Here is a 55,856-nt window from a genome sequence, read left to right as displayed (position 1 = left end):
GGCTCTTCAGCCGCGGGGCCGGGCCGGACGCGCCGCCGAGCGTCACGATCAGCGGATCGCCGGGAAGGTCGAGCATCGTCGGCGCGGCAATGCCCGCCTCGGCAAGGCCGGTCTCGATCTCGATCTGTGCGGCAGCGTCCTCCTCCGCTGCAAGGCTGAGTTCCGCGTCGATCGGTATGACGTCGCGCGCGGGCATGAAGACGTAAAGGACGGCTCCGAGGCACAGCGCCACACCGAAGACGCCGGCGAGCAGCCGCTTTCGAATGCGCCGCGCCGCGCGCCGGCGGCTTTGGTCGAGGCGCTCGCTGCGAAACGACGGATCGATGCGGTGGGTCTCGGCCTCGTCGCGAACCGCCATTGCCGCCTCAGCCTCGCGCGCGAGGGCTCGATCGGGCGCGCCACGGGGCAGATGCACCGGGCGCGAGGCCGGCCGCCGGCGTCGCACCGATCGGGATCTGCGGGCTCGGCGGCAAGTTCTGTATCCCTCGAAACGTCCGGAGTGGTCGCCGATGCTAGCTCAGCGCCAGACCGATTTCTACCGATGATTGAAGCGATCGATTTGATCCGCGGTCCGGGCCGAGGGCGGACGTGCCGAACGGCCGATCACGAGCGCGGCGAAAGGAACAGCGTCCAGCGCGACACCGCCTCCGTGTCGACCTCCAGGAACTTCGCCGGACGGTAGCCGCGCTGGAAGCACGCCTCGGTGCCGACGATCCGGAAGCTCTTCGCGCCGACGCACATTTCGGTCGAGCCATAGAGGACCGCGCGCCCGAAGACGTCGTCGGCATAGACGTAGACGTAGCGCGCCGACAATTCGTCCCGGATGGTGGTGGCGCAACGGTTCGCGCCGACGATCCACCAGCCCTCGGTCGAAAAGCCGTCGCCGGCGTCGCGGCCGATGGCGACGTTGACGACGTCGAGCGACTGGTTGCAGACGACGAACTGGGCTTCGGCCGCACCGCTCGCCGAGAGGCCCGCGGCCAGCGCCGCAACGCCCGCGAGGCCTCGCAGAGCGCCCCGACGCCGGCGGCCTCCGGCAGCCGGAAATGCCCTCGCGGTTGCGGTCCGATCCCTACGCGACAGGGCCATGGGAAATCTGTATCCTTGAAAGCCGGCATGATAGAGATTTCTATCAAAGGTTGATCAAAGGTTCCAGCATGGGGGTGAGCGTCAGGATGAAGAGCAGGGTCGATTCGAAGAGCCGTTCGAGCCGGCGTCCGGCCGCGCCGGAAAAACACCCGTCATCCGTCGGGGCGTTCGCGCGGACGGCGGGGCGTATCGGATCGGCCGCCCTCGTCGCCGCCGGCCTGGCGCTCGGCGGGGCGCCGGCCCTCGCCCAGGACGGCGGCACCCCGACCGGGGACGCTGCCACCGGCACGCAGCCGGCGGCGCAGAATCGGCTCGGCCTCGAACTCAACAACGCCGTCGACGACGCCGGGCTCTGCCGCCTCTCTTATGTGGCGGTGAACGGCACGGGCCAGCCGCTCGAAAAGGTTTCCTACGACGTCGTCGTCTTCGACACGAACGGCCAGGTCTCGCAATTCCTCGTCCTGCAGTTCGGGCAGCTTCCTGCCGGCAAGACGAAGGTCGTCCAGTTCGATCTCGCCGATCAGCCCTGCGCCGGGATCTCGCGCATCCTCGTCAACGACGTCGCCGAATGCGAGACGGCCCAAGGCAGCGCCGCGATCTGCATGGACGCGCTCGAGCCGACGTCGCGCACCGCCATCACCTTCGACACGTAAGGGAGCGGCGGCCGCGTCATGTGGGAGATCCTCGCCTCGCAGCTCAGCTCCAGTGCCGGCCCGATCCTCGTCGTGCTCGCGCTCCTGTCGATTGCCGGGCTGGCGGTATCGATCGTCAAGGCGGTCGAGTTCCGACGGGCAGGGGTCGGCCGATCCGGCAAGAGCCGATCCTTCGCCAGCGACGCCGGCCGGGCGACGCTGCTGCGCGCCCACGTTCTCGCCGCGGCGAAGACCGCACTGGCCGAGGCCCCGCCCGGGCCGGAAGGGCGCGAGCGGGCCGGCGCCCTCGCCGAAGAGGCGGCGATCGAGGGGCTGGCGCGGCTGGCGCGGCACCTCCCCTTTCTCGACGCGATCGTCCAGGCCGCACCGATGCTCGGCCTGCTCGGCACGGTCTTCGGCATGATCGAGGTGTTCTTCACCATGTCCGGCACGCAAGGGGCGATCGATCCGGCGCTTCTGTCGGCCGGCATCTTCGCCGCGCTCATCACCACGGCCGCCGGCCTCGTCGTCGCCATCCCGTTCTTCTTCGCCGCCGCCTATTTCGACGCCGCGCTCGACGCCGAGACGCGGGCGATCGAGGGGCTGATCCTGAGAGCGGTCCACGGCGATGCGCCGCGCAGCGTGGCCTATTCGCGCCGCCGCCTTTCGACGGTCCTGCCCGACGACGAGGCCGCGAGCAGCGACCTCGACCGGGCGCTCGCCCGGCCCCGCTGATCCATGCGCCGGGTTCGCGCCAGGACCAGGCGGCGCTTCGTCCTGACGCCGCTCGTCGACGTCATCTTCCTCCTCGTCATCTTCTTCGCTTTGTCCTCGCGCATCGCCCCCTTCGGCCTGATCCCCGTCAGCGGACAGGGGCGCGCGGTCGCCGGCGCCGAGGGGAGCGAGACCGCGTCCCGAACCGTCGCCCCGGCCGACGAGACCCTCGTCGTGCTGCGCGGCCGGGCGCGCCTCGGAGCGCAGGTCTACGCTCTCGACGCGCTCCGGCCGGCGGCCGTCCGGCTGCGCGAGGGAGGCGCCCGGTCGGTCCTCCTCCTGACCGCGCGGAGCGCCCGGACGGAAGACGTCGCCAAAGCCCTCGATGCCCTGCGGCGCGCGGGCGTCGCGAACGTCCGGCTGATCTCGGCGCCGGCTGATACGGCGGGGACCCGCGGCGGAGCGGGTCCGCGATGATCGCCCGACGCTTCGCCGCAAGAAAAAAGCTTCGGCCCGCCCGTCGCCGGCCGCGCACCGATCCGGCGATGCCGACGATCAACATCGTCTTCCTGCTGCTCCTGTTCTTCCTCCTCGCCGGCACCCTCACCGCGCCGGGCGAAAGCGAGATCGATCCGGCGAGGGTCGGTGCCGACGCCGGCGAGCGCCTGCCGCGACCGCTGCTGGCGATCACGGAAGACGGAACGCTGAGCCTCGACGGGCGGAGGATCGCCCGCGCCGAACTCGCCAAGGCGGTCGCTGATCTCGCCGCGCCGGACGGCGACGAGACTCCGGTCCTCTACGTCCTCGCGGCCCGCGACCTTTCGGGGAGCGTTCTCGTCCAGATCCTCGGCGAGGCCTCGGCCGCCGGCGCCGCGACGAGCCTCGTCGTCCTCAATGCCGACGGCGGACAGGCCTCGCCATGAGGACGCGGACGCGGCTCTGGACGACGGCCGGGGGGCTGTCGCTCGCCATTCACGCGGGTCTCGCGGCGCTGGCCCTCGCACTCCTACCTCAGACGGCGCGGCAGCCGGCCAGGGAGACCACGATCACCGTCGAAGAGATCGAGACCAGGACCACCAGCCTCGCGCCGACCCGCGCAAGCAGAGCCGAGCCCGCCCCGGCCGAAAGGGTGGATCCCACCCGGCCGGCAGTGAGGGAAGTTCCGCCCGCCGAGCCGTCGAGCCGCGCCGACAGCCGAACCCCGTCGCCGATCGGGCCGCGCGAGGACGGCGCGACCGAGCCGTTGGCGGCGGCCGAACCCCGGATGCGACTGGGCCCGGGCGATTCACGGCAGCAGCCGGTGGCGCTCGCTCCTTCGGCATCGGTCGCGCCAGAACGGGCCGAGCCGACGCAGCTTTCCGAAAGCCGGCCGCAGACGATGGAACTCGCAGCCGTTGAGCCGGATACGGCCATCACCAGCACGGCCAGCACGTCGCCACCGGTTCGCGAGCCGGCTTCGGTCGAGCCCGCCGCGCCGACGGCGATCGCTGCGGCCGAGATCGAGGCGCGTCCCGCTCGCCCCGCGGCACCTTTGCCAGCCGAAACGCCCGCGCCCCGGCCCCCCGTTGTATCCGAGCCCGAAGCCCTCGCCCCGACGCTCCGTCTCGCCGAAGTCGCGGCACCGTTTCGTCCGGGCGAAGCTGCCGCGACGGCGCCGGCCGTGGCGGCACCGCGGGCCACGCCCGAGCCGCTGTCGCCGCGCTCGACCGGCGAGGATCCTGCTTCCGAACCGGTGCGTCCGGCGCTCGCCGAACGCGCCATGGTCGAACCGCAAATGCCCGAGCCGAAGGCCGCCGTTGCTTCGACCGTCGCAGAGCCGGATCCTGCGATCGCCGCACGGGCCCGACCGGGCGCGGTCGATCCTGCCGCGACGGGCAGCGGCACCGTGGTCCAGCCGAAGTCTGCGGCACGAATCGGGGCCGTGGCGGCGCCTCGGCCGGCGCTTTCGCCGACGACTTCCGGACCGGCGCTTCGGGCGGCCCCGGCGCGTGCGCCTCGCGTCGCTTCAAAGGCGCCGGCGCCTCGAGGACCGCAACCGAGCAAGGCGGGTCCGGTGGTCCCCGTCGCCGCCGAGCCCGCGGAAACGGCGGCCCTTGCGCCGGTCTCGCCCATCCGTTTGCAGGACGCTCCGCCTCCCGTGCCGATCGTCGCCGCCCGGCCCGCCCACGCTCCGTCGGTGCCGCCGGACGAGACGAGGCTGGCCGGCGAGACACCGGCGGGAACGATGGCGGCGCGAACGGCTGCCGAAGTCCCGCCCGACGTGTCCGCCCCGCTGGTTCTCGACGGGTTCGCCGACCAGGCGGTGCGGGTGGCCGCCACAGCCGCCGTTCCCGGCCGTCTCGCCGAGACGAGGCGGGCGACGGCCGAAGCGGTCCCGGCCGTGCCGTTGACCGGCCAGGTTTCGGGCCGGGCGACTGCCCCCCGGGTGACGGCGAAAACCGCCACCGCTTCGGATACGCCCGAGGTCGCTCCGGCAGTTGGGGTCGATGTTGCCGCCTCTTCGAACCCGGCCCCGGCAAGCATCGCTCCCCAAGCCTCCACGGCTGCGTCACTGGAAGCCTCGACGCCGGCCGCCGACGTCGCTTCGGCCGTCCCGGTCGTCAGCCCCTCCGAACCGAAATCGGGCAAGGCGGCCGTTGCGGTCTCCCCCGTCGTGCCGAGCCGGATCGCTCCGAAAGGGCCCGAGCGGGTCATCGTGACGAGCATGGGCCGAGGCGAAGAAATCGCGCTTGCGGCCCCGTCTGCCCGCCGGCCGCAGACGATCGTCGGCTCGCCGGCAGAAACGCAAGAGCAGTTGGAAGGCTTCGACGACGAGCAATCGGCGACGCTGGCGGACCTCGTCGCCGCCTATCCGGGGGGCGACTGCTTCGCCGCGCTGACGGAAGCCGGCAAGGCCGCCGGCGAGTTCCGCATCACCGCGCTGTCGGACGACCAGAACCGGCTCGAGGACTTTGCCGACACGCTGATCGAACACTCGCCGAAAGAGGCCTTTCGCCGCGTCTACATCGATGGCGGCGAGGTTGCCGAGGCGCAGTGCCGTGCCCTCGCCTCGCTGCCGGAGATGCCGGGCTATCCGGCCTTCGGCCTGACCCTCGAACTCGAAAAGCGCCGGATCGTCAGCGGCGAGACGCTCGCCGGCACGATCTCGGGCGTGCCGGCATCGGACACGCTCGACCTCCTCCTCGTCGACGACGAGGGGCTCGTCCAGTCGCTCTCCGTCCACCTCACCCGAAAAGGCGCGACGGCGAGCTTCGACGTGCCGGTCAGCCTCTCGGGCCCCGAGACCCGGACTGCGCAGATCCTGATCGCGCTCGCCCTGCCGCAGGCGCTGATCCATGCCGACGGCGCAGGCGGCGAACCGGCGGGGCCGTTCTTCGAGGAACTGGCGGAGACATTGGCGGCAAAGGGCCTGAAGGGCGAATTCGCCGTCGGCCACTTCCTCGTCAAGTCGCGGTAGTCCCGACGGGCGGTGGCTCCCGCGCGTCCGTCGTCGAAGAGGTCCCGGCGACGGCGTCGCGGCCCCGCCAGTCAGTGGCGGTGTGTCCGCGCCTCGGCGAGACGGTCCGGCCGGCCCAAGGCGCCGCCGACGGCGCCGACGGCCATGCCGAGCAGCATCGCCACGAAGGCGGCGAGCGAGGCCCGAGCTAATGCATTCGCCGCGGCACGACGCCTCGTTTCCATCTCTGTGCGGGCACTGGCGAAACGCTCGGCGAATGCGTCGAAGCGCCGTTCGGCTTCGGCCCTGGCGACACCCGCCACCCGGGCGACGGCATCGACCGCCGAGCCGCGTGCCTGCTGGTCGCCGCTGGAGAGGGCCGCGACGGCCTCGGCATAGGCCGCGTCACGATCGGCGGGGGCAACCGATGCGGATGCCGGCGCGCCTTGGTCGGGCGCTGCGGTTCCGGCCTCGGGGGCGGCGTTCGGTCGGGGAGCCGGCGCGAACAGCGGCTCCGCGCTGCCCTTCAACGACTCGGCGAGCGCGGACGAGTCCAGGGCCAGCGCTTCGGCCGCCGTCGCCATGTCGCCGACCGACTGGCCGAGGACGCCGAAGGCGCCGCCGACGAGGCTCGCAGCGCCGCTGGTCAGCAGATAGAGGGCGAGAAGGGCGGTGACCGCCCAGGTGACGACGCCGTGCAGCGCCCCGTCGATCCGCGACGGGATGCCGGCGAAGCGGCCGGCCGCGAAGGCCCCGGCGAAGACGCCGACGAGCACCACCAGGACCGCCCAGAGCCCACCCACCGAGACGATGCCGGACGCCGTCCCCGTCGGCGACGAAAGGCCGACGCCGAGGCCGAACAGGCCGAGCATGAACTGGATCATGAGGGCGAGAATGGCCCCGGCGAGAATCGCGCCCCAGGAAAGACGGCGAAAGGTCGCCGCCGGGGGGGCCGCGCGTTCGCGCCCGAGATCGTTGAGGCGTGTTTCCGCATGGCGGGACCGATCGCGCCCCGTGCCCGACAAATCAGTGATGTCCGCCTCCCCTGACCGCTTCGACATGGCCGAACGCCCCCATCGCATTTTTACCCCGTTCCCCCGCCGCGGCCTCGAAAGATCCCGGCCCGGCGCCGTCCATGATCGCGGAGCGAAGGAGCGTCGCGCCATGGTCGTTCTTCCGGCTTAATGCCATCACGCGCCGAACTCCACCACCCGGTCCCGCGTCCGGCCGAGAACGCTGCCCAAGAGCGAAGCCAGCATGGCGGCGACGAGCGCCACGAAGGCGGAGAAACAGGCGCTGCTGACGGCGCCCGTGGCCGCAGCGGCGGAGCGGCGCGCGTTGCGCAACGCCCCGTCATGGGCCCGCTGCCAGTCGGTCAGCCGCCGCTCGGCCACCGGCTCCGTCACGCCGGCCGCAGCCTCGATCGCATCGACGGCCGCGGCAACGGCGGCTTCGTCGGCCGTCTCGGCAATACCCGCAAGGACCGTCGCGAGCGCCGCCCTGCTGTCGTCCCGGCTCGTTTCGGCGCGACCCGGCGTCCGGTCATCGGCGTCGGCGGGATCGAGAAACGCCAGAACCTCGCCTCGCAGTGCCGACAGATCGAGAGCAGCATCCGGCAAGGACGTCCTGTCGGCCGCCGCCATCGCCGCGACTGCATGGCCGACCGGTCCGAGACTGCGGTCGACCAGCGACGGCGGCCGCAGCGTCAGGACGACGACGGCGGCGATCAGCGCGCCCGAAAACGTCAGAAGGCCGCAGAACAGGGCATCGCGAAATCGATGTGCATCGGCGAGACGGGCGCCGGCAAAACCGGCGACCACGAAGGCAAACGCGCTCGCGGCCACCCAGAACGCGCTGGCGGTCGAGACGACGGGCAATCCCGGTCCGGCCTCGTAGAGGCCATCGACCAGGCCGAAGCCGGCGAGCGCCGCGGTCAACTGGATCAACGCGGCGACGACGACGCCGGCCGCGGCCGCCTGAAAGACGGCGTCGGTCGATGCGAATGCCGGCGCTTCTTGCTGACGCTGCAACCTTCGTCTTCGCCTCGTCTGAGGGGTTGGCCGGCAATCGCCGGTGTGCTGGCCCGGTGCCTAGCCATTCGACGCGAAAAACGCCAGCACCGTGTCCCTTTGCCGGCTTACGGTTCGTCTTTCCGACGATTACTTTGCATCTCGACAAAACCCGGCCGATTTGATAACGGAGCCCTTCTTGCGGCGGGCGAGGCCTCGCCAGAAGAAAATACGTTCTCGACCCAATTATCTGGCGCTATAGACGGAACACCCGGTGCAGATACTCGTCCGCGACAACAATGTGGATCAGGCGCTCCGCGCGCTGAAGAAGAAGATGCAGCGCGAAGGCATCTTCCGCGAAATGAAGATGCGCAACTTCTACGAAAAGCCTTCGGAGAAGCGTGCGCGTGAAAAGGCCGAGGCCGTCCGTCGGGCTCGCAAGCTCGCCCGCAAGCGCGCGCAGCGCGAAGGGCTCGCCGGCGGCGGCCGCGCCGCCTCGTGAGACGAAGCGTCGCGGACGGACCGTCGCGCGGCGCGGAGATCTCGCTCTCGGCCCGTCGAAACGCCTCATCGGGGCCGTTCCCTCGGATTTTCGTCGCAATGGATGCATCGCCGTGGGCAACACCCGCGGCGATTTTTCCGTGTTTGCAGCGCGAACGATTTCAAAATTCGGCCGCTTGTGCGAGATAGGGTCAAAAGCTCACCCGAAACAACCGGACGAACCATCATCGACATGCCGATCACCCATCGCCCATCGCCTGCCGCCATCCGGCGAGGCTACGCCACTTTCGCATCGATGGATGGCCGCAAAGGCATGTTCGCCGCACTGATCTGCGGCATTATGGTGATGGCAGGCTGCCAGACGGGTGGGGACATCGCCGCGATCCAGGCGATCTCCCTCGACAAGAACCAGGGCACCGAGCAGAACATCGCCTCCCTGACGGCGACGGTGAACGCCAATCCGTCCGATCCCGAAGGCTACAACGTGCGCGGCACGGCCTATGGCCGGGCCGGCGAGTATCAGAACGCCATCGCCGATTTCAACCGCGCCATCCAGCTCGATCCGAATTTCTACCAGGCCTATGCCAACCGCGCCCTGATCTATCGCCAGATCGACGATCCGGCCAAGGCCGCCGCCGACTACAACAAGGCGATCCAGATCAATCCGCGCTACGGCTCGGCCTATATCGGCCTCGGCAACGTCTACCGGGTGGCGGGGCGCAACCGCGAGGCCCTCGGCTATTTCCAGAAGGCGATCGACCTCGGCACGTCCGATCCGCGCGCCTACCACAATCGCGGCCTGCTCTATCAGATCGACGGCCAGCACAAGCTGGCGATCGAAGACTTCTCCCGGGCGATCTCGCTGCAGCCGAACGCCGCCGAGCCTTATTCGGCACGGGGCGTCTCCTATCTGGCCACCGGCGACGACGACAACGCCTTCGAGGACTTCAACACGGCGCTCCGGCTCGACGACACCAAGGCGGAATACTGGACCAACCAGGCCCTCGCCTACGAGCGCAAGGGCGACCGCAGCAAGGCGTTCCGCTCCTATGCCCGCGCCGCGCAGCTCAATCCCGACTATCGCCCGGCCAAGGACGGCATGGCGCGCACCAGGGTGTGACGGCCGGCAACGGTTCGGCCGCAAGCGGGGCGCTCGGGCGCGGGTCGCGCGGCGCGCACCGCTCGGCCGGGCCGGCTCGGTCCGGGCCGCGGTCTTCTGCTGCGCCCTTGCGACCCGCCGACCCGCCGGTCATATCCGTCAGATGTCCCGCGCCGCCCTCGCCTCTCTGAAAGACTTCGTCGGAGACGATGCCCGGCGGCTCGGATTCGAGGCAAGCGGCATCGCCGATGCGTCCGGCAACCTCCTCGCCGGAGAGCGGCTGGCGGAATTCGTCGCAGAGGGGCGCCACGGCACCATGGGCTGGATGCCCGAAACCCTCGATCGGCGCCGTTCGCCCAGGGATCTTTGGCCGGACGTCCGCTCGATCGTCGTTCTGGCGATGAATTACGGGCCAGACGAGGATCCGCTGGAGATCCTCGACCGGCCGGAGCGCGGCGCGATCTCGGTCTATGCCCGCCACCGGGACTATCACGACGTCGTCAAGGGCCGGCTGAAGGAACTGGCCGGCCGGCTGGTCGCCAGAGCCCGAACGAGCGGGCTTGGCGAACACGACGCCAAGGTCTTCGTCGACACCGCGCCGGTGATGGAAAAGCCGCTCGCCGAACTCGCAGGCCTCGGCTGGCAGGGCAAGCACACCAATCTCTTGTCGCGCGACTTCGGTTCCTGGCTGTTTCTCGGCTCGATCTTCACGACGCTCGACTTCCAGGCGGACGCGCCCGGCCGCGACCGCTGCGGCTCATGCCGCGCCTGTCTCGACGCCTGCCCGACGAACGCCTTTCCCGCGCCCTACCAGCTCGATGCCCGGCGCTGCATCTCCTACCTCACCATCGAGACCAAGGCCGTCATCCCCCGAGAATTCCGCGCGGCGATGGGCAACCGCATCTATGGCTGCGACGACTGCCTCGCCGTCTGTCCGTGGAACAAGTTCGCTCAGGATGCCCGCGAGGCCAAGCTGATCGCCCGCGAGGATCTCAAGGCGCCGCGGCTCGACGGCCTTCTGGCGCTCGACGACGGCGCGTTTCGGGCGTTCTTTTCCGGCTCGCCGATCAAGCGCATCGGTCGCGACAAGTTCGTCTCGAACTGCCTGATCGCCGCCGGAAACTCACGGCAGCGGAGGCTCCTTCCGCAGGTCGCAGCGCTGCTCGGCGATGCGGCGCCCCTCGTCAGGGCGATGGCCGTCTGGGCGCTTTGTCGCCTCGATCGCGGCGAGGCCTTGCGACTTCGTGCGGACGCGCTTGATAGAGAGACGGACGCGATGGTGCGGAGTGAGTGGCATGCTCTTCAAAAAGGCCGAGACTGAGCCGCCCCTGCCGGCGGGCGCCATGAGCGCACCGGGAAGCGCACTGCCCGATCGCGAGGCGGGACCGGAAGCACGGATGCGCCGGGCGATCACGCCGTTGCGGGATGGCGGCATGCTGCCGCGCACCGACGTCGCGGCGGGCTCGGCGGCGCTCGGCGCAGGTGCCGTCGGAGCCCTGGCGCTCGGCGCCTGCGCGCTCGGGGCCGTCGCCGTCGGGGCCCTCGCCATCGGCCGCCTCTCCGTCGGCCGGGCGAGAATCGGCGAAGCCGAAATCGGTCGCCTCAGGATCGGCCGGCTGGAAGTGGAGAGCTTCGCTCCGGCCCGCCAAAGGTTTGGATAGTCCATGCATCTCTTCGTCTTCGGCTACGGCTACTCGGCCGCCCACTTCGTCGACAGCCTCGACAAGCACGAGGTGACGGTCGAAGCCGTCACCGTCCGCTCGCGGGACAAGGCTTCCTCCATCGCCGCCCACGGCCTGAAACCGCTGGTCTTCGACGGCGAGCATCCGGCCGACGGCATTGCCGGGGCGCTGTATCGCGCGACCCACCTCCTCGTCTCGGCACCGCCGGGCCACGAGGCGCCGAAAGGCGCCAGCGTCGGCGGCGCCAATGCCCGATCCGGCGATCCGGTCCTGCGATGGTATTTCGACGAGATCGCCCATGGCAGCCCGAACCTCGAATGGATCGGCTATCTGTCGACCGTCGGCGTCTATGGCGACCACGAGGGCGGCTGGGTGGACGAAAAGAGCGAGCTGAAGCCGCGCTCGGAGCGCTCGAAGGCGCGCGTCGAGGCGGAAGAGGCCTGGATCAGCCTCGGCGAGACCCGCGGGGTCCCGGTCGCGATCATCCGCCTGTCGGGAATCTACGGGCCGGGTCGCAACGCCTTCGTCAATCTGAAAAACGGTACGGCGAAACGCCTGGTCAAGCCGGGACAGGTGTTCAACCGCATCCATGTGGACGACATCGCCGGGGCGACGAAGCTCCTCGCCGAAAAGCGCCTCGGCGGGATCTTCAACGTCACCGACGACGAACCGGCCCCGCCCCAGGACGTGGTGCTTCACGCCGCCGAAATGGTCGGTGCCGCGCCTCCGGCGGAGACCGACTTCGCCTCGGTCGACCTCTCGCCCATGGCCCGCAGCTTCTATGGCGAGAACAAGCGTGTCTCGAACGAGAAGATCAGGCAGGCGGGATACGGTTTTCGCTATCCGACCTATCGCGAGGGACTGGAGAGCGTGAAGGGCGATTTCGACACCGATTGAGGCGATCGGAGCCGGCTGCCGGGGCTCGCCACGGAGTGCTGGCGACCTGCCGATCTGAGGCGCGGCGGCAACAGTCGGCTCACCGAGTCTCACCGGCTCGGAATGTGTCGATTTGTTGCCCCAATCGGCGATCACGACTTCGTCATGATCTCGAAACACGCCGTTACCACCCTCCGCCGCGCCCTCGCCGCCCTCCTGATCCTGCCGCTCGCCGGCTGCATCGGGGCGCCCGGTGCCGACGAAGCCTTCGACGCCCTGGCTGCCAGGAAGGATTTCGGCCCCGCACAGGAATGTCTGGCGCGTGCCATGTATTTCGAATCGAACCGGTCCAGCGAGGACGGCATGCTGGCGGTCGGAACGGTCGTGATGAACCGGGTCGCGTCGTCGGATTATCCCGACGACGTCTGCCAGGTCGTCGGCCAGCCGAACCAGTTCGCTCCCGGCGTGATGACGCGCGAGATGCGGGCGGGCAAGGATCTCGCCATGAAGGTCGCCTATCGCGTCCTCGACGGCGAGCGGCACAAGGGCGTGGCCCAAGCGAAATACTTCCACACGGCCGGAATGAACTTTCCCTATCGCAACATGAGCTACCGGCTGATCGCCGGCGGCAACGCCTTCTACGAAAAGGTCTCCCGGCGCCTCAATCCGGAGGCGCGGATCGTCAGCCAGGCGGAGGTGCGGCAGGCCCAGAACGCCGGAAGCGCCATCGATCTGATGCGCACCGCCTCGACGCGCCCGCAAACCTCCGGCGGATCGTCGACGGCCATCGGCTACGCCGAGCCGCGAGGGGAAAGCGGCGCGCCGGTTCCGCACCAGCGGCCGGCGGAAGTGGCCGCGACGAAGAGCCCCTTCCTCGACATGTTCCGCACGCGCCAGCGCTCGCCGGCCGGCAGCGACGAGCGTCAGGGCCGTGCCGTCGAGACAGCGGCGGCCGGGGAGAGTTCTTCCTCCACAGATCTGCCCGGCGTCGACACCAGGCCCGGCCTTGCCGACGATCGCGGCTCGGCGGTGAGCGCCACCACCGCGAAGGAAACGGAGGACTGGCTGCGGCGCTGGTGAGGCGCCGACGCCCTTCCTTCGCGGCGGACATACTCTGGTCGTCGCGCCGCTGCTGGCAACGTCAGCCCGCCCCCTATATCTGCGACGAAGTCGAAGACGGGTCGAACGACCGGACGCGCGCTGGCGGGACGAAGAGTTGAGCGATGGCAGGCATGAATGGCGAAGCGCCGCCGGCGCCGACAGGAAGGCGCGCGGGCCCCGATCGGGTCGGTCCGGTGCTGTTTGCGCAGGGCGGCGACGCGCAGCGTGACCGGTTGCGGGCGCTGCTCGTGCTCCCGGCCGGAGAGCGGCCTCCGATGCTCGTCACGGACGAGGGCGAGATCGCGCCGCTGACGCTTGCCGAGGAATTCGGTCGTACCGTCCACGCCTACGACTTTTCACTCCCGAGCGGCACGGGCGGCTTTTACGGGATCGATGGCGTCCGTCATCCTGTCGCCTCGGCGGCAACGCCCGACCTGCGCATCGCCTATGTCTCCTGCAATGGCCAGGAGGAAGGCGATCTCGAGCGGCCCGTCGAGGAGCGGGACGCGGTGTGGCAGCGGCTCGCCGACGAGAACCTGGCGAACCCCTTCGCCCTTCTCCTCCAGGGTGGGGATCAGCTCTATGCCGACGACGTCCTCCACTGCCATCCGGAAGTGGAGCGCTGGGCGAGCCTGAAGAAGACCGATCGCGGCGCCGTCCCGCTGACACCCGAGATCACCGAAGCGCTGCGGCGCTTCTACTTCGAGCGATACCTCATCACCTATGCGCGCCCGGCCTTCGCGAGCCTCGCCGCCCGTGTCCCGTCGATCATGATGTGGGACGATCACGACATCATCGACGGCTGGGGAAGCCATCCGGCGGAAATGCTCGACAGCCCCGTGGGCGCGGAGATCTTCGCCGCTGCGCGGGAGATGTTCCTGATCTTCCAGTTGGCGGTTCGGCCGGGCGAAACGCCGGCGAACGGCTTCGACCGGACGGGAAGCAATCTCGGCACCGCGATCCGCTATCCCGGCCTGTCGATCATCTCGCCGGACCTGCGCAGCGAGCGCCGGCTCGAGCGGGTGATGGGGCCGATCGGCTGGAGCGTCCTCGAAACGGCCTTCGCCGAAACGCCGAAGGGCGATCGCATCCTCCTGATGTCCAGCGTGCCGGCGCTCGGCCCGCGGCTCAGCTGGGTGGAATTCGCCACCGACCTGATCCCCGGCAGCCACGAATACGAGGACGATCTGCGCGACCAGTGGCAAAGCCGCGCGCATCGCGGCGAGTGGAAGCGTCTTCTGGCGCTGCTGGCCGGCTGGGAGGAGAGCGGACGGGGCGAACTCACGGTCCTGTCCGGCGAAATCCATCTCGCCACGCGGGGCGAGATGCGACTGAAGGGCGGCGGGGTCATGCACCAGCTCGTCGCTTCGGGCATTTCCCATCCGGCACCCGCACCGGGATATCCGAGGATGCTCGGCCTCCTGGCGAAATTCGGCGAAAGCCCCCTCGCGGGGCGCAAGATCCGCATCCTTCCCCTGCCCGGCTATCGCACGACCTATGCCGGGGAACGCAACTTTCTCGTCCTCGATCGCCACGACAAAGCGTGGAAAGCGGCCTGGGAGCTGGAATTCACCGGGCGGACGGAGCCTGTCTCGGTGTGAGACCGCACGGAATGAACGCCGCCACATCGCCACGAGGAAGACGCGGCGCAGCAGTGCGTCGAAGCGGCGTTTCCCCAAGCGGTGCGCGAACGCCGTCCCCGAACGACTTGAGGCGGCAAGGGCCGGCGGCACGGGCAAAGCACCGCCCTTAAAAGCCCCCTTGTGACCCAACGTCAGATCGGCTTGATCGCGAGGAATTTCCAAAAAAGCTCGATCCGGTTGCGCGTCGAAGCAAAATTTCGGAAGATTGTTTCATTCAGGCTGAAATTAGCGGCGATATGCTTAATGTTGTTGCATTTTATTCTGTCGAATCCACATTGACTCCGGCTCCTCAGGGAGTCAGATTGTCGCAGCTGGGCATCGATCATCCGGCCGGCCGCATGGCATCGACGTCCGGTGACGGTAGCGAGGACAGTCGAGATCAGCTCCTGGATCCGACGAGCCCAGAACGAATACTCGTTGTCGACGTCCTTTACGGGGATGCCGAGCGGTCGCGGCGGAGTTCGAAGCGAGGCCGATCGCGGCATACGCGGGCTTGAGACAAGGTCCATCGTTAGGATGGGCGCATCGCTCGTTCAGCGATTCGGGCAAGGAAAATGGCCGATCAGGCGGCGGCACCTCGGATGGAGGCGCCGGTTCGGCATGAAATGTCGGGGCATGGATCGTGGCATCGGAATCGAGGCGTCTCATGCGGAAGCATTCGGTAGTGGCGGATCGCAAGATCAAGCTGGACCTGACCAAACTCTTCGGAATCCAGGCGATCCGGGGCGTTCCCGGCGGCTTCCGGCCGATCGCCATCCTCAAACGCGCCGCTTGAGTCTCTGCGCGCCCCTCCTCCCCATCATCGCCTCTCGGTAGCTCTTCGCCGCTGGCCCATGCGATGGGGCGTCGGCTGCCGGTGAGCTGGCGCTGCTTCGCCGGCCGTCTCACGTGGACGATGCCGGCGGGACCGGCGATGACCGGCAGGGAAGCGAGCGGATGAACGCTTCGGCGCCCGGGCTTTGGCGCATCATTCGAGCCAAGCCCGCGCTGTCCGGCCTGCATTCTCGCCAAGATACCACCCTCGGCTGCATGGCTACCACGCCCGAGGGCCGACAGGAGGCCGTTTCGTCTTCGTCGATGCTGCGCTATCAAGCGATCGTCGCATGTCTCGTCGAATACCGGAGCGAACCCCCATGACGATTCGCCTCTCCCGCGAGGAGTTCGTTGCGCGATTGCGGGAGCTCCCGCCTGGCGGCAGGCGACTGGTCGCCGTTGCCGGCCCGCCGGGAGCCGGCAAGAGCACCCTTGCCGACTGGCTGGCGAGCGAACTCGACCGCGCCTCGCCCGGCCGGGCCGCGGTTCTGCCGATGGACGGATTCCACTTCGACGACATGGTGCTGGAGGCGCGCGGCGACCGGCCGCGCAAGGGGGCACCGCACACCTTCGACACCGGCGGCCTCACCGCGACGCTGAAGCGCCTCGTCGAGAACCCGCGCGGCGAGATCGCCGTTCCGGTCTTCGACCGGGCAATCGAGATCGCCCGCGCCGGCGCGCGGATCATCGGGCCGGACGTCGAGACCATCGTCGTCGAAGGCAACTACCTGCTGCTCGACGACCCGGCCTGGTCGCCGATGCGCGCCTTCTTCGACGTCACCGCCTTCATCGACGTGCCGGAAGCGACGTTGCGCGAAAGGCTGGCTGCCCGCTGGGTCGGCTACGGGCTTGCCGAGGAAGCCCTCGACGCCAAGCTCGAAGGCAACGACTTTCCCAACATGCGCACCGTGATCGCCGACAGCGTGCCGGCGGACTTCGCCATCGTCGAAGAACTCCCGGCGAAGCACCGTCGCGAGCCGTGACGGCGAAGACGCTGCAAAGGAAGACGGCAAACCCCCGATCCGGCCGCGATTTTAGAGGCGGGCCCCACGCTCGAAGCCGCAGGGAACGGACCGTGGTCAGCTCCGCGGGCAGCCCCGCGCCTCGGCCAGCCGGCCGATGGCGATCAGCTCCGGCCGGTATTCGAAATGCATGGTGTCGTAGTGATACCACTTGCCGCCCCAGATGAAGCCGTGGCGCTCGAAGACGTCGACGATCCGTTTCGGAAACCTGTTGCGATGGCGGGGGACGTTGCCGGGCTTGCCGCCGCTCCACAGCCAGTAATCGGCAAATTCCGTATTGAGATCGATCGCCGCCCCGAAACTGTGCGCCGAAAGCCGCTTCGTCCCGGCGACCACCCGCCAGTTGAAGGTGCCGGCCGAGGGAACGAGATATTTCTTCAGCCCAGGCTCGGCGACAAGGTCCTTCGCCACCGCCCGCAGCGCGGCGTCTGCTCCGCCTCCTCGCGTGAAGGGAAGCTTCGATCCGAACCAGTCCACGGCGACGAGATCAGCCTCCGCCGCCTGCCGCGTGGCGCCGTAAAGTGCCCGGAAGACGGCGTCGTCGCGGATGCGGCCGGGATCGAAGTTGCGCTCCGGCGGCCGGCCGTCGTCGCAGGTGCCGATCGGATAGATCTGCGACAGCATGTCTTCGACGTCGGCGGCGGCGAGCTTGGCCTCGTGATCCTTCTGCCGCCCGTCGTCGACGGCAATCCGGTGGCCGTCGGCCATCACCAGAGCGCCGGGTTCGACCGCCGCCACCGCGCCCGGATAGGCGCTCTGCAGAGCCGCGAGCCGATCGAACAGCGGCACCGTCGAGGCCGCGCTTGCGGCAGGAGGAACGAGCGTCGCCGCCACCGCAACGCCGACGAAGAGGGCGGCGAAAAATCGCATCCTCCGGACGAGGCTGCAGCGGTGGGGGTTCTCAGCAGCCATTCTGCCGTTCCAGCGCCTGCAGCCGGCTGACCTCCGCGGCGTCGGAGCCGCGCGGGCTGGCACCGGTGCAGCCGGCATTCGAGAAGTAGCGCTGGGCCTTCGCCGACTTGAAGCAGTAGCCGGCGAGGTCGAAGAGGAGGTTGCGCGCGTACCAGAGCTGACCGCAGGTAGAGGCGGCGAGATCGGGCGGAATCGGATAGCCGCGATAGGTCGCGCCGGCACTTGCCGGGGGAACGTAGGCCGGTGGATTGGAGGCCGGCGGCTGATCGTAGCTCGGCGGCGCGCTGTAGTTCGGCACCATCACGGCCTGGCGGGAGTCGTCCTGCGCCTTCTGCCGTTCCGTCCCGGCTTTGGCGCGCTCTTCCTCCGCGACCTTCGCCCGTTCCGCCTCCTGGCGTTTCATGGTGAGGAATGCCGAGGCCGTATCGGCCTGCGGGCAGGCGCGGTTCTCGAGCATGAAGCGTTCGTAGGCCTCCAGCGTGTCGAGCCGCCGCGCGTCGCGATAGGCGGTTTCGCAGGCGGCGCCCTCGGCCGCCTGATCGCGCAGCGCCATGACGACGTCGCGCCCCGGACAGTCGATGTTCTCGTCGAGATAGGCCGAATAGGCCGCGACCGATCCCTCGGCCCGAGCCCGGGCGAAGTTCCGCTCGCAGCGCTCGCGATCGGCCTTCTGCGCCTCGCTCGCCCGCAGCGCCGTGACGAGGCCATCCGCCTCCGCGGCCTGCGGACATTGCGGAAAGAAGTCCCGAAACGCCTCCAGCCGCGCGGGATCGTTGTCGCGCCTCGACTTGGCGAAGGCCGCGGCACACGCCGGATCCTCCTTCTTGGTCGGGATCTCGACGGAAAACGACTGGACGCAGTTGAGCCCCGGATCGGCGCCCCCTGCCCCGCGCGCCCAGAGCCGGATCTCGGTGTCGACGCTGGCGCCGTTGTCGCGGAACGGCCGGACGAGGACGGTGATGTCGGCGCTGGAGGCGCTCTCCACCAGCTGGTCGATCTCGCGGGAAGCCGATTCCGAAAAGCCGCTGTAGCTCGTGGCGATCGACTGGAAATTGTCGGCCTTGGTGGTACGGGCGTTGGTGCGGGTCGAGATCAGTTCGGACAGGTCGGAGAGGATCGCCGTCTTCTCGACCGGGCTGAGCAACGTGTCGTCGGAGCTGACGCCGAGGATGTGGATGTGCTGCGCCCCGCCGTTCGGCACGCATTGCCGGTTGATCTGCAAGCCTTGAAGATTGGTCAGGATCTGCAGTTCCCAGAGCTCGTATTGCGGTGCGGCCAGCGCCGGCGAAGGCAACAGAAGCGAGCCGCAGAGGAAAGTGAGGAAAAGGATCCTGGCGATGAGTTCGGTCAAGGGGAAAAACCCGTCGTCTCATGACATCACCGCGTCGGAGCACAAATTTCCCGCAGCGATCCGCCCCAGCGGCACCGGCACGTTTAAGCACGAAGCCGACGCCGTGTCGACGGAATTGACGTAACGTCGCCCGAGCCACGAGCAAGCGCTTCCGGGTCACCGACGGACGCCGGCCCTTGCCGCGACGCGCGGCGAGTGCTTCTTGGCATGTCGCGATGCAAAATTATCAGACGCTCACCGCCGATTTCGCCTGGAACCTCCCGGCCCGCTACAACATCGCCGCCGCCTGCGCCGACGGCTGGGCGCGGAGCGAGCCGGACCGGATCTGCCTCGTCGAAGACCGCGGCGAGGCTCCGGCGAGGACGCTCGACTACGGCGGACTGGCCGATTCGTCCCGCAGGCTCGCCGCGGCGATGGCGGCGAAGGGCGTCGGCCGAGGCGACCGGGTGGCGATCGTCCTGCCGCAGAGCTTCCAGACGGTGATCGCCCATCTCGCCGTCTACCGGCTGGGGGCCATCGCCGTGCCGCTGGCGATGCGCTTCGGCCCCGAGGCGCTGGGCTTCCGATTGAAGGCCGCGGGCGCGAAGATGGCCGTGCTGCACCGCGAAGGGCTCGAGACCTTCGGCGCCGTCCGGGATTCGCTTCCGGCGCTCGAAAGCGTCGTCGTGGTCGAGGGCGAGGACGATCCCGGCGCTGGCTGGTTCGACTTCGAAAAGCTGATCGCCGAGCCCGGCGGTACGCTCGAAGACGCCGCGACCGTGCCGGACGATCCGGCGCTGATCATCTTCACCTCGGGGACGACCGGGCCGCCGAAGGGCGCGCTGCATGGCCATCGGGTCGTCCTCGGCCATCTGCCGGGCATACGCTTCCACCACGAGGATTACCCGCGGCCCGGCGACCGGATATGGACACCGTCCGACTGGGCGTGGGCGGGCGGTCTTCTCAACGTCCTCCTGCCGTCGCTGCAGCTCGGCGTCCCCGTGGTGTTTTCGGCCGAGCGGTTCCGGGCGGAAGAGGCCTACCGTCTGATGGCGCGGCAAGGCGTCAGGAACGCCTTCCTGCCGGCGACGGCCTTGCGCATGCTGGCCGCTGCGGGCGACGAGCCGGCGGTGAAGGATCTCGTCCTGCGCACCATCGCGTCGGCCGGCGAAAGCCTGCCGGCGGCGACCTACGAATGGGCGCGCCGGGCGCTGGCCATCACGGTCAACGAATTTTACGGGCAGACCGAGTGCAACATGGTCCTAGGTTCCGCGGCGGCGCATGGCGTCTCGCGCGCCGGGGCGATCGGCAAACCCGTACCGGGCCACCGCGTGGCGCTTCTCGGCGAGGACGGGCGGGAAGTGCCGGCGGGCACGCCCGGAACCATCGCGGTCAGGGCGCCGGACCCGGTGATGTTCCTGAACTACTGGCAGGATCCGGCAGCGACCGCGGCGAAGTTCTCCGGCGACTGGCTGATGACCGGCGATCAGGCGGTGATGGACGCGGACGGCTACGTCGCCTTCCTCGGCCGCGACGACGACATCATCACTTCGGCAGGTTACCGGATCGGCCCTGGCGAGGTGGAAAACTGCCTGCTCGCCCACGAGGCGGTGAAACTCGCCGCCGTCGTGGGAAAGCCGGACCCGCTGCGCACCGAGATCGTCAAGGCCTATGTCGTCCTCAGGGACGGGCAACCGGCATCACCGGCCCTCGCCGACGAGATCCAGGCATTCGTGCGCACGAGGCTGTCCGCCCACGAATATCCGCGCGAGATCGCCTTCGTCGACGAGATGCCGCTGACGACCAGCGGCAAGATCGTCCGCCGGATGTTTCGCGAGCGCGCCCGGGCCGAGGCGGCCGAGAGATCCGAAAGATGACCGTCCGGCGATCCGGCATGGTTAAGAAACACGGTTAACGGCCGATTAACCCTTCCCTGCGACAGTCCCGCTCAAGGTGGCCGCGGCAAGCTCGGCCGCAATTCAAGCCGCCATGGGCAGAGGACCTGAAGTCGATGAAAGTGTGGAACTGGTTCGGCGCACTCGCGTCTGTCGCGATCTGCTCGGCGAGCGGGACGGCCATCGCCGCCGATCTTTCACCGATCTACGAAATGCCGACCTATCAGAACGTGCCGGAGGTGCAGCCGGTCGAGATCGGCACCGGCTGGTACCTGCGCGGCGACGTCGGTTATCAGTTCAAGAGCGACCTCGACACCAGCTTCGATGCCAGCGTCAACGGCGCCACTGTGGCCAGCGGCACTTACGACGGCCTAGAACTCCCGGCCAGCGCCTCCTTCAGCGCCGGCATCGGCTACAAGTTCAACGAATTCCTTCGTGCCGACGCAACCTTCGGCTATTGGAGCCGCGACGTCGATGGTGCCAGCCTCGCCTCCGACGGCGTCTCCCTCGACACCGAGGCGACGGCCTACGAGCTGATGGCCAACGCCTATGTCGACCTCGGCACCTATGCCGGCTTCACGCCCTACCTCGGCGCCGGCGCGGGCGGCGTCCAGGTATCCTACGACCTGAAATGCAACTATGCCGGGATCGATTGCAGTTCCACCTACGACGAACTCGGCATCAAGGAAGGTTCCGACTGGCGTTTCGCCTATTCGCTGATGGCCGGCGTCTCCTACGACGTGTCGCAGAATCTGAAGTTCGATCTCGGCTATCGCTTCACCGACGTCGACGGCGGCGAAATGCTTTCGGTCTCAGGTGTCGACACCTCCACCGGCGACACCTTCAGCGCCAGCAGCAGCGACGACGGCTTCCAGCGTCATACGATCCAGGCGGGCATCCGCTATTCGCTCTGGTAGGCCGGGCGCCCGGGCTCGGGCGCACGGGACTTCCTTCTCTGCGGTGGACCGCCGCGGGAGCCGCAGGCCCATCATCGATCCGCGGATCGATGATGGGCCTTTTCCGGCACTACAGCATCGGCCCGAAATTCGGAGTCGATTTTCCAAAAGCACGATGCGGAGATTCAATGGCTTAGATCGTCCTTTGTGGGTCCGATTGGACGCACGGCGCTCTGTGCCCCCCGGATCGAAGCTGCACCGATCGGCCGTCGCCGCGCCACCTCTCTGCGCGGCAATCATCCTTGCTTTTGAGCGATCCCGTAAAGGCGGCTTTAAGTTGTAATCAGGCAGTATCAGTTGCGGAGGATGTCGCAACGCCATGCAGCTGGATCACGTCGACCGACTGATACTCGAACGCGGCTATCGCCTTGCCTTTCCGCAAAGCGTCGAGACCACCTATCACGCTTACCGCTCGCGCTTCCGGCGGCGCCTGTCGACCGCGATGCTCGGTCCGACACTGGTCTGCTACAACGTCTTTCTCGTCGTCGATTATGTCCTGTTGCCGGAGACCTTCCGGCTCAGCGTCGCCCTGCACTTCCTCCTCGTCTCGCCAATCATCATTCTCTCCTCGCTCTGCATGCAGAGCGATTGCGATCCCCGCACCCAGGACGTCTGCACGGCGCTCGGTCCGCTCGCGATGATCGGCCAGATCATGGTGATCTACTCGTACAGCGCCAGCGAGGCGGCGCAGCACTATCATTATCTGGCGATCTTCGTGTTGATTTACATGAACCTGTTGTTCCGGATGGAATACTGGCATGCCATCGTCGCCAGCGCCTTCGCCCTGATGGTGTATGTGGGAACGTTGATCGTCGCCGGAGCGCCTCTGCCCGTGCTGGTGATCGGCATGATGGCGTCGGCTGCGGCCGCCTATCTCTCGCTCTCGGGAAACCGCCAGATCCAGCGGGATGCGCGCCATGGCTTCCTGCGCCGCATGCAGGACAAGCTGCGCATCGAAGAGGCGAAGACGGAGGCCTCGCGCGATGCCTTGACGGGGCTGTTCAACCGCCGCCGCCTGGAAGCGGTGTTCGCGGAGCTGGCGCTGGGATCGTCATCGTCGACCATCGCCATCCTGATGATCGACGTCGATCACTTCAAGCAGTTCAACGATCAGAACGGCCATCTCGCCGGCGATCTGTGCCTGCGGGAGATCGCCGATCTCTTGGTCCGCCTCACCCGCCGGGATCGCGATCTCGTCGTTCGCTTCGGTGGCGAGGAATTTCTGGTTCTCCTGCGGTCGACGTCGCCGGACGACGCCTTGCGGATCGCCGAGCGCATCCGGATGGAGATCGAAGGCCTCGGGATGCGCCATGCGGATGGCGAGACGGCCATCACCGTCAGTATCGGCGCGATGGTCGACGACGTCCGAACCGTCTCGCCGGAAACCCTCATCGCCGCCGCGGACGCGGCGCTCTACGCCGCCAAGCAGGCCGGCCGCAACCGCGTCTGGCCGCCGCCACCGCCCGATCCCGCCGGAGACCTATCCGAAAGCCTTGAAGGCAACGAGCGTGAAGGTGTCGGACACCCCCTCCAGAACCTGAAGCCGTTCCGTAACGAAGTGGCCGATGTCGCGATCGTCTGACAGATAGAACTTGGCGATGAGATCGTAATGGCCGGAGGTCGAATAAACCTCCGAAATCTCCTCGACTTCCAGTGCGAGCGAATCCGCCACCTTGTAGGCCATGCCCGGCCGGCATTTGAACTGTACGAAAATCGTCTGCATCGTCTTTTCCCGCCGTCGCCGGTGCGCGATTGCCATGTCGGAACCGCCCATGATCGTCACGGCTTATAGGCCGGGCGTCAAGGCCGTGAAAGCGCTGCATGCGCGGCGCCTCGTCAGATCAGCCCCGCGACGCGGCGTCTGAGTTCGGGCAGGAGCTCATGCGCAAACCACGGATTGCGGCGCAGCCAGGCGTTGTTGCGCCAGGAGGGATGCGGCAGGGGCAGGACCGGCGCGAAGCGGCCACCACCGTCGAGGACCGCCCGCCAGTCGGCGACCGTCTCGGTCAGCGAACGTTTCTGGCCGGCTCGGACGTGAAAGCGCTGGGCATGCAGGCCGATCGCCAGGACCAGCTCGACCTGCGGCATCGCCGCCATCACCCGAGCATGCCACGTGGCGCGGCATTCGCGGCGCGGTGGCAGGTCGCCGCCCTTGCCGTCGTAGCCCGGAAAGCAGAACCCCATGGGCACGATGGCGATGCGGGACGAATCGTAGAAGATCTCCGGGCCGATCCCCATCCAGTCCCGCAGGCGGATGCCGGAAGGGTCGTTGAAGGGCTTCGTGGTCTTGTCGGCGAGGTTGCCCGGCGCCTGCCCGGCGACGACGATCCGCGCCGTGTGCGACAGCGCCAGGACCGGATTGGGCTCGATCGGCAACGGCGGACCGACCGGTCCGTCGCGGCAGATCCGGCAGGCCCGGATCGTCCGGTAGAGCGCCTGCGGATCCTCCGCGCCGCCGGTCGTCTTTCCGTCGGGCATGAAGTCCGCTCAGGCCCCGGCACTCGGACGGGCGGAGACCTCGTCGTACCAGCGCGCGACGTTCGAAAGCCCTTCCGGCATCGCGATCTTCGCCGGCTTCATGAAATCGACCGCGACGAGGCCGGTGATGTCGGCGACGGAAAAGCCGTCTCCCGCGGCGAAGCGGTTGGCCGCGAGATGGCCGTCGAAGAGATGCAGGAACTCCGCGGCCTTATCGCGATTCGCCTCGCCCCAGGCGGGGACCTGCGGCACCTCCCACTCGGCCATGGCCGGATGAATGTGACGGAAAGCCGCAGCGACGGATGCATAGAGCCCCAGTTCGAGCCGGCGGTTCCACATCTCGATCATGGCAATCTCGATCGGCGTCGTGCCGAACAGCGGCGGCTCGGGATGCAGTGCCTCGACATAGCGGCAGATGGCGATCGATTCGGTGATGACGGTGCCGTCGTCCAGTTCGAGCACCGGCAGCCGCTTGAAGGGATTGCGGCTGGCGATCTCGTCCGAGCGGTGCTCCAGCCTCGCCATGTCGACCGGCACGAGCGCGATCTCGACCTGCTTCTCGGCCAGGAAGATCCGCGTCCGCCGCGGATTGGGCGCGCGGCCACCATCGAACAGGCGCATCGGTTTTCCTCCCGTCTTTCGCTTCTGCGGAAAGCCTCCGCCGCCGGTTTGTTCCCGGCATTCCGGCGCAACGACGGGGCCTGCGAGAATTTCCGGTTCCTTAAGGCATTTTTTTAAGGTTGGGGAAACAGAATGGCGGTCGGACCGAAACGCGATCGAAGGCCTTTTGCCGTCAGTTCATGTCTTTTGCAGCACCGCCCACCGTCGACCATGGCTCCGCCCGCCGACCGGCCAATCGCAACGGCGATCTCGCGAAGACGCTGCGGGCCGCTCGCGAGCGTCTGGCGATGCGCGGCGAGATCGGGCCGCGTTTCACCCGCGAGCTTCTGGTCCAGCATGCGGCCGCGCTGAAGGCCGCGGCCTTCGTCCTGCCGCTGCCGGTCATGGCGACGGGATTCGGTCTGTCGGTGTTTCTCGGGCCCGTGCCGGCCGCGCTGTGGACGCTCGTCGCCCTCGGCTGTTACCTCGCTTTGGTGGCGACGGCGCGCCGCTTCGGCAGCGAGCCGATTCCGGACGAGGGGCTGGCGCGCTGGCGCGGCCTGTTCCTCACCGGCCATGCGATGACGGGCCTGTGCTGGGTCTATCTCGCCGCGCTCGATCCGGCCGGCTTCCCGGGCCGCGAATTCGGGATCTTCCAGTTCACCGTGCTGTTCGTCGTCATCGCCTCGACGGCGATGATCTCCTTCACCCTGAAGGCCGTGGTTCCGGTGACTTTCGCGCTCGCCGCGGTATTCCTCGGCCTCGGCCTCGCCGGCGAGCCCAATGCCGTCCACATCGCGATGACCGGCATCCTGATCGCCGCCGTCGCCTTCTTTTCCCTCGTCAGCGAGATCTTGCGGCGCTCGGCGCTGCGCGGCTTCGTCCACCGGGCCGAAAAGGACGAGTTGATCGCCGAGCTCGAGACCGCAAGGGTGATCTCCGACGAAGCGCGGCGGCGGGCAGAAGACGCCAACCTCGCCAAATCCCGTTTCCTCGCCACGATGAGCCACGAACTCAGAACCCCGCTCAACGCCATTCTCGGCTTTTCGGAGGTGATGAGCGGCGAGATGCTCGGTCCGCTCGGCTCCGATACCTATCGCTCATACGTTCGCGACATCCATTCCTCCGGCCAGCACCTGCTCGGGCTGATCAACGAGATCCTCGACCTGTCCCGCATCGAGGCCGGACAGTTCAACCTCAACGAGGAGGCGGTCGAGCTCGTCGCCATCGCCAAGGAGTGCCTGGGCGTCGTGCGGATCAAGGCGGAGGCGAAGGGACTGCGGGTCCGCGGCGCCTTCGAGCAGGATCTTCCGGCCCTTTGGGCCGATGAACGAGCGGTTCGCCAGATCATCCTCAATCTCCTGTCCAATGCGGTGAAGTTCACCCCGCGCGGCGGCGAGATCGTCGTCTCCGTCGGCTGGACGGCGGGAGCCGGTCAGTACGTTTCGGTGAAGGACGACGGCCCGGGCATCGCAGAGGCGGAAATTCCGATCGTCCTGTCCACCTTCGGCCAGGGCTCGGTGGCGATGAAGAGCGCCGAACAGGGAACCGGCCTCGGCCTGCCGATCGTCCAGGCGCTCGTCAGGCTCCACAATGGCGAGTTTCAGCTTCGTTCGAAGCTGCGCGAGGGCACCGAGAGCATCGCCATCTTCCCGCAATCGCGCGTTCTCGAAGTGATGCCGGCGCTCGACGATCCGCGGTGGGCCGCCGAGTGACCCGGCGCCCGGAAAGACGGCGCTCGGTTGCACCCCGGGCGGAACGCCGCCATATGGGCGGCAGTTGACCCGTTTATCCCCCAGCCGAGTTTCGATGGCGATCGAAAGCCCCTGCATCCGGATCTGCAGCATCGACCCTGCGACCGAGCTCTGCCTCGGCTGCGGGCGCACGATCGAGGAGATCGCCGGTTGGGCATCCTTCTCGCCGCAGACGCGGCGAACCATCATGGCAAGGCTCGGTGAGGCGAAGGCCGACCCGGACGGCGCGACGAACACCGGGACCGCGTCGGCGCGCGATCGAGACGCGCGATGGCAGAGGACTGTAGCGAGCGGCGATGCGTCGTGATCTGATCCTGTATTTCGTGCTGGGTGCCCTCGCCCTGACGCTGGTGCTGCTCGTGACCAACGGGGACGGCACGATCTTCGGTCTCGACGAGGGACGTTTCGCGCATGTGGCCCGGCTCGCCATTTTCGGGCTCGCGATCGGCGCCGTCGTGGTGATGTCGGCGCGGTTCCGCTTCGGGCAGATGCTGCGCAACGTCCTGATCTGGACGGCCGTCTTCGCCGTGGTGATCGGCGTCTACGCCTTCCAGCCGGAATTTCTGGCGCTGAAGAACCGGATTTCCGCAGTCCTGATGCCCGGCAGCGTGGTGCCTCTCGGCGAGGAAGGCGGACATCGCCGCTTCATGGCGACGCGAGCCGCCGACGGGCATTTCTACCTCGACGGCGCGATCGACGGCGAGCCGACGACCTTCATAGTCGATACCGGCGCTTCGGTGATCGCGATGGATGCCGCGACGGCTCGCTCGGTCGGCGTCGATCTCTCGCGGCTGAATTTTTCCAACGAGGTCATGACCGCCAACGGCATCGCCCGGGCCGCGCCGATCCGGCTCCAATCGGTCACCATCGGCGGGATCACGCGAACCAACGTCACGGCCGCAGTGACCGAAGGCCGAGGTCTCGACACCGTGCTTCTCGGCATGAGCTTCCTCGGCACGCTCACCTCCTACGACTTTCGCGGCGACCGGCTGGTGCTGACGGACTGAGCCCGGTCCGGGCCGAGCGTCAGATCAGGCTCCAGGCGAAGCGTGCCGCGACGATCAGCAGGAAGCAGCCGAAGCCGAGTTCCAGTTGCCGGCGCGACAGCCGGTGCGCCAGCGAGGCGCCGAGCGGCACGGCGAGGATCGAGGCGGGCGCGACGAGCGCGACGGCGAAGACGTTGACATAGCCGAGGCTGAAGGCGGGCAAGGCCGCCTCGCCCCAGCCGCCGGCGACGTAGGTCAGGAGCCCGGGCACGGCGATCAGCGCGCCGACGCCGGCGCTCGTCGCCACCGCCTGGTGGATCGGCCGGCCGTAGAGCGTCATGAAGGTGTTGTTGAGAACGCCGCCGCCGATCCCCATCAGCGCCGACAGGAGGCCGATCACGAAGCCGGCGACGAACCGGCCGAAGCCCCCCGGCAGATCCTCGCCGAGATGGAAGGAGAGCCGGCCGATCAGCATCTTCAGGCCGAGGAGGAAGGCGAGCGTCGCGAAGATCGCCCTCAACTCAGCCGAACTCGCCAGCGAGGCGGTGAGCGCGCCGACGACGGCGCCGAGCGGAATCGCCATCAGCCATTGCTTCAGGAGCGTCGTGTCGACGGCGCCTCGTTCCAGATGCGACGTCAGCGACCGGATCGACGTCGGCACGATGATGGCGATCGACGAGCCGACGGCGAGATGCATCGAGACGAGATGGCTGACGCCGAGGGTCTCGAAGGTCTGGTAGAGCACAGGGACGAAGATCGCCCCGCCGCCGATTCCGAACAGGCCGGCGAGAAACCCGGCCGCCGCCGCCGCGGCAAGGAGTGTCAGGACGATGGGGATGAGGCTGACGCCGTCGGGAATGGTCATTGCGACGGCCTAGCCGATCGGGGCGGCACGATGCAGCAACTTTCGTAAGGCGGCCGTCGCATTTTCCACCGACGGCGCGGGATCACGCCTGGACCGCCGCCGATTCCCGCCGCGCCGCCTTGCCGGAAAGCTTGATTTCAAAGCACGTGCCGGGCTGGTCGCGCTTCGCCAGCCTGATCTCGCCGCCATGCGCCTCGACGATTTCCGCTGCGATCGGCAGGCCGAGACCGGTCCCGCCCGCGCGGGCGGAGCCGCGAAAGGCCTTGAAGAGGTTCTCGCGGGCAACTTCGGGAAGTCCGGGGCCGCTGTCCTCGACGAACATCTGCAACTCGCCCCAGCCCCCCGGTCCGGCCATCTGCAGATCCGCGCCGATGCGGATCTGGCGCACCACGACGGAGGGATCTTCGGCGAGGCTCGACAAGGCCTCGACGGCATTGCGGCAGAGGTTGAGCATGACGCGGTGGAACTGGTCCGGATCGACCAGGACGAGCAGATCGGCCGGCACGGCGTTGACCAGCCTGATCCCCGACTTCGCGTCGAGGGCGAGGCTTTCGAAGACGTCGTCGGCGAGCGGTCTCAGGCGCACCTCGCGGCGCACCGGTTTGCTCTCCACCGCCCGACCATAGGCCAGCACCGACTGGGTGTAATGCAGCGCCCGGTCGAGGCTGCGCAGAAGCAAGGGGGCGAAGCGCTGCACCGTCGGATCCTCGACCGCCGCCAGCCGATCGGAGATCATCTGGCTGGAGGCGAGGATGTTGCGCAGATCGTGATTGATCTTGGAGACGGCGAGGCCGAGTTCGGCGAGGTGGCGCTGCTCGCGGAGGGTCTCGTTCAGCCGCCGCTGCATTTCGGCGAGTTCGCCCTCGGCGACGCCGATCTCGTCGGCCCGGCGGTTCGGCTTGATGATCCGGTCCGGATCGGTCGGGTTGGCGCCGAAGCTGACCATCGACCGGGTCATGTTGAGGATCGGCCGCACGAGGTAGCGGCTGATCGCGGTGTAGACGAGGAGCGCGGCGAAAAGCGCGATCGACAGCGACAACAGGAAGACGTTGCGGGAATAGACCAGCATCGCCCGCCGCAAGGGCTGCTCGGCCATCACCACTTCGGCCCGCAGTGCCCCGTCGCCGACCGTGCCCTGGACCCGCATCGTCCGATTGCTGCCGCCGAACAGCAGCGTATCGAACGCCCCGAGGATCGTCTCCATCGCCGACTGGTCGGACAGGGAGATCTGCACGTCCGGAATGCCGACGGTCTCGGCCCGCGCGAGAAGCCGCGAGGCATCCCGGTCGTTGATGGCGATGAGCTGGGCGTCGAGGGCCTTGAGCAGCGCCGATTCCTGGTTCGGCCCGAGCACCGAGCCGGGACCGGAGTCGACCTCTTCCGAAGCGAGACCGGCGACGGCGACGGTCTCGATCTTGGCGGTCAACCAGTCGTAGCGGAACTTGGCGATCGACGGGACGAAGATCAGCACCTCGGCCAGCATGACGGCGAGCGCAGTGATGACGAGGATGCGCGTCGACAGCCGCCGCCGCACCTTCGGCAAGGGCTGGGCACCGGATGGGCCCGCCACCGATCTCCCGGAATCGTCCAAGAATGTCCCCGCTCTCGTCCGGCCGCCCTCAGGCGGCATTCGCACTCGATCCCGGATCCCGCCCGAGCCGGACCCCGTTCGCACCGCCCGTCGGCCCCCCAGCCGAGATCAAAGCGGCGAAACCATCATCGGCCTTCAACCGAACCGGGCAAGCAAGCGCACCAGCCGACGCACGAAGGCCTTTTCGGTATAGGGGCGATAGTAGACCGTTGCGGCGCGCTTTCCAATTTCCGACAGGGTCGGATAGGGCGAAATGAAGTCGCGGAGATCGGAGACGGCCATCTTCTTGCCGACTGCCAGCGACAGCATGTTGGTCATTTCGCCGGCCGCCTGCCCGACGACGCCGGCGCCGATGATGCGCCCGCCTTTTCCCAACACCAGTTTCACCAGCCCCTCGGTCCGGCGTTCCGCCTGGGCCCGGTCGTTTTCGGCGTAGGGCCAGCGCAGCACGTCGGTCAGCGTCCCGGAAGCCTTCGCCTCGGCCTCCGTGGCCCCGACCTGGCCGAGTTCGGGATCGGTGAAGGTCACATGCGGCAAATGGTCGCGCAGCTCCCGGACGGGCAGGCGGAAAAGGATCGGGCGAAGGACGAGGCCGGCCTGATAGTTGGCGACATGGGTGAATTGCGGGCCACCGGCAATGTCGCCGACGGCATAGACGCGGCGGTTGGTGGTTCGCAGATCCGGGCGCACCTTGATGCCTTTCGCATCGTAGTCGATGCCTGCCGCCTTCAGGCCGAGCCCCTCGACGTTGGGCGCCCGACCGACGGCGACGAGGAGGTGGCTCGCCGTAATCTCCTCGCGGCCCTCGCCCGTCTCGATGGTGATTGAGGGGCCGGCATCCGCCTTCCCGACGGCGACGACCTTGGCGCCCTTGCGCAGACTCACCCCCTCATCCCGCAACCGGTCGAGGACGACGGCGGCGAGTTCCGGATCGTCGCGGCCGAGGAAGGTGCCCGCTTCCAGCACCGTCACCTTCGAGCCGAGCCGGCGATGCGCCTGTGCGAGTTCGAGACCGATCGGACCGCCGCCGATGACGACCAGATGATCGGGCCGCTCGCGGAGGTCGAAGATCGTCTCGTTGGTGAAGAAAGGCGTTTCCGCCAGCCCGTCGATCGGCGGCACGAAGGGCGAGGAGCCGGCGGCGACGACGTAGCGGCGGGCCTCGACGATCCGGCCTCCGGCCGAAACGGTCTTCTCGTCGACGAATTCGGCATTCGATTGCAGCACCGTGACGCCGAGGCCCTCGAAGCGCTCCACCGAATCGTTCGGCGCGATCGCTTCGATGACGCCGCGGACGTGATCCTTGACCGCGGCGAAATCGACTTCGGGCTCGCCGGCCGAAATGCCGAAACGCTTCGCCTCGCGGATCGCGGCGACGTGCTTGCCGGCCGCGATCAGCGCCTTGGACGGCACGCAGCCATAGTTCAGGCAGTCGCCGCCCATCTTGCCGCGCTCGATCAAGACGACCTTCACGCCGAAGGCCGCCGCCGCCGCGGCCGTCGTCAGGCCGCCGGAGCCGGCGCCGATGACGCAGAGATCCGGCTTCAGAACGGGCGCCATCGGCCACTCTCCTCTCTCATCCACCCCGCCTTTCGAAGACACGCGGATCAAGCGGTCCGCTTGCGCAGCACCGTCTTCTTCAGCACGACGCCGAGAATGGCCAGTACGGCGAGGCCGACAAGGGCGATGGTCATTTCCGGCGTCACGAGATCCTTGATCGACACGTCGTTTTCGCCGGCATTGACCAGCGCCTGATCGAGGCCGGAGCCGAGAAACGCATAGGCCATGGAGCCCGGGATGATGCCGAGAAAGGTGGTGGCGACGTAGGTTCCGAGCGTCACGTCGAAGAAGGCGGGCGCGACGTTGACGACGAAGAACGGCAGCACGGGCGTCAGCCGGAGGAGCAGAAGATAGGTGAAGGCGTCGTCGCGAAACCCTTCCGCGAACCGGGCGATGGCGCCGCCGGACTTTCTGCGCAGGACGTCGCCGAAAGCGGTGCGCGCGGCGAGGAAGAGGATGGTCGCCCCAAGGGTGGCGCCGATCACCGTCAACGTCCCGCCGACGAGCCAGCCGAAGAGGAACCCGGACGCCACCGTCACCAGCGAGGCGGCGGGAAAGGAGACGGCGACGAGCCCGGCATAGAGGAAGACGAAGCCGAGGCTGGCAAGGACGAGATTGTCACCGACGAAAGCCTTCAGCTGCTCCCGGCTGTCGAGAAAGGCCTGCAGCGAGATGTATCGATGGAGGCCGAAGGCATAGGCGAGGACCAGAACGGCGACGAGGACGAGGAGCGGCAGAAAACGCGAGAGGGTGGCGGGCGTCGCGGCCGAGCGCCCCTTTCCGGCAGGCGATGCGGCTTCGACCCCGCGATCCCGCTCGTCGGTCGACGAGGCGGTACACGGGTCGTTCGGCTTCGGCCTTGCGATCGGCATGGCAGGCTCACGTCTCCGGCTGTCGGACGCTGCTATTTCGCCCGAGCGATTGAACGGCGCCGCCCGGACGGTCCACCGGCGGTCGGCATCGACATGAGCGACTTCGCCGAGCGATGCGTCGACATTACTGCCCGGCGAGTGAAGGTGAGAACACGGTTGCGTCAACGGCGGAAGCGATGGGTTCCGCCGCCTCAGGCGGCCCGGCGCATCTGCGAGCGGATCGCCTGACCGCTCTCGTCGAAGAGGCGCATCGCCTCCGGCCTCGCGGTGAGGCCGATCCTCGTTCCGCGCTCCATGGCGACCTCGCCCGGCAGCTTGGCGACGAAGGGCTCGTCCGCCCGGCCGATGTCGATATAGACCAGCGTCACCTCGCCGAGCGATTCCGTCAGCACCACCGTGCCGCGGAACGGCGCGGCTCGATCGTCGGAGACGGAAAGGTCCTCCGGCCGGATGCCGAGATGGGCGGGCTTGCCCTGCAGCGAGCCCGGTGTCGCGACCGGCAGATCGACCGTCGAGCCGCCCTGCGGCACGACGCGGGTCGTCGCGCCGGCGCTCTCGATCGTCGCCGGCAGGATGTTCATCGAGGGCGAGCCGAGGAACTTCGCGACGAAGAGATTGTCGGGGGAATTGTAGAGCTCCATCGGCGAGCCGACCTGCTCGACATGGCCCTTGTTGAGGACGACGATCCGGTCGGCCAGCGTCATCGCCTCCACCTGGTCGTGGGTGACGTAGATCATCGTCGTGCCCTCCATCCGCTCGTGCAGACGGGCGATCTCGATGCGGGTCTGGACGCGCAGCGCCGCGTCGAGATTGGAGAGCGGCTCGTCGAACAGGAAGACCTGCGGATCCCGGGTGATCGCCCGGCCGATGGCGACGCGCTGGCGCTGGCCGCCGGAGAGCGCCTTGGGGAGCCGGTCGAGATAGGGCTCGATCTGCAGGATGCGCGCCGCTTCTCGCACCCGCCTGTCGATCTCCTCCTTGCCCGTCCCCTTCTCCAGCGTCAGGCCGAAGGCCATGTTGTCGTAGACGGTCATGTGCGGATAGAGCGCGTAGGACTGGAACACCATGGCGATGCCGCGCTGCTTCGGCGTCAGCGCGTTCACCACCCGCCCGCCGATCTCCAGTGTCCCGCCGGTGATGTCCTCCAGTCCGGCGATGACGCGCAGCAGCGTCGACTTTCCGCAGCCGGACGGGCCGACGAAGACGACGAACTCGCCGGCCCGGATGTCGAGATCGATGCCGTGCAGCACCTCGACCGAGCCATAGGCCTTCCTGACCTTGGTGAGCTTCAGATTGGCCATCAGATCCTCCCAAATCCGTGGGCGCCCGGTGAAAGCGCGCCGATGAAACCGTCGTGGTCGCCGAGATGGATGCCCGCCCCCTCGCGCCGGCCGGCAAAGCCGTGGCCGTCGAGAGCCTGCGGGTCGAGCCCCGCCGGCAGGTCGAAGCGCACCGGTTCTTCCCCGAGATTGAAGACGCAGAGGAGCCTTTCGCCGGGACCTTCCTCGCCCGATCCGACGTCCCGGACGAAGGCGAGGACGCCTTCGGGAGCGTCGAGAAAGGTGATCGCTCCCCTGCCGAGCGCCGGATGGCCCCGGCGGAAGCCGATCAGCCGGCGATAGAAGTGGAGCAGCGAGCCGGGATCGGTCTCCATCGCGTCGACGGCCCGGGCGGCATGCTCGGACGGCACCGGCAGCCACGGCCGCGCGGCGGAAAAGCCGGCATGATCCTCTCCCGCCTCCCACGCCATCGGCGTGCGGCAGCCGTCGCGGCCCTTCACCTCCGGCCAGAAATTGATGCCGTAGGGGTCGACGAGGTCCTCATAGGCGATGTCCGCCTCCGTGAGCCCCAGTTCCTCGCCCTGGTAGAGGCAAACCGAGCCGCGAAGCGTCATCAGGATGCCGGCGGCGAGGCGCAGCGTCTTCTCGGTGTCGCGGCCGCCGGCGGTCCAGCGGCTGGCGTGACGCTCGACGTCGTGGTTGGAGAACGCCCAGCAAGCCCAGCCGCCCGGCCCCGCCTCTTCGAAGCGCTCGATGGTCCGCCGGATCGCGGCCGGAGACGGCATGTTGCCGGAGAGGAAGTCGAAGGCGTAGCACATCTGCAGGCGATCGGAACCGGTGGTGTATTCGGCCATCAGCTCGACGCCGCGGATCCGCTCGCCGACCTCGCCGACGGCCATCGCGCCGTATTCGTCGAGCAGAGCCCGCAACTCGCCGAAGAAGGTCAGCACCTCCGGCCGGTTCTTGTCGTGGACGTGGTCCTGGAAATTGTAGGGCTGGTTGCGCGAGGCCATCACCTCGGACCGAAGCTCTTCGCCCAGCGGCGGATTGTCCCGCAGCGCGGCGTCGTGGAAGTAGAAATTCGCCGTATCGAGCCGGAAGCCGTCGACGCCGCGCTCGAGCCAGAAGCGCACGTCGTCGAGCAGCGCCCTGCGGACCGCCTCGTTGTGGAAATTGAGGTCCGGCTGCGAGGCGAGGAAGTTGTGGAGGTAATATTGCCTGCGCCGGGAGTCCCACTCCCAGGAGGTGCCGCCGAAGACCGAGAGCCAGTTGTTCGGCGGCGTCCCGTCGGGCCTCGGATCCGCCCAGACATACCAGTCGGCCTTGTCGTTGTCCCGGCAGGAGCGGCTCGTCACGAACCAGGGATGGAGGCTGGAGGTGTGGGACAGCACCTGGTCGATGATCACCTTCAGGCCCAGACGGTGGGCCTCGGCGACGAGGGCGTCGAAATCGTCGAGCGTGCCGAAGATCGGGTCGACGTCGCGGTAGTTCGCGATGTCGTAGCCGAAGTCCTTCATCGGCGAGGTCATGAAAGGCGAGATCCAGATCGCGTCGACGCCGAGCGAGGCGACGTGGGCGATGCGCCGGGTGATGCCGGCGAGATCGCCGATGCCGTCGCCGTTCGAGTCCTGAAACGAGCGCGGATAGATCTGGTAGAGGACGCAGCCGCGCCACCAGTCGGCCTCGCGCCGAAGGTCGGCGGCATTCGAAGAAGTGGGGAAGCCGTTGGTCCCGTCGTCCAAGTCGCGCTCCATCAGGCGGCGACCTCGAAGGCCGCATGGTAGGTAATCTCGCCGCGTGGCGCCGGCGGGATGAAGACGAGGCGCTGCACGTACTCGCTCGGCAGACCGCGATAGGTGAGCGCCGGGTCGCTCTCGAAGCCGAAGCGCGAGTAGAAGGCCGGGTCGCCGAGAAGAACGCAGCCCTTCGCTCCTCTCTCCTTCAGCCTGCGCAGACCATCGCTCACCAGCGCCGTGCCGATCCCCCGGCGCTGGAGCTGCGGCCAGACGGCAACCGGGCCGAGGCCATACCAGCCGCTCTCGCCGCTCGCGACCGAAACGGCCGAGAAGGCGATATGGCCGAGGATGCCGCCATCCTCGTCGACGGCGACCAGCGAAAGGGCCATGGCCGAGGCCTCCCGCAGTCCATCCACGATCGCCGCCTCGGTCTGGTCGCTGTGCGGGGCATCCCGGAAAGCCGCCTCGATCAGGGATCGTACCACCGCATGATCGGCGGGCGTCTCCGGCCGGACATGAGGATCGGTCTCCATCCTCACCCCTTCACGCCGCCGGCGGTGAGGCCGGAGATGATCTTGCGCTGGAATATGAGGACGAGGACGATCAGGGGAACCGTGACGATCACCGAGGCGGCCATGATCGTCCCCCATGGGATTTCCTGCTCGGACGCGCCGGAGAGCAGCGCGATCGCCACCGGGACCGTGCGGGTGGCATTGTTGGAGACGAAGGTCAGCGCGAACAGGAACTCGTTCCAGGCGGCGATGAAGGCAAGGAGCCCGGTCGTCACCAGCGCCGGCCACATCAGCGGCAGGAAGACCCGCATGACGATGGTGAACGGCGAAGCACCGTCGACGATCGCCGCCTCCTCGATCTCGATCGGCAGGTCGCGCATGAAGGTGGTCAGCACCCAGACGGTGAAGGGCAGGGTGAAGATCATATAGGCGAAGATCAGCGAGAACAGCGTGTTGTAGACGCCGGCCCAGCGGACCATTTCGAACAGGCCGGCCAAGACGGCGATCTGCGGGAACATCGACACGGCGAGGATGGTCAGAAGCAGAAGTCCCCGTCCGGCGAAGTTGATGCGCGACAGGGCATAGGCCGCCGTCACCGCCAGAAACAGCGAGATCGCCACGACCACCACGGCGAGGATCACCGAATTGAGGATGTTCGTCGGGAAGACGCCGTTGGTGAGGACCCCCTCGTAATTCGCCAGCGAGAAGTCGACCGGCAGATAGTTCACCCGGAACAGCGCCGTGCCGGATTTCAGGCTGGTGAGGATGGCGTAGTAGAACGGAAAGACCGAGAACAGGACGATGAACACGACGAGGGCATAAAAGCCTGTGCGCTTGACCGCGTAAGGCATCTCACTTCCCCCTGCCGCCGAGATCGAGCCGGGCGATCTTGATGTAGAACAAGGTGATGAAGGCGATCACCAGGAACAGCAGCGTCGAGGCTGCCGAGCCATAGGCGAATTTGTCGAACTGGAAGAGATTTTCCTGGGCGAAGACCGACATCGACTTCGTCTGGGTGTTGTTGGGCGTCAGCACGTAGATGAGGTCGAACACCCGCAGCGCGTCGAGGGCGCGAAAGATCACCGCGACGAGGATCGCCGGGCGGATCAGCGGCAGCGTCACCTTCCAGAACACCTTGACCGGATGAATGCCGTCGATCTTCGCCGCCTCGTAGACGTCGCCCGGCACCATCTGCAGACCGGCGAGGATCAGGAGCGCCATGAAGGGCGTCGTCTTCCACACGTCGACGATGATCACCGCCCACATCGCCGTGTCGGGGCTGGCCGTCCAGGCGACGGGGGTGGAGATGATGCCGATCGCCATCAGCATGTCGTTGAGGATGCCGAACTGGTCGTTCATCATCCAGGCCCACATCTTGGCCGAGACGATGGTCGGGATCGCCCAGGGGATCAGGACGGCGGCCCGGACGAAGGCGCGGCCCTTGAACTCGGCATTGAGGACGAGGGCGAAGACGAGCCCGAGCACCGTCTCGATCACCACGGAGATCACCGAATAATAGACGGTGTTGTAGACGGCGTTCCACCACTGCGGGTCGAACAGCAGGCCGAAATATTCGCCCTCCCCGTCGCCGTAGTCGACATATTCGTAATAGTTGCGGAGCCCGACGAACTCGGCACCTTCCAGATCGGAGAGGCTGGCATTGGTGAGCGAGAACCAGATGGTCTTCAACAGTGGCCAGCCGGCCACCAGGGCGAGCACCAGAAGCATCGGCGCGAGGAACATCCAGGCGGACCGAAGCCTCTGCCGGGAAAGATCGGAGCGCGGTCGGGCCCCTGCCCGCTCGGTTTCGAGAGACTTTTCTGTCGGCGGCACGCCCGCCTGAACGTCGGCCATGATCTCCTCCCCGTCGGATGCCGCGATCGCGCCCGCCCTGTCGGCCGTCTCCGGTCTCGAGCCCGTCGCGGTCGTTCCATGCGCCGTCGGCCGAACGCCCTGCGGCTGCCGAGGCCAAGTGGCGAGGCGCGGGACCTCTCGCGAGCCCCCGCAGCCTCAGGCGGGGATCACTCCCAAGCGCTGCGCTTCAGCCGGCGCAGTCGCTTTTCCAACTGGTCGAGATTGTCGGCGGCCGTGCCGCGCCCGGACAAAGTCTCGTTGACGGCGGTCCAGAACTCCTTGGAGACCTCGTTGTACTGCTTCTTCGTCGCCGCGGACGGCCGCGGCACGGCGTTTTCGACGACCTCGCCCCAGGAGGCGACGATCGGCTGCGCCTCGGCGATCTCCTTGTCGTCGTAGAGCGCGGGAATGGTCGGCAGACGCGAGGAATTCATCGCCCGCTGTTTCTGGGCCTTCTCCGAGCCGAGGAACTTGACGAGTTCGATCGCCGCGTCCTGGTGCTGGGAATATTTCGATACGGCGAGATTCCACCCGCCGAGGCAGGCGGCGGACTTGCCGCCCTCGCCCGCCGGCAGCGGCACGACGTCGAACTTGCCCTTGACGGCGGAGTCCTCGCCCGCCGAGAGGGCATAGGCATAGGGCCAGTTGCGCATGAAAACGGCGTTGCCCGTCTGCCAGACGCCGCGGGCCTCCTCCTCCTTGTAGGACAGGACGCCTTCCGGCGCGATCGTTCCGACCCAGCCCTTGGCCATGTCGATGGCCGCGGCGGCTTTCTCGTTGTTGATGGTGATCTCGCCTTCCGGCGAAACGATCTGGCCGCCGCCGTTGGAGGCCACCCATTCGAGCCCGTCGCAGGTGAGGCCCTCATAGGGCGCGCCCTGGAAGACGAAGCCGTTCAACTGGGAATTGCCGGCCTCGCGCTCCTTGTCCTGGATTTCCTTCGCCGTCTCGGTCAACTCGGCCCAGGTCTTCGGCGGCTCCTTGCCGTATTTCTCCAGAAGGTCGGTGCGATAATAGAGCGCCGGCGCGTCGGTATACATCGGGAAGGCGACGAGCTTGCCGTCCACCGTCTGGGACTGGATGATCGACGGGTTGTGCTTGGGGATCTCGTCCTTCATCGCCTCGGTGAGGTCGACGAAGCTCGCGGCGAGCTGCGGCGCCCAGATGACGTCGGTACGATAGACGTCGACGTCCTGATTGCCGGCCGACAGCCAGAGCCGATACTGGCCGAACTGGTCTGTCGTCGACGCCGGCATTTCGACGAGCTTGACGGTATGGCCCGTCTCCTTCTGGAACTCGTCGAGCTGCATCCTGAGTTCGGAGATGTCCTTGCCGATCGAGCCGGCGACGAGCGCCAGTTCCTCGGCCCGGGCGGCCCCACCGGAGATCAGCGCGATTGCGGCCACGGCAGCGGCCATGTTGCGGAATTTCATCCGACTTCCTCCCATCGTCGTCGTCGATGCGACATGCCGGTGCGTCTTTTCGACGTCTTCGAGCCAGCGGCTCCACCACTCCCATGGCCGGCGCCGCATCGCATCCCGTTCTGATGGAATGCTAGCCGAACAAGTCCGAAAGGCAAGTTTCGAAGAGGAAGTAAGTTGCCGGCAGCAGAAGCGACGCGGGCAAAATGCGCCGGGCCGCGCCCGGCCGCGAGCCGGCGATGGCGCAGCGGCGCCGTGCTTTTCGACGACGCCGGACCGTCGGCGGGAGCCGCGAAAGCCGGCCTGGCAACCGGCGGATCAGACCGTCAGGTGCTTGCGCACCTCCGGGTCGTCGAGGCCCTCGGCGGGGCCTTCGAAGACGATCTCGCCGCGATCCATGACATAGACCCTGTCGGCGAGTTCGCGGCAAAAATCGAGATACTGTTCGACGAGCAGGATGGCGATGCCGGAATTGTCCTTGAGGAAGCGGATCGCCCGGCCGATGTCCTTGATGATCGAGGGCTGGATGCCCTCAGTCGGCTCGTCCAGGACCAGCAGCCGCGGGCGGGTGACCAGCGCCCGGCCGATCGCCAGCTGCTGCTGCTGGCCGCCGGAGAGGTCGCCGCCGCGGCGCGAGAGCATGCCCTTGAGGACGGGAAAGAGTTCGAAGACGTGATCTGGGATCTGCCGGTCGGAGGCCTTCAGCGGCGCATAGCCGGTCTGGAGGTTCTCCTTCACCGTCAGAAGCGGAAAGATCTCGCGGCCCTGCGGCACGAAGCCGATGCCACGGCGCGCCCGCGCATAGGGCGCCTCGCGCCCCATGACCTCGCCGTCGACGGCGATCTCGCCGCGGCGGATCGGCTGCTGGCCGACGACGGCGCGCAGCAGCGAGGTCTTGCCGACGCCGTTCCGCCCGAGGACGCAGGTGATCTCGCCGCTTTTGGCGCCGATCGAGACGTTCCGGAGCGCCTGGGCGGCGCCGTAGTAGAGATCGACGTTGGAGACGGTCAGCATGGGGTCGGTCCTTCCGCAGTGCCGCCGGTTTTCGACCTCGGGTCACGCGATGCCTCGCCGGTCGTCATCCCGGCCTCGAGCCGGGATCCATTCCAAGTCCCGGCCGCGACCACTCCGGAACCGAATTTGATGCGCGACACGCCGAGGCATGGATCCCGGCTCGAGGCCGGGATGACGAAGCTGTGGCGAAGGCGCCCATCCGGCATCGTGGTAGGAGCAAGCGTCATCGTCCGAGATACACCTCGATCACCTTCGGGTCGTTCGATACCTTGTCGAGCGAGCCCTCGGACAGCACCGAGCCCTCGTGCAGACAGGTGACCTTCACGCCGAGCGCCCGCACGAAGCTCATGTCGTGCTCGACGACGACGACCGAGCGGGTCGCGGCGATCTCGCGCAGGAGCCGGGCGGTCTCCTCGGTCTCGGCGTCGGTCATGCCGGCGACCGGCTCGTCGACGAGAAGCAGCTCCGGGTCCTGGGCGAGCAGCATGCCGATTTCGAGCCACTGTTTCTGGCCGTGCGAGAGGTTGGCGGCGAAGGTCTTCCGCTTGTCGGTCAGCCGCGTCGTTTCGAGGATCGCCTCGATCCGCTCGCGCTCGGCCTCGTCCTTGCGGTGGACCAGCGCTTCGAGGACGGAGCGGGGGCCCGACAGCGACAGCCGGATGTTGTCTTCCACCGTGTGGCTCTCGAAGACGGTCGGCTTCTGGAACTTGCGGCCGATGCCCATCGAGGCGATCGCCGCCTCGTCGTGATGGGTGAGATCGACGTCGCCGTTGAAGAAGACCTCGCCCCTGTCCGGCCGCGTCTTGCCGGTGATGATGTCCATCATCGTCGTCTTGCCGGCGCCGTTCGGGCCGATGATCGCCCGCATCTCGCCCTTCTCGATCACCAGCGAGAGGTTGTTGATCGCCTTGAAGCCGTCGAAGCTCTTGGTGACGCCGCTCAGATAAAGCAGCGTGTCGCGCCGGGCCCTGCCCTCCGCTTCCGCGGCGAGACGCCGCTCGCGCATCAGCGCGGCGTAGGGATGCGGCGAGACGTCTGGCTCGCGATGGCTGCTTTCGGCCTGCGGGCCGGCGGGCCCCGGTTCGACCACGGCGCGTTCGCCGGGCCCACGCGATCGTTCCTCGACCGGCCGCGGGCCGGCCGCTTCCGCCGCATTCCGGACCGGTTTTCCAGGACCGCTCCCCTGCGGCGTCGTCAGTGTGTGCACGTCGCCCGCGACCTTGCCTGCCACTTTCGTCTCGACCATCCTCGCCTACTCCGCCGGATTGGGGACGGCGCCTGCCGCCTCGCCCTTTTCGGCGTCGCGCGCCCGGCGGGTCGCCCGGAAGGCGTCGAAGCCGTGATCGATGGTGCCGACGATGCCGCGGGGAAGGAGCAGCGTGACGAAGACGAACAGACCACCCAGCAGGAACAGCCAGGTTTCGGGCCATACCGTGGTGAAGATGGTCTTGCCGTAATTGACGAGCAGCGCGCCGAGGACGGGGCCGATCAGCGTGCCGCGCCCCCCGACCGCCGCCCAGATCACCACTTCGATCGAGTTCAGCGGCGAGAACTCGCCCGGATTGATGATACCGACCTGCGGCACGTAAAGCGCGCCGGCGACACCGGCCATCACACCCGAAACGGTAAAGGCAAAGAGCTTCACATATTCCGGTCGCCAGCCGATGAAGCGGGTGCGGCTTTCGGCGTCGCGAACCGCGATCATCAGCTTGCCGAGCTTCGACCGGGTAATCCAGCCAACCAGAAGCACGCCGATCGCGAGGGCGACGCAGCTTGCCGCGAACAGCGCCGCGCGCGTCGATACAGCCTGGATCGGAAAGCCGAGAATGTCCTTGAAGTCGGTCAGACCGTTATTGCCGCCAAAGCCCATGTCGTTTCGGAAGAAGGCGAGGAGCAGCGCATAGGTCATCGCCTGGGTGATGATCGAGAGATAGACGCCGGTGACCCGCGACCGGAAGGCGAAGAAGCCGAAGACGAAGGCGAGCAGGCCCGGGACCAAAACGACCATCAGACAGGCGAACCAGAACTGGTCGAAGCCATACCAGTACCAGGGGAGTTCCTTCCAGTTCAGGGAGACCATGAAATCCGGCAGGACAGGATTGCCGTAACCGCCCCGCGCGCCGATCTGGCGCATCAGATACATTCCCATGGCATAGCCGCCCAGCGCGAAAAAGGCGCCGTGGCCGAGCGACAGGATGCCGACATAGCCCCAGACGAGATCAAGTGCGAGCGCGAGGAGCGCATAGCAGACAAAGCGACCCCAGAGCTGCACGGCATAGGACGGGACATGCAGTGGATGGTCCCGCGGAAGGCCGAGATTGGCCATCGGAACGAGGACTGCGGCCGCGAGGATAACCGCAACCAGGATCCAGACGCGGGGGCCGAGGAAGCGGGCGAGGATCATCGCGCGGCCTCCGTCCACCAAGGCGAAACGGCAGGACGCCGAGTTCTGCGATTGGCCTGATCTCCCCCCTTGAGGGGGAGATGCCTGGCAAGGCAGAGGGGGGTGCGGCGTGCGCCTTGGTTCTCGAATGGGGAAACGCCTGCGCGTGGTATACCCCCCTCTGGGCTGCCGCCCATCTCCCCCTCAAGGGGGGAGATCAGCCAGTTTCCGCCGCGGCGGCCGATCGGAAGTGAACTCGAAAACAGGCCGATCATGCGTCGACGAACCTCCCCTTCTGGGCGAAGAGGCCCCGGGGGCGCTTCTGGATGAACAGGATGATGAGGACGAGGACGACGATCTTGCCGAGCACCGCCCCGGCATAGGGCTCGAGGAACTTGTTGACGACCCCGAGCGACATCGCCCCGACCAGCGTGCCCCAGAGATTGCCGACACCGCCGAAGACCACGACAAGGAAGGAGTCGATGATGTAGCTCTGCCCGAGGTTGGGCGAGACGTTGTCGATCTGGCTGAGGGCCACCCCGGCGATGCCGGCGATGCCGGAGCCGAGCGCAAACGTCATGGCGTCGACCCAGGGCGTCCGGATGCCCATCGCCGCCGCCATGCGGCGGTTCTGGGTGACGGCGCGCATCTGCAGGCCGAGCGGCGTCCGGTTGAGGACGGCGAGCAGCGCCAGGAAGACGACCAGCGCGAAGACGATGATCCACAGCCGGTTCCAGGTCACCGACATCAGCCCGACGTCGAAGGCGCCGGACATCCAGTCCGGATTGCCGACCTGCCGATTGGAGGGGCCGAAGATGGTGCGCACCGCCTGCTGCAGGATCAGCGAAACGCCGAAGGTCGCGAGCAGCGTCTCCAGCGGCCGGCCGTAGAGAAAGCGGATCAGCCCGCGTTCCATGACGAGACCGACGGCGCCCGACACGAGGAACGCCAGCGGCAGGGCGATCGCCAGCGACCATTCGAACAGTCCCGGCGCGTTGTTGCGGATGAATTCCTGGACGACGAAGGTCGTGTAGGCGCCGAGCATCACCATTTCGCCATGGGCCATGTTGATGACCCCCATGACGCCGAAGGTGATCGCCAGCCCGATCGCCGCCAGAAGCAGCACGGAACCCAGCGACAGGCCGTACCAGACGTTCTGCATCTGGTTCCAGAAGGCGATGTTGTTCTGGATGGCGACGATCGCCGCCTCGGCCGCCTGCCTGGCCACCGGATCGTCGGTCGCACCGGCGAAACGGATGAGCATGGTCAGGGATTCCCGGTCGGCGCGACCGGCCAGAACCTTCGCCGCCGCCGCCTTGTCCTCGGCCGGAAGATCCGAGGCGAGAACGGCGCTGGCGCGGGCTTCCTCCATGCGGGCCTTGACCGCCGCGTCCTCCTCCGCCGCGATGGCGGCATCGAGCGGTCCGATCATCTCGGGATCGGCCTCGGAGAAGAGCGTGCTGGCGGCGCGCATGCGCTGGGCCGGGTTGTCGGCCCGGAGCGTCAAGGTGCCGAGGGCCCCGGTCACGGCATTGCGGATCGAATTCTTCACCCGGACCTTCTGGAGATCGCCGCTCGGCACGGTGCCTGCGCTTGCGCCGGTGATCGGATCGAAGATCTCGTAGTCGCCCCCCTTGCGGGTCGCGACGAAGACCGCCTCGTCGCTCTCCCGCCAGTAGAGATCGCCGTCACGCAGCGCCCTCAGCGCCCGGGCGACGCGCTCGTCGCCGGTGGCGGCGAGTTCGGCGATGACCGCCTCGGTCGCGTCGAAGCTCTGCTTGCCGCCGAACTTCTGAACGATGGCGGCGGGATCCGCCTCCGCCTGCTGTGCCGCCGCCGGACCGGGGCCGAACAGCAACACGGCAAGACTGAGGAGCAGCCACGGTATCGCTCGGTTCATGTCGTCTCACACGATCCTTCGCGGCCGCGAAACGTCCGGCCACAGGCAATGAATGGGAAGGGCGGAGCGGCCGAGGGCCACCCCGCCGTCGCTGCTCGGGAGGCAGGCTTGATGCTTTGCGAGCGCAGCGTTCGATACGCCCTGGCTGCGGCGGACTGCGGCGGGAGAAAACCGCAATCCGCCCCACCGGGTGCCGGAGCACGATCCTTGCGGAGAGCCCGGTGCCAGAGCTCTCCGGATCGCGCTCGCGGCGCGTCTCAGTTGGACGTCGCGGCGTCGCCGAGGCACTTCTTCGCCTCGGTGTCGTAGTTGCCGCATTTCAGGTCGACCCAGTCGGCCTCGAGCTTCTTCGATTCCGGCAGGAAGTCGGACCAGGCGTCGCCCGGCACGAGATCGTCGGTCTCGGAGACGACGTCGAACTGGCCCTCGTCGTTGATCTCGCCGATCAGCACCGGCTTGGTGATGTGATGGTTCGGCAGCATCTTCGAGGTGCCGCCCGTGAGGTTGGCCTGCTCGATGCCCGGCAGGGCGTCGATCACGGCGTCGGCATCGGTGGTGCCGGCCTTCTCGACCGCCTTCACCCACATGTTGAAGCCGATGTAATGGGCCTCCATCGGGTCGTTGGTGACGCGCTCGTCATTGCCGATGAATTCATGCCACTTGGCGATGAACTCCTCGTTCTCCGGCGTGTCGACGGACTGGAAATAGTTCCAGGCGGCGAGATGGCCGACCAGCGGGCCGGTGTCGATGCCGGCGAGTTCTTCCTCGCCGACCGAGAAGGCGACCACGGGAATGTCGGTCGCCGCGACGCCCTGATTGGCGAGTTCCTTGTAGAAGGGAACGTTGGCGTCGCCGTTGACGGTGGAGACGACGGCGGTCTTCTTGCCGGCCGAACCGAATTCCTTGATGCGCGAGACTTCCGTTTGCCAGTCGGAGAAGCCGAAGGGCGTATAGTTGACGATGATGTCCTCGGCGGCGACGCCCTTGTCCTTGAGATACTGCTCGAGGATCTTGTTGGTGGTGCGCGGATAGACGTAGTCGGTGCCTTCCAGCACCCAGCGCTTCACGCCTTCGTCCATCAGATAGTCGACCGCCGGGATCGCCTGCTGGTTCGGGGCGGCGCCGGTGTAGAAGACGTTCCGCTCGGACTCCTCGCCCTCGTACTGGACGGGATAGAAGAGGATCGAGTTCAGCTCCTTGAACACCGGCAGCACGGACTTGCGCGACACCGAGGTCCAGCAGCCGAAGACCGCCGCGACGTCGTTCTGGCTGATCAGCTCACGAGCCTTTTCGGCAAAGAGCGGCCAGTCGGAAGCCGGGTCGACGACCACCGCTTCCAAGGGCCGGCCGAGCACGCCGCCCTTCTTGTTCTGCTCGTCGATGAGCATCAGCATGGCGTCCTTGAGGGTCGTCTCGGAGATCGCCATCGTGCCGGACAGCGAATGGAGGATGCCGACCTTGATCGGCTCGCCCGTCGGCGCCTGGGCGTAGCTTCCGGTGACGCCGAACGCGGCGATCGTCGCCGCCGCGGCCGTCTTCTGCATCCATCTCATGGCTGATTTCATCATGACCTCCAGTCGTCGCACGGGCCGTTCTCCGGCCTCGGGGAGGTCAATGAGCAAAGCCCGTGCCAGACTTGACTCGACGGGAGGTCAGAGCGGCAACTTCGCCCGAAAGGGTGCTATTGGCGCCGTGGAGCGAGGATGACGCCGCGACCCTTGCGCGAACGGGGGACGAAGGGATGCGTTGAAAGTCGGCACTGCGATGAAACTCTGTGCAATTCGCGCGCAAATGCACAAGAATTCCGCAGTTGATCACGCCGCGGCTGGCGCCGCGGCGACCCGGCGCCGCCCCGACATGCAACGGCCCGTCACGCAGGCTCGATCGCCTCCAGCGCCAGCTTCGCCAGCACCGGCACGTTGCGGCCGTAGACCTGTGCCTTTTCGGGGTTCGACGCATTGCCGTCGGCGTAGCGCTTGTAGACCCCCTGCAGAATCGCCGCGAGGCGGAAGAAGGAGAAGGCGAGGTAGAAGGTCCAGTCGTCGACCCCGTCGAGACCGCGGCGCTCGCAGTAGCGTGCGACGTAGTCCGCCTCGCTCGGAATGCCCCGCTCGGCCCGGTCGACGCCGCCGAGACCCTTGAAGGTGCCGCGATTGGGCAGGCGCCACTGCATGCACTGATAGGCGAGATCGGCGAGCGGGTGGCCGAGGGTGGAAAGCTCCCAGTCGAGAACGGCGAGGATTTCGGGCCGGTCCCTGGCGAAGATCAGATTGTCGAGGCGATAGTCGCCATGGACGAGGGTGGTGACGCCGTCGTCGGCGGGCAGATTGTCCTCCAGCCAGTCGATCAGCCGGTCCATCTCGGGAATGTCGTCGATCTTCGACTGACGCCACTGTTCGCTCCAACGCGACAGTTGCCGGTAGAAATAATTGCCGGGACGGCCGAAATCGGCGAGACCGGCCCGCTCGAGATCGACGGAATGGATCGCGGCGAGGGTTCCGTTCATGGCGTCGAAGATCGCGGCCCGCTCCGCAGGATCCTCGGCCTCCGGCAGTGCAGGATCCCAGAAGATCCGGCCGTCGACGTGCTCCATGACGAAGAAGGCCCGACCGATCGGCGACTCCTCGTCGCCGGCGAGGTGCAGCATCGCCGGAACCGGCACGTCGGAGCCGGCGAGCGCCGCCATCACGCGGAACTCGCGATCCACCTGATGGGCGGATTTCAAGAGCTTGCCCGGCGGCTTCGCCCTGAGCACGTAGGTGCCGCTCTCGGCGTCCAGCCGATAGGTCGGGTTCGACTGGCCGGACTGGAATTTCACGATCTTTTCGAGGCCGGCAAAGCCGTCGATCGCGCCCTCCAGATAGGCGGCGAGCGCGTCCTGATCGATCGGATCCGCTTCGCTGTCAGCCATGATCGCCCTTCTCCCTGCTCAGACGCCGTCCCGCCCGGCAATCCTCGGCTTTGCCGGACTCGTGATCAGTCTCCCGGCGGCGTGATCACAGTCAGGGTGATCCACTCGGCCGTCAGCGCCGGCTTCACGGCCCCTTCGATCTCAACGGCGGCGTCCCACGTGGTCTGCAGGCTGACGGCGCGCTCGGTGAGGCCGACCATCCGGAAGCGGCCGCGAACCCTCGATCCCGCCTTCACCGGGTTCAGGAAACGGATCCTGTCGAAGCCGTAGTTCATTCCCATGCGCATGCCCTCGACGCCGGGAATCGCCTCGTAGGCGAGGGTCGAAAGCAGCGAGAGCGTCAGGAAACCGTGGGCGATCGTCCCGCCGAAGGGCGTCTCGGCCCGTGCGCGCTCCGGATCGACATGGATGAACTGATGGTCGTGGGTGGCGACGGCGAACCGGTCGATCATCGTCTGGTCGACGGTGAGCCACGGCGAGAACGAGGGCTCCGCCTCCAGCAGCTCCCGATACCGCGCGAGCGGCACCATCCGCTCGGCGATCAGCGCCTCCGTTTCGGCCACCGAATTCAATGCCATCAATCTTCCCCGAACAGCTCCGGTCCCGTCATCGTGCCGATGCCGCCGTCGATGGGCAGGATGGCACCGGTGATATATGCGCCGGCCCGTCCGCAAAGGAACAGGGTCGCACCGGCGATGTCGTCCGGAAGGCCGATCCGGCCGAGAGGAACGCCGCGGCCGACCTTCTCGGCCTTTTCGTCGGTGCCGGTGGCGAAGGCGGTCATCTTCGACTGGAAGGGCCCGGGCGCGAAGGCGTTCACGGTGATGCGGCGCGCGGCGAGTTCCTTCGCCAGCGACCGGGTGAGATGATGCACCGCCGCCTTGGAGGCGGCGTAGGAATAGACGTTTTCCGCCAGCGGCTGGGCGCCCATCACCGAGCCGAGATTGACGATGCGGGCCGGATCGTCGTCGCTGGCCGAGGCTTCGAGCAGCGGCAGCAGCGCCTGGGTGAGCAAGAACAGCCCGACCACGTTGACCGACAGCACCCTGTTCCAGGCCGAATAGGGAAACTCGCCGAGCGGCGCGCCCCAGGAGACGCCGGCATTGTTGACGAGAACGTCCAGCCTGTCCGTCCGCTCGCCGATCGCCTTCGCCAACGCGGCGACGCCCTCCTCGCTGGAGACGTCGCCGGAAAGCGCCATGACCGTGCCCGGATGACCCTCGGCGCCGATTTCCTCCGCCGCCGCCTCGCAGGCTTCGAGCTTGCGCGAGGCGATGTGGACGGTCGCGCCGGCAGCGACGAGCGCCGTCGCGATCATCCGGCCGATGCCGGTCGCCCCGCCGGTGACGAGGGCGGTCTTGCCGCGAAGCGAGAACAGTCGTTCGAGGATGGGATCGGCCATGCGGACAGCCTTCCTTGCTGGCGTTCGTCCGGCATCTAGGGCCGGTGGGCCGCAGCCCAAGGCGCCGGCGCCCGGCTTTCGCCCCGATCGCTCGTTTGACACCGCGCGAAGTTGCATGTCCCATCCTCGACGACGCCGCCCGACGCAACGGGCGGCGCCGTCGAGGATCGGTCGATGCCGGAGCGCGAGAGACGAGACCAGGACCGGCCCCGCCGGCGACCGCCGCGGCGGGAGCGGGACTTCGCCGCGATCCGCGGCGGCGAGGACGCGGCGTTGCGCCGCCGCATCCTTGCGGCGGCGGCCGAGATCTTCGCGGCCCGCGGCTATGCCGCCGCCTCGATCGACGAGGTGGCGAAAAGCCTCGGAGCCACCAAGGGCCTCGTCTATCATCGCTATCGCTCGAAGGGCGAGCTTCTGGCCGATCTGTGCGAAGACGGCCTCGCGCGCCTTGCCGCCCGCACCGACGAGATCGCCGGCCGCCGCGAACGGGCGATCGCCCGTCTGACCGAAGCCGCGAACGTCCATTCCGCCGCGGTGCTGGCCGACATCGCCCTGCATCGCACGCTGGCGGGGGCGACGTCCGGCATGGCCATCGCCACCCTCGGTGCCGGCGAGGCCGAGGCGATCGCCGGCATTGCCGAGAGGCGCCGACGCTACGACGCGATCTTCACCCGGCTGATCGCCGAGGCGGTCGAGGAGCGCGACCTGCCGACCGGCCGCGACACGGCCATGCTTGGCCGGATCTTCGTGACGGCGCTCGACGCGCCGATCCTCTGGCCGCACGACACGATTGCCGAACTTGCCGACCGACGCGGTTTGATCGCCCGGCAGTTGGCCTATTTCGCGCTTCGGGGGATCGGAGCGTCCGACACGACGCTGAGGGAGGAGTTTTCACGATGACGGTTTCGCCACAGGCAATGGATCTCGGCCTTTCGGAGCGGCTGAAGCCAATTCACGCCGCGGTCCGCGACATGGTGCGCGACGAGATCGCTGCCGCGAGCGAGGAATTCCTCGCCGAGGTGCCGAAGGACGGCCGCTTCGTCTACACGCAGCGCCAGCGCGACATCCTGGAAGGTCTGAAGGCGGCGGCGAAGAGCCGCGGCCTGTGGAACTTCTGGCTCACCGCCTCGGCGCGCGGCTACGGCCTTTCGACGGTCGAATATGCCTATCTCGCCGAGGAGATGGGCAAGGCGCATCTCGGCGCCGAGACCTTCAACTGCTCGGCGCCCGACACCGGCAACATGGAGGTGCTGGAGCGCTTCTGCACCGAGGAGCAGAAGGCGCCCTGGCTGCCGCGCCTGCTCGAGGGCGAAATCCGCTCGGCCTATCTGATGACCGAGCCCGGCGTCGCCTCCTCCGACGCGACCAACATTTCCATACGCTGCGTCGCCGACGGCGACGACTACGTGCTCGACGGCGAGAAATGGTGGGCGTCCGGCGCCGGCGATCCGCGCTGCGCCGTCTACATCGTCATGGCGCGCACCGGGGGCGACGACCGTCCCAAGCATGGTCGCCATTCCATGCTGCTCGTTCCCGCCGACACGCCGGGGATCGAAGTGCTGCGCGCCATGCAGGTCTTCGGCGACGACGACGCGCCGCACGGCCACATGCACATCCGCTTTACCGGCGTCCGGGTGCCGAAATCGGCGATGATTCTCGGCGAGGGCCGCGGATTCGAGGTTGCCCAGGGGCGCCTCGGGCCGGGGCGCATCCATCATTGCATGCGGGCCATCGGCCAGGCGGAACTCGCCCTGGAGATCTTCTGCCGGCGGGCGCTTTCCCGCGAGGCCTTCGGCAAGAAGCTGGCCGAACTCGGCGAGAACTACGACGTCGTCGCCAAGGCCCGGATGGACATCGAGATGGCACGCCTCCTGTGCCTGAAGGCCGCCTGGATGATGGACCAGGGCGATCCCAAGGCCGCGGCGCCATGGATCTCGGCGATCAAGGTCGTCGCCCCGAGCGTCGCCATCGACGTGGTCGATCAGGCGATCCAGCTGCATGGGGCGACCGGCATTTCGCAGGACACGCCGCTCGCGCGGATGTGGACCCATGTGAGGACGCTCCGCCTCGTCGACGGGCCGGACGCGGTCCATCGTCGCCAGGTCGCCCGGTGGGAGTTGAGCAAATACTGAGGTCGCTTCGACGGCCTCCCCGCCCGGCGATCGGGCGTCCTCACGGGGAATTCATCGTCCCGCCGCGCAGGTCCGGTAACGGCCGGCTCGCGCGCCGCGAAGCCCGTCGCGAACGCCGATTTGCGCGTTCGCAACGGAGAACCAACCATGCGCAAGTTCATTCTCGCCGCCCTCGCCGCGACGGCGCTGTCCGCTCCCGCTTTCGCCCAGGACACCATGAAATCCGACACGATGAAATCCGATGCGATGTCCTCGGATTCGATGTCTTCGGACGCGATGCACTCGGATTCCATGTCGCCCGACGGCATGAAGTCCGACGCCATGGCGATGGAAGGCGACATGATGACGATGATGAAGTCGGGCCAGGTCATGGCCGTCATGCCGGACGGCCACATGGGCACGACGTCATCGTCGGACGACGCGATGATGGCCAACATGATGAAGCACGGCAAGCCGGTCGAGCACTGCATGCTGTTCATGACCGGCGAGGACGGCAAGACGATGATGATGGAGGCGACCGCCTCCGCCACCATGCAGGAATGCGAGAAGATCGCCAAATGAGCCATGGCGGAGCCGCCGCCCGCCGGCGGCTCCGCCATGAATTCGGGACGATGCGGCTCACGGGGCGCCGGCCTCCAGGCCCGATCGAAGCCCTGAACGGGATGGCCCGAGCAGCGCTAGAGCCGTCGTCTTGCGCTTTTTCGCGACGCAATATACGCCTCGCCCATGATCTTCGCATCCGACAACTGGTCCGGCGCCCACCCCGCCATCAACGAAGCCCTCGCCCGCCACGGCGAAGGCATGGCCAGCGCCTACGGCACCAGCGACCTCGACAAGGCGGTCGAAAAGCGCTTCGACGAGATCTTCGAGCGCGAGGTGGCGGTGTTCTTCGTCGGCACCGGAACGGCGGCGAACTCGCTGGCGCTCGCCTCGGTCAACCGGCCGGGCGGCGTCGTCCTCTGCCATCGCGAGGCGCATGTCGTCGAGGACGAGTGCGGCGCGCCGGAATTCTTCACCCATGGCGCCCGCATGGCCCCGGTCGACGGGCCGAACGGCCTGATCGACCCGGCGAACCTCAGGCGCGAGATCGCCCGCTTCAAGCCGGGGCACGTCCATGCCGGACAGCCGATGGCGGTCTCGATCTCGCAGCCGGGCGAGGCCGGTACGCTCTACGGCGCGGACGAGATCGAAGTGATCGCCGGCATCGCCCACGAGCGCGGCCTGACGCTGCACATGGACGGGGCACGCTTTGCCAACGGCCTCGTCGCGACCGGGCTCTCGCCGGCCGAAATGACGTGGAAACTCGGCGTCGACATCCTCTCCTTCGGCGCCACCAAGAACGGCTGCTGGTGCGCCGAGGCGATCGTCGTCTTCGATCCCGAAAAGGCGACCCAGTTTCCCTACATCCGCAAGCGCGGCGCGCAGCTCTTTTCCAAGACGCGCTTCGTCGCGGCGCAATTCATGGCCTATTTCGAGGCCGGCCTGTGGCTCGACATGGCCGGCCACGCCAACCGGATGGCCGACCGCCTGCGCGCAGCGCTTTCCGCGTCCAACGCGGCGCGCGAGGCCTGGCCGACCCGCAGCAACGAGGTCTTCGCCATCCTGCCGAAGGATCTGGCGACACGGATGCAGGCGGCGGGCGCCGTCTTCTACGAATGGAATCCGCCCCATTCGATGCCGGATCTCGTCGCCGAGGGCGAAACGCTCGTCCGCCTCGTCACCAGCTGGTCGACGCCGGAAGCGGACGTGGAGCGGTTCGCGAGCTTCCTTCGGTAGATCAGACGCCGTGAATTGGGACACGACCTGCTCCGCCTTCTTAAGGCTTCGTCGCTGATAAAAAAATTACGAGGTCGGCTGACTTTGCCGCCCGTCGAATATTGTTTTTGCACACCTCCACATAGAATTGCGACTATCTACATATTTCTAAATAAACCAATTATCGGAACAAAAAATTAAAACAAAATTTTTTTATTAATTTAATATATACCCCATTTATTTTCTATATTGCAATACGACATCAAATAAGATGCCTCAATAGGCTTCATGTAATATTCTTTAGAAACCTTTATAATCATTTGAGAGTAGTTATTCATAAAAGAGCGGTATCGATATTCATATAAGCTGCAATACGACACATCCCTACATCCACCCATTTCCATACATTTTGAAAGCATCGTGAAAGATGACGATGTCTCTATAATATTGTTGAATATATCTTTGTTCTCCTCCAAAAATAGTATTTCTGGTGTGTTGTTATGGATATCTTTTTTTCTTTTTCCAATATTTGAAATTGGTGAGACATTTTTCTCTAGAAAATCTAGCGTCTCCTTGCGATTTATGGTCCCCAACAGCAATCTTCTCCGAAAATCTGTTCTAATCAATTCTCTTGAGATTTCTTCTTTCAGATTTTTTTCGATGAATTCTATATAGTTTGAAATTGTAAAACGATTTGCGGTCGATATTGCCCCTAATATTACAACAATAATGCCTATGGTCGAAATTGTGGTTTGTATTATTTCTTTGTTATTTATTATAATGTGAATCCAAGATTTTTCCTTTTTTATGAACCCTCCCTTTCTGATACTTTTCAGGTCGGAATTTGTATTCACACACCCCCTCCTATCGGCAAGCGCCGTTGTCGAGACAGTCGTCCGGGCAACAAAATTGCGGGTCCGACATGTTCACGTAGTCGTACTTGCCGTCCTTCCACTCGTAGACGACGTAGCCGGGCAGCGTGACGTCGCCCTTGTCGTCGAAGGAGAGGTCGCCGATCACGGTGTCGAAGGTGCCTTCGTCGAGCGCCTTGACGACCGGGTCGAAATCGGTCGAGCCGGCCTCGTTGACGGCGTCGGCCCAGGCCTGGATCGCGGCGTAGGTGTAGAGGACGTAACCCTCGGCGGTCTTGCCCTCGGCCTCGAGTGCGTCGACGACCGGCTTGGCCGCCTCGTTCTTGCGTGGGTCGGGCGAGAAGGTCATCAAGGTGCCTTCGCCGGCGTCGCCGGTGATCGCCCAGTATTCGTCGGTGACCAGCGCGTCGCCGGACATGATCGTCGTGTCCATGCCCTGCTCGCGCATCTGGCGCGCCATCAGGCCGGCTTCGGTGTGGTAGCCGCCGATATAGACGAGGGTGACGCCCGCCTGCTTCATCTTGGTGACGAGCGAGGTGTAGTCCTTTTCGCCGGCCGTGTAGGCCTCGGTCAGGACCGGCTTGCCGCCGGCTTCCTCGTAGTACTTCTGGGTCTGATCGGCGAGGCCCTTACCATAGGCCGTCTTGTCGTTGATGATCGCGACCTTGGCGTCCGGGAAGTTCTTGTAGATGTAGGCGCCGGCGACCTCGCCCTGCTGGTCGTCGCGGCCGACAACTCGGTAAATTCCCGGCCCAGGACGATTATCAGTGAAAGCCGGATTGGTCGAGGCCGGCGAGATCTCGACGATCTGCTCGTTGGCATAGACCTGGCTGGCCGGGATCGACGAGCCCGAGCAGAAGTGGCCGGCGACGAAGGAGACGCCCTCTGAAGCGAAGTTGTTGGCGACGGCGACCGCCTGCTTCGGATCGCAGGCATCGTCGCCGACCGAGAGCTTCAGCATCTCGCCGTTGACGCCGCCCTTCTCGTTGATGTCCTTGACTGCCTGCTCCGCACCGATCCTCAACTGCTCGCCGAAGCTCGCATACTGGCCGGTCATCGGGCCGGCGACGCCAATCGTGATGTCCGCGCGGGCAGAAAAAGCGCTTGAAATGCTTGCAACGAAGACGAAAATCAAAATTCGCTTCATTTTCACTCCTATAGCGCATAGGCATCGGCTTACAACCGGATCATAACGCTGCGTAAATTAATGTTCAATTGGAAAATCATTTAGCAAAGGGGCCGGGATACGAAAATTTACGGTCTCGCAAATCGTCGCCGCATTGCAATTATTGAGCCCGACGAGCCCGCCAAAAGCCAGTCTTGAGCCTATCGTCATGAATTCCTATCAAATTTGCTCGATTTGGTTGAATTGTCCCCGAATGCGGCCCCACATTCTTTTTACGGAGGCACAGAGGCAACGACACAGAGGCAACGACAAAGCAGGCGCTTCGCGCTTATCGCGAATATGGCCGCAATTGCTCAACTCTAAGCTTTCCTCGATGAAAAAAGACTCGTCAATCGGACAAAAGGGAGAAGAGACATGACGACCGATGCGCGCGAACAGGGCCGACTGGCCTTCGTCAACAATCACCCGATGTCGTCCTGCGAATATCCGGTCGGCTCGGATCTGCGCTCGGACTGGATGACCGGCTGGCAGGCCGCCCAGAACGCCGCCCCGAAAGGCGACGGCGCGTCGCATTCCGGCATGATGGCGGATGCCCGCCGCGCTGCGACGCTCGGCCGGCCGGACGCGCACGAATCCTGATCGCGGCGCTTCTCGCCGGAGGGGCATTCGGACGGATTTGAAGCGGGCGGCGCGTTGCGCCGGCCGCCTCGGCCTGCCGATCACCCTTCCCTCACCCCTTTCCAGCCTGTATCCTTGGGAGAAGCCCCTCAGGCCCTCAAGACAGGCATTCATGTCCAGCACCAAGAAGCCGAGTTCCTCGCGCCCCAGGACGCCGGAGCGGATCGATTCCAAGCGCCGGTCCTCCGGCGGCAACGAGGCGAGCCCGATCAAGGGCGCTCCCATGCCGGTCAAGCGGGATCTCGCCCATCTGAAGCTCTCGCCGGAGGAGACCCGCGCCTTTCTGGAATCCAAGCGCGGCGTCCGCTCCATGGATGAGGCGCGCGAATGGCTGCAACTGAGAGGCATCGACGATCTGGAGTGCATCACGCCGGATCTCGCGGGCGTCGCCCGCGGCAAGATGATGCCGGCGAAGAAGTTCACCGCCAACACCTCGCTGGCGCTGCCGTCGGCGCTGTTCATGC

At 66.9% G+C, this 55,856-nt stretch carries 54 protein-coding genes and 2 pseudogenes (2 of these 56 cut by a window edge); 28 read left to right on the top strand and 28 right to left on the bottom strand.

Features of this window, described 5'->3' with window-relative positions; translation table 11 throughout:
* Both LZD57_RS11975 and LZD57_RS11970 read right to left on the bottom strand, forming a co-directional pair.
* On the bottom strand, positions 1–358 hold the 5' end (the start) of the coding sequence (locus LZD57_RS11975) for a peptidoglycan DD-metalloendopeptidase family protein (protein ID WP_233718719.1). It extends 2,108 nt beyond the left edge of the window; only the first 358 of its 2,466 coding nucleotides appear in the window; its start codon is at positions 356–358; its stop codon lies beyond the left edge, outside the window.
* A 245-nt stretch (positions 359–603) separates the two neighbouring features.
* Complete coding sequence (locus LZD57_RS11970; RefSeq protein ID WP_233718717.1) at positions 604–1,089, bottom strand: DUF1036 domain-containing protein; 486 nt, start codon at positions 1,087–1,089, stop codon at positions 604–606.
* An 86-nt stretch (positions 1,090–1,175) separates the two neighbouring features.
* On the opposite strand from LZD57_RS11970, the gene LZD57_RS11965 reads away from it, so the two are divergent.
* The 5 genes from LZD57_RS11965 (at position 1,176) to LZD57_RS11945 (ending at position 5,892) form a co-directional block, all read left to right on the top strand.
* On the top strand, positions 1,176–1,742 hold the full coding sequence (locus LZD57_RS11965) for a hypothetical protein (RefSeq protein WP_233718715.1): 567 nt from the start codon (positions 1,176–1,178) through the stop codon (positions 1,740–1,742).
* A gap of 18 nt (positions 1,743–1,760) precedes the next feature.
* Positions 1,761–2,456, top strand: coding sequence for a MotA/TolQ/ExbB proton channel family protein (locus LZD57_RS11960; protein ID WP_233718713.1), 696 nt, complete (start codon positions 1,761–1,763; stop codon positions 2,454–2,456).
* 3 nt (positions 2,457–2,459) lie between these two features.
* Positions 2,460–2,912, top strand: coding sequence for an ExbD/TolR family protein (locus LZD57_RS11955; RefSeq protein WP_233718712.1), 453 nt, complete (start codon positions 2,460–2,462; stop codon positions 2,910–2,912).
* A 68-nt stretch (positions 2,913–2,980) separates the two neighbouring features.
* A complete protein-coding gene (locus LZD57_RS11950) occupies positions 2,981–3,358 on the top strand; it encodes a biopolymer transporter ExbD (protein WP_233718710.1) in 378 nt (125 codons plus the stop codon).
* Positions 3,355–5,892, top strand: a complete 2,538-nt coding sequence (locus LZD57_RS11945; protein ID WP_233718708.1) for a hypothetical protein — start codon at positions 3,355–3,357, stop codon at positions 5,890–5,892. Before LZD57_RS11950 ends, LZD57_RS11945 begins: the two co-directional genes overlap by 4 nt.
* A 71-nt stretch (positions 5,893–5,963) precedes the next feature.
* Here the strand turns inward: LZD57_RS11945 and LZD57_RS11940 are convergent, their stop codons facing one another.
* Together LZD57_RS11940 and LZD57_RS11935 are read right to left on the bottom strand one after the other, a co-directional pair.
* Positions 5,964–6,932: a hypothetical protein gene (locus LZD57_RS11940; RefSeq protein WP_233718706.1), complete on the bottom strand. Its 969-nt coding sequence runs from the start codon at positions 6,930–6,932 to the stop codon at positions 5,964–5,966.
* Positions 6,933–7,061: 129 nt separating this feature from the next.
* Positions 7,062–7,901: a hypothetical protein gene (locus LZD57_RS11935; protein WP_233718705.1), complete on the bottom strand. Its 840-nt coding sequence runs from the start codon at positions 7,899–7,901 to the stop codon at positions 7,062–7,064.
* 253 nt (positions 7,902–8,154) lie between these two features.
* On the opposite strand from LZD57_RS11935, the gene rpsU reads away from it, so the two are divergent.
* The 10 genes from rpsU (at position 8,155) to LZD57_RS11890 (ending at position 16,578) form a co-directional block, all read left to right on the top strand.
* On the top strand, positions 8,155–8,382 hold the full coding sequence (gene rpsU, locus LZD57_RS11930) for a 30S ribosomal protein S21 (protein ID WP_233718703.1): 228 nt from the start codon (positions 8,155–8,157) through the stop codon (positions 8,380–8,382).
* A gap of 312 nt (positions 8,383–8,694) precedes the next feature.
* The gene (locus LZD57_RS11925) at positions 8,695–9,501 is read left to right on the top strand and encodes a tetratricopeptide repeat protein (protein WP_233718701.1); all 807 of its coding nucleotides are present in this window, start codon (positions 8,695–8,697) and stop codon (positions 9,499–9,501) included.
* A 142-nt stretch (positions 9,502–9,643) separates the two neighbouring features.
* Positions 9,644–10,801: a tRNA epoxyqueuosine(34) reductase QueG gene (gene queG, locus LZD57_RS11920; protein ID WP_233718700.1), complete on the top strand. Its 1,158-nt coding sequence runs from the start codon at positions 9,644–9,646 to the stop codon at positions 10,799–10,801.
* The gene (locus LZD57_RS11915) at positions 10,776–11,141 is read left to right on the top strand and encodes a hypothetical protein (RefSeq protein WP_233718698.1); all 366 of its coding nucleotides are present in this window, start codon (positions 10,776–10,778) and stop codon (positions 11,139–11,141) included. The genes queG and LZD57_RS11915 overlap by 26 nt, the downstream gene beginning before the upstream one ends.
* Before the next feature lie 3 nt (positions 11,142–11,144).
* The gene (locus tag LZD57_RS11910; protein WP_233718697.1) at positions 11,145–12,059 is read left to right on the top strand and encodes an SDR family oxidoreductase; all 915 of its coding nucleotides are present in this window, start codon (positions 11,145–11,147) and stop codon (positions 12,057–12,059) included.
* A gap of 144 nt (positions 12,060–12,203) precedes the next feature.
* A complete protein-coding gene (locus tag LZD57_RS11905) occupies positions 12,204–13,118 on the top strand; it encodes a cell wall hydrolase (protein WP_233718696.1) in 915 nt (304 codons plus the stop codon).
* Between the two features lie 143 nt (positions 13,119–13,261).
* Positions 13,262–14,740 carry an alkaline phosphatase D family protein gene (locus LZD57_RS11900; RefSeq protein WP_233718694.1) on the top strand — a complete coding sequence of 493 codons (1,479 nt, stop codon included), beginning with the start codon at positions 13,262–13,264 and terminating at the stop codon, positions 14,738–14,740.
* A gap of 688 nt (positions 14,741–15,428) precedes the next feature.
* Positions 15,429–15,557, top strand: a complete 129-nt coding sequence (locus LZD57_RS24015) for a hypothetical protein (RefSeq protein ID WP_255699817.1) — start codon at positions 15,429–15,431, stop codon at positions 15,555–15,557.
* A gap of 161 nt (positions 15,558–15,718) precedes the next feature.
* Entirely contained in the window at positions 15,719–15,919 is a 201-nt protein-coding gene (locus LZD57_RS11895) for a hypothetical protein (RefSeq protein WP_233718692.1), read from the top strand.
* Positions 15,916–16,578, top strand: coding sequence for a nucleoside/nucleotide kinase family protein (locus LZD57_RS11890; RefSeq protein ID WP_233718690.1), 663 nt, complete (start codon positions 15,916–15,918; stop codon positions 16,576–16,578). Before LZD57_RS11895 ends, LZD57_RS11890 begins: the two co-directional genes overlap by 4 nt.
* 96 nt (positions 16,579–16,674) lie before the next feature.
* Here LZD57_RS11890 and LZD57_RS11885 read toward each other — a convergent pair whose 3' ends face one another.
* Together LZD57_RS11885 and LZD57_RS11880 are read right to left on the bottom strand one after the other, a co-directional pair.
* Positions 16,675–17,529 (bottom strand): M15 family metallopeptidase, encoded by an 855-nt coding sequence (locus tag LZD57_RS11885; RefSeq protein WP_233718688.1) that lies wholly within the window; start codon positions 17,527–17,529, stop codon positions 16,675–16,677.
* Positions 17,519–18,880 (bottom strand): YARHG domain-containing protein, encoded by a 1,362-nt coding sequence (locus LZD57_RS11880; protein WP_233718686.1) that lies wholly within the window; start codon positions 18,878–18,880, stop codon positions 17,519–17,521. Before LZD57_RS11880 ends, LZD57_RS11885 begins: the two co-directional genes overlap by 11 nt.
* On the opposite strand from LZD57_RS11880, the gene LZD57_RS11875 reads away from it, so the two are divergent.
* From LZD57_RS11875 to LZD57_RS11860, 4 genes are all read left to right on the top strand, one after another.
* Positions 18,867–19,004 (top strand): hypothetical protein, encoded by a 138-nt coding sequence (locus LZD57_RS11875; RefSeq protein WP_233718685.1) that lies wholly within the window; start codon positions 18,867–18,869, stop codon positions 19,002–19,004. The genes LZD57_RS11880 and LZD57_RS11875 overlap by 14 nt on opposite strands.
* Before the next feature lie 91 nt (positions 19,005–19,095).
* Entirely contained in the window at positions 19,096–20,736 is a 1,641-nt protein-coding gene (locus LZD57_RS11870; protein ID WP_233718684.1) for an acetate--CoA ligase, read from the top strand.
* A gap of 134 nt (positions 20,737–20,870) precedes the next feature.
* The gene (locus LZD57_RS11865) at positions 20,871–21,671 is read left to right on the top strand and encodes an outer membrane protein (protein WP_233718682.1); all 801 of its coding nucleotides are present in this window, start codon (positions 20,871–20,873) and stop codon (positions 21,669–21,671) included.
* Between the two features lie 358 nt (positions 21,672–22,029).
* Positions 22,030–23,292, top strand: a complete 1,263-nt coding sequence (locus tag LZD57_RS11860; RefSeq protein WP_233718680.1) for a GGDEF domain-containing protein — start codon at positions 22,030–22,032, stop codon at positions 23,290–23,292.
* Here LZD57_RS11860 and LZD57_RS11855 read toward each other — a convergent pair.
* The 3 genes from LZD57_RS11855 to LZD57_RS11845 all read right to left on the bottom strand — a co-directional run bounded on the left by LZD57_RS11855 (position 23,191) and on the right by LZD57_RS11845 (position 24,809).
* Positions 23,191–23,433 carry an Lrp/AsnC family transcriptional regulator gene (locus LZD57_RS11855; protein ID WP_163464652.1) on the bottom strand — a complete coding sequence of 81 codons (243 nt, stop codon included), beginning with the start codon at positions 23,431–23,433 and terminating at the stop codon, positions 23,191–23,193. The genes LZD57_RS11860 and LZD57_RS11855 overlap by 102 nt on opposite strands.
* 113 nt (positions 23,434–23,546) lie before the next feature.
* A complete protein-coding gene (locus LZD57_RS11850) occupies positions 23,547–24,188 on the bottom strand; it encodes a uracil-DNA glycosylase family protein (RefSeq protein ID WP_233718679.1) in 642 nt (213 codons plus the stop codon).
* A gap of 9 nt (positions 24,189–24,197) precedes the next feature.
* The gene (locus tag LZD57_RS11845) at positions 24,198–24,809 is read right to left on the bottom strand and encodes a glutathione S-transferase (RefSeq protein WP_233718677.1); all 612 of its coding nucleotides are present in this window, start codon (positions 24,807–24,809) and stop codon (positions 24,198–24,200) included.
* A 179-nt stretch (positions 24,810–24,988) separates the two neighbouring features.
* Here LZD57_RS11845 and LZD57_RS11840 point away from each other — a divergent pair, with 179 nt between their 5' ends.
* The 3 genes from LZD57_RS11840 (at position 24,989) to LZD57_RS11830 (ending at position 27,549) form a co-directional block, all read left to right on the top strand.
* On the top strand, positions 24,989–26,503 hold the full coding sequence (locus LZD57_RS11840; RefSeq protein WP_233718676.1) for a sensor histidine kinase: 1,515 nt from the start codon (positions 24,989–24,991) through the stop codon (positions 26,501–26,503).
* 94 nt (positions 26,504–26,597) lie between these two features.
* A complete protein-coding gene (locus LZD57_RS11835; protein ID WP_233718674.1) occupies positions 26,598–26,849 on the top strand; it encodes a DUF1289 domain-containing protein in 252 nt (83 codons plus the stop codon).
* Positions 26,839–27,549 carry a retropepsin-like aspartic protease family protein gene (locus tag LZD57_RS11830; protein WP_233718672.1) on the top strand — a complete coding sequence of 237 codons (711 nt, stop codon included), beginning with the start codon at positions 26,839–26,841 and terminating at the stop codon, positions 27,547–27,549. Before LZD57_RS11835 ends, LZD57_RS11830 begins: the two co-directional genes overlap by 11 nt.
* Before the next feature lie 19 nt (positions 27,550–27,568).
* On the opposite strand, the gene LZD57_RS11825 is transcribed toward LZD57_RS11830, so the two are convergent.
* From LZD57_RS11825 to LZD57_RS11740, 18 genes are all read right to left on the bottom strand, one after another.
* Entirely contained in the window at positions 27,569–28,393 is an 825-nt protein-coding gene (locus LZD57_RS11825) for a sulfite exporter TauE/SafE family protein (protein WP_233718671.1), read from the bottom strand.
* Between the two features lie 82 nt (positions 28,394–28,475).
* Positions 28,476–29,963, bottom strand: coding sequence for an ATP-binding protein (locus LZD57_RS11820; RefSeq protein WP_233718670.1), 1,488 nt, complete (start codon positions 29,961–29,963; stop codon positions 28,476–28,478).
* Positions 29,964–30,119: 156 nt separating this feature from the next.
* The gene (locus LZD57_RS11815) at positions 30,120–31,544 is read right to left on the bottom strand and encodes a dihydrolipoyl dehydrogenase family protein (protein WP_233718668.1); all 1,425 of its coding nucleotides are present in this window, start codon (positions 31,542–31,544) and stop codon (positions 30,120–30,122) included.
* 47 nt (positions 31,545–31,591) lie between these two features.
* The gene (locus LZD57_RS11810; RefSeq protein ID WP_233718666.1) at positions 31,592–32,416 is read right to left on the bottom strand and encodes a TVP38/TMEM64 family protein; all 825 of its coding nucleotides are present in this window, start codon (positions 32,414–32,416) and stop codon (positions 31,592–31,594) included.
* Positions 32,417–32,607: 191 nt separating this feature from the next.
* Positions 32,608–33,717 (bottom strand): ABC transporter ATP-binding protein, encoded by a 1,110-nt coding sequence (locus tag LZD57_RS11805; protein ID WP_233718665.1) that lies wholly within the window; start codon positions 33,715–33,717, stop codon positions 32,608–32,610.
* Complete coding sequence (locus tag LZD57_RS11800; RefSeq protein ID WP_233718663.1) at positions 33,717–35,438, bottom strand: alpha-glucosidase family protein; 1,722 nt, start codon at positions 35,436–35,438, stop codon at positions 33,717–33,719. Before LZD57_RS11800 ends, LZD57_RS11805 begins: the two co-directional genes overlap by 1 nt.
* Before the next feature lie 11 nt (positions 35,439–35,449).
* The gene (locus LZD57_RS11795; protein ID WP_233718661.1) at positions 35,450–35,965 is read right to left on the bottom strand and encodes a GNAT family N-acetyltransferase; all 516 of its coding nucleotides are present in this window, start codon (positions 35,963–35,965) and stop codon (positions 35,450–35,452) included.
* A 2-nt stretch (positions 35,966–35,967) separates the two neighbouring features.
* Complete coding sequence (locus tag LZD57_RS11790; RefSeq protein ID WP_233718660.1) at positions 35,968–36,795, bottom strand: carbohydrate ABC transporter permease; 828 nt, start codon at positions 36,793–36,795, stop codon at positions 35,968–35,970.
* A 1-nt stretch (position 36,796) separates the two neighbouring features.
* Entirely contained in the window at positions 36,797–37,798 is a 1,002-nt protein-coding gene (locus LZD57_RS11785) for a carbohydrate ABC transporter permease (RefSeq protein ID WP_233718658.1), read from the bottom strand.
* A gap of 167 nt (positions 37,799–37,965) precedes the next feature.
* Entirely contained in the window at positions 37,966–39,231 is a 1,266-nt protein-coding gene (locus LZD57_RS11780) for an ABC transporter substrate-binding protein (protein ID WP_233718656.1), read from the bottom strand.
* 306 nt (positions 39,232–39,537) lie between these two features.
* Positions 39,538–40,233 carry an urea ABC transporter ATP-binding subunit UrtE gene (gene urtE, locus LZD57_RS11775; RefSeq protein WP_233718654.1) on the bottom strand — a complete coding sequence of 232 codons (696 nt, stop codon included), beginning with the start codon at positions 40,231–40,233 and terminating at the stop codon, positions 39,538–39,540.
* A 223-nt stretch (positions 40,234–40,456) separates the two neighbouring features.
* Entirely contained in the window at positions 40,457–41,239 is a 783-nt protein-coding gene (gene urtD / locus LZD57_RS11770; protein ID WP_233718801.1) for an urea ABC transporter ATP-binding protein UrtD, read from the bottom strand.
* A gap of 246 nt (positions 41,240–41,485) precedes the next feature.
* A complete protein-coding gene (gene urtC / locus LZD57_RS11765; protein WP_233718653.1) occupies positions 41,486–42,637 on the bottom strand; it encodes an urea ABC transporter permease subunit UrtC in 1,152 nt (383 codons plus the stop codon).
* Between the two features lie 250 nt (positions 42,638–42,887).
* Positions 42,888–44,516 (bottom strand): urea ABC transporter permease subunit UrtB, encoded by a 1,629-nt coding sequence (urtB, locus tag LZD57_RS11760; RefSeq protein WP_233718651.1) that lies wholly within the window; start codon positions 44,514–44,516, stop codon positions 42,888–42,890.
* Between the two features lie 257 nt (positions 44,517–44,773).
* Positions 44,774–46,081 (bottom strand): urea ABC transporter substrate-binding protein, encoded by a 1,308-nt coding sequence (urtA, locus tag LZD57_RS11755; RefSeq protein ID WP_420844757.1) that lies wholly within the window; start codon positions 46,079–46,081, stop codon positions 44,774–44,776.
* Positions 46,082–46,386: 305 nt separating this feature from the next.
* A complete protein-coding gene (locus LZD57_RS11750; RefSeq protein ID WP_233718649.1) occupies positions 46,387–47,427 on the bottom strand; it encodes a phosphotransferase family protein in 1,041 nt (346 codons plus the stop codon).
* Between the two features lie 65 nt (positions 47,428–47,492).
* Positions 47,493–48,005 (bottom strand): MaoC family dehydratase, encoded by a 513-nt coding sequence (locus LZD57_RS11745; RefSeq protein ID WP_420844756.1) that lies wholly within the window; start codon positions 48,003–48,005, stop codon positions 47,493–47,495.
* Positions 48,005–48,829, bottom strand: a complete 825-nt coding sequence (locus LZD57_RS11740) for an SDR family oxidoreductase (RefSeq protein WP_233718647.1) — start codon at positions 48,827–48,829, stop codon at positions 48,005–48,007. Before LZD57_RS11740 ends, LZD57_RS11745 begins: the two co-directional genes overlap by 1 nt.
* Before the next feature lie 174 nt (positions 48,830–49,003).
* On the opposite strand from LZD57_RS11740, the gene LZD57_RS11735 reads away from it, so the two are divergent.
* The 4 genes and pseudogenes from LZD57_RS11735 to LZD57_RS11720 all read left to right on the top strand — a co-directional run bounded on the left by LZD57_RS11735 (position 49,004) and on the right by LZD57_RS11720 (position 52,737).
* On the top strand, positions 49,004–49,729 hold the full coding sequence (locus LZD57_RS11735) for a TetR/AcrR family transcriptional regulator (RefSeq protein WP_233718646.1): 726 nt from the start codon (positions 49,004–49,006) through the stop codon (positions 49,727–49,729).
* Between the two features lie 17 nt (positions 49,730–49,746).
* Positions 49,747–50,961, top strand: coding sequence for an acyl-CoA dehydrogenase family protein (locus tag LZD57_RS11730; RefSeq protein ID WP_233718795.1), 1,215 nt, complete (start codon positions 49,747–49,749; stop codon positions 50,959–50,961).
* Positions 50,962–51,108: 147 nt separating this feature from the next.
* A pseudogene (locus LZD57_RS11725) lies at positions 51,109–51,327 on the top strand (pentapeptide MXKDX repeat protein); the annotation flags it as partial.
* Positions 51,328–51,687: 360 nt separating this feature from the next.
* Positions 51,688–52,737 (top strand): threonine aldolase family protein, encoded by a 1,050-nt coding sequence (locus LZD57_RS11720; RefSeq protein ID WP_233718644.1) that lies wholly within the window; start codon positions 51,688–51,690, stop codon positions 52,735–52,737.
* A gap of 843 nt (positions 52,738–53,580) precedes the next feature.
* Here LZD57_RS11720 and LZD57_RS11715 read toward each other — a convergent pair.
* Positions 53,581–54,735: a branched-chain amino acid ABC transporter substrate-binding protein gene (locus LZD57_RS11715; protein WP_233719808.1), complete on the bottom strand. Its 1,155-nt coding sequence runs from the start codon at positions 54,733–54,735 to the stop codon at positions 53,581–53,583.
* Positions 54,736–55,122: 387 nt separating this feature from the next.
* Between LZD57_RS11715 and LZD57_RS11710 the strand changes: the two are divergent.
* Positions 55,123–55,353, top strand: a pseudogene (locus LZD57_RS11710) (Rmf/CrpP family protein); the annotation flags it as partial.
* Between the two features lie 262 nt (positions 55,354–55,615).
* On the top strand, positions 55,616–55,856 hold the 5' portion of the coding sequence (locus LZD57_RS11705) for a glutamine synthetase family protein (RefSeq protein WP_233719812.1). It continues 1,190 nt past the right edge of the window; 241 of the gene's 1,431 nt are visible here — the first part of the coding sequence; its start codon is at positions 55,616–55,618; its stop codon lies off the right edge, out of view.

This window comes from Jiella avicenniae (assembly GCF_021390325.1).
In the GTDB taxonomy this organism is placed as follows: Bacteria; Pseudomonadota; Alphaproteobacteria; order Rhizobiales; family Rhizobiaceae; genus Jiella; species Jiella avicenniae.
This window is presented reverse-complemented; position numbering and strand designations above follow the sequence as displayed.

Excerpts from the sequence above, each read along its gene's own strand:
- LZD57_RS11970 (WP_233718717.1), bottom strand. The coding sequence starts at position 1,089 with ATGGCCCTGTCGCGTAGGGATCGGACCGCAACCGCGAGGGCATTTCCG.
- LZD57_RS11965 (WP_233718715.1), top strand. The coding sequence starts at position 1,176 with ATGAAGAGCAGGGTCGATTCGAAGAGCCGTTCGAGCCGGCGTCCGGCC.
- LZD57_RS11960 (WP_233718713.1), top strand. The coding sequence starts at position 1,761 with ATGTGGGAGATCCTCGCCTCGCAGCTCAGCTCCAGTGCCGGCCCGATC.
- LZD57_RS11955 (WP_233718712.1), top strand. The coding sequence starts at position 2,460 with ATGCGCCGGGTTCGCGCCAGGACCAGGCGGCGCTTCGTCCTGACGCCG.
- LZD57_RS11950 (WP_233718710.1), top strand. The coding sequence starts at position 2,981 with ATGCCGACGATCAACATCGTCTTCCTGCTGCTCCTGTTCTTCCTCCTC.
- LZD57_RS11945 (WP_233718708.1), top strand. The coding sequence starts at position 3,355 with ATGAGGACGCGGACGCGGCTCTGGACGACGGCCGGGGGGCTGTCGCTC.
- LZD57_RS11940 (WP_233718706.1), bottom strand. The coding sequence starts at position 6,932 with ATGTCGAAGCGGTCAGGGGAGGCGGACATCACTGATTTGTCGGGCACG.
- LZD57_RS11925 (WP_233718701.1), top strand. The coding sequence starts at position 8,695 with ATGTTCGCCGCACTGATCTGCGGCATTATGGTGATGGCAGGCTGCCAG.
- queG (WP_233718700.1), top strand. The coding sequence starts at position 9,644 with ATGTCCCGCGCCGCCCTCGCCTCTCTGAAAGACTTCGTCGGAGACGAT.
- LZD57_RS11915 (WP_233718698.1), top strand. The coding sequence starts at position 10,776 with ATGCTCTTCAAAAAGGCCGAGACTGAGCCGCCCCTGCCGGCGGGCGCC.
- LZD57_RS11910 (WP_233718697.1), top strand. The coding sequence starts at position 11,145 with ATGCATCTCTTCGTCTTCGGCTACGGCTACTCGGCCGCCCACTTCGTC.
- LZD57_RS11905 (WP_233718696.1), top strand. The coding sequence starts at position 12,204 with ATGATCTCGAAACACGCCGTTACCACCCTCCGCCGCGCCCTCGCCGCC.
- LZD57_RS11900 (WP_233718694.1), top strand. The coding sequence starts at position 13,262 with ATGGCAGGCATGAATGGCGAAGCGCCGCCGGCGCCGACAGGAAGGCGC.
- LZD57_RS24015 (WP_255699817.1), top strand. The coding sequence starts at position 15,429 with ATGCGGAAGCATTCGGTAGTGGCGGATCGCAAGATCAAGCTGGACCTG.
- LZD57_RS11895 (WP_233718692.1), top strand. The coding sequence starts at position 15,719 with ATGAACGCTTCGGCGCCCGGGCTTTGGCGCATCATTCGAGCCAAGCCC.
- LZD57_RS11890 (WP_233718690.1), top strand. The coding sequence starts at position 15,916 with ATGACGATTCGCCTCTCCCGCGAGGAGTTCGTTGCGCGATTGCGGGAG.
- LZD57_RS11885 (WP_233718688.1), bottom strand. The coding sequence starts at position 17,529 with ATGGCTGCTGAGAACCCCCACCGCTGCAGCCTCGTCCGGAGGATGCGA.
- LZD57_RS11875 (WP_233718685.1), top strand. The coding sequence starts at position 18,867 with ATGAGTTCGGTCAAGGGGAAAAACCCGTCGTCTCATGACATCACCGCG.
- LZD57_RS11870 (WP_233718684.1), top strand. The coding sequence starts at position 19,096 with ATGCAAAATTATCAGACGCTCACCGCCGATTTCGCCTGGAACCTCCCG.
- LZD57_RS11865 (WP_233718682.1), top strand. The coding sequence starts at position 20,871 with ATGAAAGTGTGGAACTGGTTCGGCGCACTCGCGTCTGTCGCGATCTGC.
- LZD57_RS11860 (WP_233718680.1), top strand. The coding sequence starts at position 22,030 with ATGCAGCTGGATCACGTCGACCGACTGATACTCGAACGCGGCTATCGC.
- LZD57_RS11855 (WP_163464652.1), bottom strand. The coding sequence starts at position 23,433 with ATGCAGACGATTTTCGTACAGTTCAAATGCCGGCCGGGCATGGCCTAC.
- LZD57_RS11850 (WP_233718679.1), bottom strand. The coding sequence starts at position 24,188 with ATGCCCGACGGAAAGACGACCGGCGGCGCGGAGGATCCGCAGGCGCTC.
- LZD57_RS11845 (WP_233718677.1), bottom strand. The coding sequence starts at position 24,809 with ATGCGCCTGTTCGATGGTGGCCGCGCGCCCAATCCGCGGCGGACGCGG.
- LZD57_RS11840 (WP_233718676.1), top strand. The coding sequence starts at position 24,989 with ATGTCTTTTGCAGCACCGCCCACCGTCGACCATGGCTCCGCCCGCCGA.
- LZD57_RS11835 (WP_233718674.1), top strand. The coding sequence starts at position 26,598 with ATGGCGATCGAAAGCCCCTGCATCCGGATCTGCAGCATCGACCCTGCG.
- LZD57_RS11830 (WP_233718672.1), top strand. The coding sequence starts at position 26,839 with ATGCGTCGTGATCTGATCCTGTATTTCGTGCTGGGTGCCCTCGCCCTG.
- LZD57_RS11825 (WP_233718671.1), bottom strand. The coding sequence starts at position 28,393 with ATGACCATTCCCGACGGCGTCAGCCTCATCCCCATCGTCCTGACACTC.
- LZD57_RS11815 (WP_233718668.1), bottom strand. The coding sequence starts at position 31,544 with ATGGCGCCCGTTCTGAAGCCGGATCTCTGCGTCATCGGCGCCGGCTCC.
- LZD57_RS11810 (WP_233718666.1), bottom strand. The coding sequence starts at position 32,416 with ATGCCGATCGCAAGGCCGAAGCCGAACGACCCGTGTACCGCCTCGTCG.
- LZD57_RS11805 (WP_233718665.1), bottom strand. The coding sequence starts at position 33,717 with ATGGCCAATCTGAAGCTCACCAAGGTCAGGAAGGCCTATGGCTCGGTC.
- LZD57_RS11795 (WP_233718661.1), bottom strand. The coding sequence starts at position 35,965 with ATGGAGACCGATCCTCATGTCCGGCCGGAGACGCCCGCCGATCATGCG.
- LZD57_RS11790 (WP_233718660.1), bottom strand. The coding sequence starts at position 36,795 with ATGCCTTACGCGGTCAAGCGCACAGGCTTTTATGCCCTCGTCGTGTTC.
- LZD57_RS11785 (WP_233718658.1), bottom strand. The coding sequence starts at position 37,798 with ATGGCCGACGTTCAGGCGGGCGTGCCGCCGACAGAAAAGTCTCTCGAA.
- LZD57_RS11780 (WP_233718656.1), bottom strand. The coding sequence starts at position 39,231 with ATGAAATTCCGCAACATGGCCGCTGCCGTGGCCGCAATCGCGCTGATC.
- urtE (WP_233718654.1), bottom strand. The coding sequence starts at position 40,233 with ATGCTGACCGTCTCCAACGTCGATCTCTACTACGGCGCCGCCCAGGCG.
- urtD (WP_233718801.1), bottom strand. The coding sequence starts at position 41,239 with ATGCGCGAGCGGCGTCTCGCCGCGGAAGCGGAGGGCAGGGCCCGGCGC.
- urtC (WP_233718653.1), bottom strand. The coding sequence starts at position 42,637 with ATGATCCTCGCCCGCTTCCTCGGCCCCCGCGTCTGGATCCTGGTTGCG.
- urtB (WP_233718651.1), bottom strand. The coding sequence starts at position 44,516 with ATGAACCGAGCGATACCGTGGCTGCTCCTCAGTCTTGCCGTGTTGCTG.
- urtA (WP_420844757.1), bottom strand. The coding sequence starts at position 46,081 with ATGAAATCAGCCATGAGATGGATGCAGAAGACGGCCGCGGCGGCGACG.
- LZD57_RS11750 (WP_233718649.1), bottom strand. The coding sequence starts at position 47,427 with ATGGCTGACAGCGAAGCGGATCCGATCGATCAGGACGCGCTCGCCGCC.
- LZD57_RS11745 (WP_420844756.1), bottom strand. The coding sequence starts at position 48,005 with ATGGCATTGAATTCGGTGGCCGAAACGGAGGCGCTGATCGCCGAGCGG.
- LZD57_RS11740 (WP_233718647.1), bottom strand. The coding sequence starts at position 48,829 with ATGGCCGATCCCATCCTCGAACGACTGTTCTCGCTTCGCGGCAAGACC.
- LZD57_RS11735 (WP_233718646.1), top strand. The coding sequence starts at position 49,004 with ATGCCGGAGCGCGAGAGACGAGACCAGGACCGGCCCCGCCGGCGACCG.
- LZD57_RS11730 (WP_233718795.1), top strand. The coding sequence starts at position 49,747 with ATGGATCTCGGCCTTTCGGAGCGGCTGAAGCCAATTCACGCCGCGGTC.
- LZD57_RS11720 (WP_233718644.1), top strand. The coding sequence starts at position 51,688 with ATGATCTTCGCATCCGACAACTGGTCCGGCGCCCACCCCGCCATCAAC.
- LZD57_RS11715 (WP_233719808.1), bottom strand. The coding sequence starts at position 54,735 with ATGAAGCGAATTTTGATTTTCGTCTTCGTTGCAAGCATTTCAAGCGCT.